The organism is Armatimonadota bacterium (genome assembly GCA_031081675.1).
In the GTDB taxonomy this organism is placed as follows: Bacteria; Sysuimicrobiota; Sysuimicrobiia; order Sysuimicrobiales; family Kaftiobacteriaceae; genus Calidihabitans; species Calidihabitans tengchongensis.
Map to the genome: position 1 here is coordinate 33,167 of JAVHLZ010000002.1, position 56,547 is coordinate 89,713.

Sequence of the window (56,547 nt, forward strand, 5' to 3'; positions counted from 1 at the left end):
GCCGGGGCGGCGTCTGCGGCCGGGGAATTCTGCGGGGTCTCCACATCCGGCGGGGGGTCGGGAAACGCCCCGGATACCACGCGGCCTAAAAAGGCCTTCCGGACTGCAGCCCGCCTCACGCAGGCCCTAGCGCGGAACGAGCGTCCACCGGCCCTTGGCGCGCCGCCGGCGCAGGACGTTGCGGCCCCCGGGTGTCCGCATGCGCGCCCGGAATCCGTGTGTCCTTTTCCTCTTGCGCACCCGTGGCTGGTAGGTCCGCTTCACCCCGCACCTCCGTAGACGGCCACCGTTTCACCCCCAGCGCGTCCGCGCGGTCGGGGGCGGTGGCCACTATAGCACGTTCTCCATCCCCCCAACAACGGCGGGCCCATGACCGTGCTGTGCGTAACCTGGGGACAACGGGGGGTGTTGTCCACAATTTTCCCAGAGGCGGGCCCCGCCTGCCTCCCCTCCCGGGTGGCTCCCGCCCGGTTTGTCACCCGCTCCGCGCGCGCCCTTCCCGGATATCCACAGCATCGGCACTCCCTGTGGACATCGCTTGGCGGCCGCGTCAGACGTGCCGTCTGGAGGGGCGGGCCACACCCATGTTCGGCAGGACAGATGAGGCCGGGGCGAGAAATCCGCGATGCTTCCCGGACGTCAAGTCCACAAGCGTGGTCATCGGGCGCATGGTCACCGGCTCTCGTGAAATCTCCATGCCCGGCGGAGGCGGCGGTAGGACTTCTCCTTCCTTCGGCCAACACCGGAGTTCGTCTCCATCACAGACATCGCGTGGCCTGCGGCCTCCGGCCGCCGCGCCCCCGGACGCCCCGGCGGGATGACCCCCGTGCCGGAGGCGGCGCAAGCGACGGTGGACACCGCCGGTCCGCGCGACAGCGGCCTGCCGGAGATTCGCGTGGCCGTGTACGACTCTCCGCTGGCGGCACCCCGGGTGCTGGTGGTGCGCGCGCAAGATGTCGAGGAACTGGTCAGCGAGGCGGCGTCCCGCGCCTACACCCTGGCCCGGGACCTGGGCGGTCGGATCCCGCTGGTGGCCGTGCGGGAGGTCGTCGAGAATCTGGCGCACGCGCGTTTCCAGGACGCCGTGATCAGCATCCTGGACTCCGGCAACACGATCCGGGTCTCCGACCGGGGCCCCGGGATCGCCGACAAGGAGCGAGCATTACAGCCCGGATTCACCACCGCCACCGCCGACCTCCGCCGCCTGATCCGCGGCGTGGGAGCCGGCCTGCCGCTGGCCCGGGAGCAGATGGCCCTGCTGGGCGGAACCCTCACCATCGACGACAACCTGGGCGCGGGGACGGTGGTCACCCTGACGGCGCACCCCGAAGGTGCCCGGGTGCCGGCGCGGGAGCCTGACGCGCCCGCCCGCGGCCCTGACCTCAGCCCCCGGCAGAAGAAGGTCCTGCTCCTGATCGCCGAGCTGGGGTCCGCCGGTCCGTCGGCAGTCGCCAAGGAGCTCGGCGTCAGCCAGAGCACGGCCTACCGGGAGCTCCGGATGCTGGAACGTCGCCGCCTGGTGGACAACAAGTCCGCCGGGCGCCGCACGCTGACCGAGGAAGGCATCGCCGCGCTGGGCGCCGTCTTCTCCGCCTGAGACGCCCTGCGGCGCCGACACTTCGGGGGAGGTATGCGATGGCCGTCGACACCTCATCCGCAGCGGGCGTGTGGCAGGCCGCCCTCCGGCGCATCGAGGGCCGGCTGAGCAAGCCCAGTTACGAGTCGTTCGTCAAGGCCATGGTCCCCGTGGCCCTGACCGACGACACCTTCGTGTTCTCCGTCCCTACCCGCCTGGCCAAGGAGTGGGTGGAATCCCGCTTCTCAGGCCTCATCCACACCGCCCTGCAGGAGGTCCTGGCCCGACCGGTGTCCGTCCACCTCACGGTGGCCGAGACGACCCCTCCCCCGGCGGCTCCACCGGCCTCCGCGCCGCGGATGCCGGAGGGCCTTCCCCTGTCGCCCAAGTACACCTTCGACACTTTCGTGATCGGCTCGGGGAACCGCTTCGCCCACGCCGCGGCCATGGCCGTCGCCGAGGCCCCCGCCCGGGCATACAACCCCCTGTTCATCTACGGGGGCGTGGGCCTGGGCAAGACGCACCTGCTGCAGGCCATCGGCCACCACGTCATCCACAGGCACCACCTGACCCGGGTGGCTTACATCAGCAGCGAGAAGTTCACCAACGAGCTGATCAACGCCATCCGCGACGACCGCACCCTGGAATTCCGGACCAAGTACCGCAACGTCGACGTGCTCCTCATCGACGACATCCAGTTCCTCGCCGGCAAGGAACGCACCCAGGAAGAGTTCTTCCACACGTTCAACACGCTCCACGAGGCCAGCCGCCAGATCATCATCACCAGCGACCGGCCACCCAAGGAAATCCCCACCCTCGAAGACCGGCTGCGCTCGCGCTTTGAGTGGGGTCTGATCGCCGACATCCAGCCTCCCGACCTGGAGACCCGCATCGCCATTCTGCGCAAGAAAGCCGAGCTGGACGGCATGAACGTTCCCGACGAGGTCGCCGAATACATCGCCCAGCGCATCCAGTCCAACATCCGCGAGCTGGAAGGCGCGCTCGTACGCGTGGTCGCCTACGCCACCCTGACCCGCGCCCCCATGACCGTGGACCTGGCCGCCGAGATCCTCAAAGAGCTGCTCCCGGCCACCGCTCCCCGCGTCGTCACCATCCCGCTGATCCAGAAGGTCGTCGCCGAACACTTCGGCCTGCGGGTCGAAGAGATGCGGGCCAAACGGCGGACCAAGGGCATTGCCTTCCCCCGGCAGGTGGCCATGTATCTGGCCCGCGAACTCACCGACGCATCCTTGCCGCGCATCGGCGAGGAGTTCGGCGGCCGCGACCATACCACGGTGATGCACGCCTGCGAGCGGGTCAAAGCCGTCCTTTCCCGCGACCCTTATTTTGCCGCCACGCTGCGCAAACTCATCGACACCCTGCGGATAACCGGCTGACCGTGTCTTCCCATCCCTCCCATGTGGATATCCGCCGCCCCTTTTCGCACAGGTTGTCCCCGACCTCCGCTGCTGGTATCGTGAACGCGGTTGAGGCACTATCCACACAATCCACACCCTTACGACGATGACGATGAAGTTAAATAATAATTATAACTAGGAGGACTCCTCATGTGGGTAGCCTGTGCGCAGACAGCGCTGGCAAAAACCGTCGGCCTGGTCAGCCGTGCGGTGTCTGCCCGGACGACAATGCCCATTCTGGGATATGTTCTGCTGGAAACGGGCCACGAACGGCTGCGGATGACCGCCACGGATCTGGAACTGGCGATCCAGGCGGAGATGGGCGCAGAGGTCAGACACGGCGGTCAGGCAACGGCGCCGGCGCGGTTGCTGGCGGAGATCGTGGGGCAGTTGCCGGCGTCAACTGTGGAGATCCGGGCGGAGGAAGGGACGCCTCAGTGCCGGATCACCTGCGAGGCCAGCGAATTTGAAATCCTCGGGCTGCCGCCGGCCGATTTCCCCACCCTTCCCCGAGTGGACGGAGATCCCGTCGCTTCCGTTGACGCGGGGATCCTGCGCACCATGATCTCCCAGACGATCTTTGCGGTCTCCACGGATGAAACCCGTCCGTTTCTGACGGGGGTGTACATGGTCTTTGACGGCGAGGAAGGGCGGTGTGTGGCCACCGATGGCGGGCGCCTGGCGTTGCGCAGGACGGTATTGGAGCGCCCGGCCCGGCAGAAGGTGGGGGTCATCGTCCCGGGCAAGGCGCTGCAGGAACTGTCCAGGGCGCTGGCCGGGGTCGAAGCGGAGGTGCAGATCGCGCTGGCGGATACGCAGGTGATCTTCTCTGTCCCCGGCCTGCGGGTCTTCTCGCGGATCATCAGCGGGCAGTTCCCCAACTACGAGAAAGTGATCCCGGAGGCCCAGGCCGTCAAGCAGCGGATCCGCGCGCGCACCGAGCGCCTGCTGCGGGCGGTGCGCCGGGCAGCCATCACGGCCCGGGACTCGGCCAACGTGGTGCGTCTGGCGGCCCGGGGCCGTACGCTCACCATCACCTCCAATACGCCCGAGGTCGGCCGTGCCCGGGAGGAGGTGGAGGTGGAGGCGGAGGGCGAGGTGGTCGAGGCCGCCTTCAATGCCCGCTACCTGCTGGATTGCCTGAACGCCATCGAGGCCGACGAGGTTTCCGTGGAGCTCACCGGTTCCCTCAGCCCGGGGGTGATCCGGCCGACCCACCACGGCGACTACGTGTACGTCCTGGCCCCGGTGCGCGTGTACGGGTAGCCCGCCGCTCCCGGATGGCCGTGCGACGGGCGGTGATCATTCACACGGACACCATCACCCTGGGGGCGCTGTTGAAGTGGGCGCGGGTGGCCGCCACCGGAGGGCAGGCCAAGGAGATGATCCGCCGCGGCCTGGTGAAGGTGAACGGGGTCATAGAACGGCGCCGGGCGAGACAGATACGACCGGGCGACGTGGTCGAGGTGGGCCCCCACGTCCTGGAAGTTCGTCGGGAGGAGGCGGGTGAGGCTCGCGCGGCTGCGGGCGGTTAACTTCCGCAACCACCGCCGGACCGATGTGGCGCTGTCCTTCGGGGCCAATGTGTTCGTGGGCCGCAGCGCCCAGGGCAAGACGTCGCTGCTGGAGGCGGTGGGGATGGCCGCCACGGGGCGGTCCCACCGCGCCCGCCAGGATGCGGAGGTGATTGCCGCAGGAGAGAGCTGGGCGCGGGTGCAGGTGAGCGGCGTGCAGGGCGGGCGGCCCGTCGAGGTCGACGTCCTGTTGCGCCGGGATGCGGCGTCGCCGGCGGCGGGACGGTTGTGGAAGGAGATCCGCGTCAACGGTGTGCCGGGGCGCCGGTCCGACCTGCTGGGGCGGATGCCCTGCGTCCTGGTGTCCCCCGACGACATCCAGGTCGTCATCGGCCCGCCCGTCCTGCGGCGGCGCCTGATCGACCGCGTGCTGGTTCAGGTGAGCCCCGCGTACTTCGACCTGAGCCAGCGGTACGTGCGGGCGGTGGTCCAGCGCAACCGCCTGCTCCGGACGGGCGCCGCGCCGGTGGCCCTGGAACCCTGGGACGAGCAGGTGGCCACCCTGGGGGCAGCCGTGACCTCCCGGCGCCGGGAACTGGCGTCCCGGCTGGCGCGCGCGGCCGCGCGCGCCTATGGCGACCTGACGGGCGAACAGGCCGCGCTGCAGGTCTCCTACCGTCCGGATCTGGCGGGGAGTGGCGAGGCGGAGATGGTGGCGGCCGCCCGGCGCGCCATGGCGGCGCGGCGGGCGGCCGAGCGGGCCCGGGGACAGACCCTGGTGGGTCCCCACCGGGACGAAGTGTCCCTGGAGGTGGGCGGGCGGCTGCTGGGCTCCTTTGGCTCGCGGGGGCAGCAGTGGGCGGCGGTGGTGGCCCTGCGGCTGGCCGAGCACCGGATCCTGCGGGAGGAGACAGGCGAAGACCCGGTGCTGCTGCTGGACGACGTGCTGCAGGTCCTGGACGAGCCGCGTCGGGAGCGGCTGCTGGCGGCGGTGGAGGGGGCGCAGGTCCTGCTGACGGCGACCACGCCGCAGGCGGCCGGCGGGATCGGTGGGGCGGCGGTGTACGTTGTGGAGGGCGGCACCGTTGAGGCGCAGCCAGCTCACCTCCCTTAGGACGATCCTGCTCAATGCGGCATCCGCCCTGGGTGTGGAGCGCGCCGCCTGGGAGGCCCTGGTCCAGCAGGCGTGGGCGGAGGTGGTGGGCGGCGAAGCGGCGGCCCACAGCCGCCCGGTGGGCATCCGCGGACGCACGCTCCTGGTGGAGGTGGACGAAGCCGGGTGGGTGCAGGAGCTGACGGCCCGCCGGTCCGGGCTGCTGGCCGGGCTCAACCGCCACCTGGGAGGTCCCGTCCTGGAGGAGATGCGGGTGCGGATCGGCCGGAGGGAGGGCGCCGGAGGGCGGGGGAGAGAGTGAAGGCATACGTGTCGTTGGGGCAGGATGCGGTGGTGCGGGCGGACGATGTGGTGGCCGTCCTGGATATCCGCACCCTGCGGTCGTCGCCGCTCAACGGGCCCCTGCTGGACCGTCTGGAGGGTGCCGGGGGAGGGGCAGCCGGCCCGTGCAGGTCGGTGGTGGTGACCCGGACGCGGGCCGTGGCCTGCTCCCTGTCCGTGGAGGCGGTCAGGCGGCGCCTGGAAACCCTGGGGCGAGGGACGGCCGCGCCGGGCCTGCGTTGACGGGGGTTTTGCGGCCGTGATAGGATAAAACGTGCTCGTAGAGAGCATCGGGCCAGGGAGGGGCACCGGAGGTCGGAGGCCCCTCCCGCTTTGTTGACGGGCCCCGGCCCGGGGCCTCTCTCCCGGACGGAGACGACCATGCCGACCAACCCATCGTCCACGCCCTATACCGCCGAGCAGATCCAGGTCCTGGAGGGGCTGGAGGGCGTCCGCAAGCGCCCGGCCATGTACATCGGCAGCACGGGCCCCGACGGCCTGCACCACCTGCTGTATGAGGTCGTGGACAACGCCGTCGACGAGGCCCTGGCGGGCCGGTGCACCGAGATCGCGGTGATCCTGCACGCCGACGGCAGCGCGTCGGTGATCGACAACGGCGCTGGCATCCCCGTGGACCCCATCCCAAAGATCGGCCGCCCCGCGGTGGAGGTCGTGCTCACAACCCTGCACGCGGGTGGCAAGTTCGGGGGCGGCGGGTACCGGATCAGCGGCGGCCTGCACGGGGTGGGAGTCTCGGTGGTGAACGCCCTCTCCGAGTGGCTGGAGGTGGAGGTGTGGCGCGACGGCAAGGCCTGGAAGCAGCGCTTTGCCCGCGGGCGCAAGACCACCCCCCTGCAGGCGGTCGGCAGCACCCGGCGGACCGGAACCCGGGTGACCTTCAAGCCCGACCCCACGGTGATGACGGCGACCGAGTTCGACGCGGCCACCATCGCCCGGCGGCTGGACGACATCGCCTATCTGACCAAGGGCCTGCAGATCACCCTGCGGGACGAGCGCACCGGGCAGGAGAAGGTCTTCCGCCACGCGGGCGGGATCGCCGAGCTGGTGGCCACCCTGAACCGCTCCCGGGAGGCCCTCACGCCGGTCCTGCACATGCTCAAGGAGCGGGACGGGGTGGAGATCGAGTGCGCCCTGCAGTACACCGACACCTACCTGGAGCACATGCTCACCTACGTCAACACCATCCCCACCACCGAGGGGGGGACCCACCTGGCGGGGTTCCGGTCGGCCCTGACCCGGGCGATCAACGACTACGCCCGCCGGACGGGTGCCCTGCGCAACGGCGACCCCACCCTGGCGGGCGACGACGTGCGGGAGGGGCTGACGGCGGTCCTCAGCCTCAAGCTGCCCGAGCCCCAGTTTGAGGGTCAGACCAAGACCAAGCTGGGCAACACCGAGATCAAGGGCCTGGTGGAGTCCGTGTTCGGGGACTGGCTGGCCGAGTGGCTGGAGACCCACCCCGCGGACGCCCGGCGGATCGTCTCCAAGGCCCTGACGGCGGCGCGGGCCCGGGAGGCGGCCAAGCAGGCCCGGGAGCTGGTGCGGCGCAAGAGCGCCCTGGAGGTCTCGCCGCTGCCCGGCAAGCTGGCCGATTGCGTGGAGCGCGACCCCGAGCGCAGCGAGATCTTCATCGTGGAGGGCGAGAGCGCCGGCGGCTCCGCCAAGCAGGGGCGCGACCGCCAGTTCCAGGCCATCCTGCCCATCCAGGGCAAGATCCTCAATGTGGAAAAGGCCCGGCAGGATCGGATGGTCTCCCACGAGGAGATCCGGGCCATCATCACCGCCCTGGGGACCGGGTTCGGGGACCAGTTCAAGTTCGAGGAGCGCCGCTACGACCGGGTCATCATCATGTGCGACGCCGACGTGGACGGCAACCACATCCGCACCCTGCTGCTCACCTTCTTTTACCGGTACATGCGCCCGCTGATCGAGCACGGCAAGGTCTACATCGCCCAGCCTCCCCTGTACCTGATCCGGGCCGGGAAGGAGCGGCGCTACGCCTACTCGGACGAGGAGCGGCAGGTGGTGGTCAAGGAGTTCGAGCGCCGCGGCCTGCGCCCCGAGGTGCAGCGCTACAAGGGGCTGGGGGAGATGAACCCCGAGCAGCTGTGGGAGACCACCATGAACCCGGCGACCCGGACCCTCCTGCGGGTGGAGGTGGAGGACGCGGCCGCCGCCGACGAGATCTTCAGCAAGCTCATGGGAGAAGACGTGGAGCCCCGGCGCGAGTTCATCGTGCGGTACGCCCGGGAGGTGCGCAACCTGGACATCTGAACCGGAGGGGCCCGGCCCCACGGTCCTGCCGCAAGGAGACCCCATGGCTCTCGCCGACGAGACCCGGATCGTCCCCAAGCCCATCGAGGAGGAGATGAAGACCTCCTACCTCGACTACGCCATGTCGGTGATCGTCAGCCGGGCCCTGCCCGACGTGCGGGACGGTCTGAAGCCGGTCCAGCGGCGCATCCTCTACGGAATGCTGGAGGCCGGGCTGCGCCCCGACCGTCCCTACCGCAAGTCCGCGGCGGTGGTGGGCGACGTCATGAAGAAGTACCACCCCCACGGCGACGCGCCCATTTACGAAGCGCTGGTGCGCATGGCCCAGCCGTGGTCGTTCCGCTACCCTCTGGTGGATGGCCAGGGGAACTTCGGCAGCGTGGACGGCGACCCGCCGGCGGCCATGCGCTACACCGAGTGCCGCCTCACGCCGCTGGCCCTGGAGCTGCTGGCCGACATCGACAAGGACACGGTGGACTTCGCCCCCAACTACGACGAGTTCGAGCGCGAGCCGGTGGTCCTGCCCGCCCGGATTCCCAACCTGCTCATGAACGGGGCCGCGGGCATCGCCGTGGGCATGGCCAGCAGCATCCCCCCCCACAACCTGGGGGAGCTGGTGGACGGCCTGGTGGCCCTCATCGATACGCCCAAGATCAGCGACGACGACCTCTTCCGGATCATCAAGGGTCCCGACTTCCCCACCGGCGGCATCATCCTGGGCCGGGACGGGATCCGGGCAGCCTACACCACCGGCCGGGGCAGCATCACCGTGCGCGCCAAGGCGGAGATCGAGGAGCTGCGGGGCGGGCGCACGGCGGTGGTGATCACCGAACTGCCCTTCATGGTCAACAAAGCGGCCCTCATCCAGCGGATCGCCGACCTGGTGCGGGCCAAGAAGCTGGTGGGGGTGTCGGACCTGCGGGACGAGTCGGACCGGTCCGGGATGCGCATCGTGGTGGAGCTGCGCCGGGACAGCAACCCCCAGATCGTGCGCAACCAGCTGTACAAGCACACCCAGATGCAGACCACCTTCGGGGCCAACCTGCTGGCCCTGGTGGACGGGGTGCCCCGCACCCTCACCCTGCGGGAGATGCTGGAGCACTTCCTGCGCCACCGCCGCGCGGTGGTCATCCGGCGGACCCGGTTCGAGCTGGCGCGGGCGGAAGAGCGGGCCCACATCCTGGAGGGGCTGAAGGTGGCCCTCCGCCACCTGGACGCGGTCATCGCCCTGATCCGCAAGGCCCCCGACGTTCCCGCGGCCCGGCGGGGGCTGATGGCGAAGTTCCGGCTCAGCGAGCGGCAGGCCGACGCGATCCTGGACATGCGGTTGCAGCGGCTCACCCAGCTGGAGCGGGAGAAAATTGACCAGGAGCACGCCCAGCTGGTCAAGGACATCGCCCGGTACCGGGAGATGCTGAAGGACGCCGACACCCCGCGGCCGCGCCTGATCATGGCCGCCATCCGTACGGAGCTGCTGGAGATCAAGGAGAAATACGCCGACCCGCGCCGCACGCGCATCACCAGCAAGGAGGCCGAGGAGTTCGAGGCCGAAGACCTGATTCCCGACGCCGACGTGGTCATCAGCCTGACCCACCAGAACTACATCAAGCGCCAGCCCCTGGAGACCTACCGGCTGCAGCGCCGGGGCACCCGGGGGGTGCTGGGCGCCCCCACCCGGGAAGAGGACTACGTGCAGCAGGTGCTGACCACCACCAACCACGCCTTCCTGCTGCTCTTCAGCGACCGGGGGAAGGTCTACCGGATGAAAGCCCACGAGGTCCCCGAAGCGGGCCGCACGGCCCGCGGCACGGCGCTGGTGAACCTGCTGGCGCTGGCCGGGGGCGAGCGCATCAACGCCATGATTGCCCTGCGGTCCTTCGAGGACGAGGGCAGCGTGTTCATGGTGACCCGCCGGGGCGTGGTCAAGCGCACCGGGCTGATGGAGTTCATCAATGCCAAGCGGGCCGGGATTTTCGCCATCACCCTGGACCGGGGCGACAGCCTGGTGGACGTGAAGCTGATCGGCAAGGACACCCACATCGTCCTGGCCACCCGCCAGGGGCGGGCCATCCGCTTCCGGGCGGGGCAGGTGCGGGAGATGGGCCGCTCGGCCCGGGGGGTGCGGGGCATCCGGTTGCGGGAGGGGGATGAGGTGGTGGGCGTGGCCGACGCCCGCGAGGGCCGCACCCTGCTCACGGTTACCGAGCAGGGGCTCGGCAAGCGCACGCCCGTGGGCCACTACCCCCTGAAGAGCCGCGGGGGCCTGGGCGTCATCAACATCAAGGTCACGGCCCGGACCGGTCCGGTGGTCGGGGTGCGGGCGGTGGACGACGACGACGAGATCCTGCTGGGGACCACCGGCGGGGTGTTCAACCGGATTCCCGTCTCCCAGGTTCCGGTGCTGGGCCGCCACGCCCAGGGCGTCCGGGTGCTGAAGCTGGGCGAGGGCGAAACCCTCGCCGCCGTGGCGCGCATCCCCGCCCGGGACTGACATGCGGCGGTCCTCGCTGCGTCGCAGCCTGGCGGCCGCGGGCGTGATCGGCGCCACCGTGGCCCTGCACGAGCTGGCCCACGCCTGGGCGGCGCTGCGCCTGGGGGGCCGGGTGCGGGAGGTGGGCGTGGGGTTCGGCCCGCCGCTGCTGCGGGGTGCCCTGCGGGGCATTCCCGTGGTCCTGCGGGTGCTGCCGGTAGGAGGCTATGCCGCCGTGGACACGGAGACCCTGCCGGTGCGCCGGCGGATCCCCGTGCTCCTGGCAGGCCCCCTGGCCAACGTAGCGGCGGGCCTGGCGCTGCTCCTGGGTCTGCGGGGGCACCCGGCTCCCGCCCGGACGGGCTCGCGCCCCCTGGAGATCAGCGGGGTGGTGGGCGCGCTCGCGGCGCTGGCGGGGGCTGCCCGGCACGGAGCGGGTGCGGTGGGCCGCGTTGCCGGGGCGGTGAACCTGGGGCTGGGCCTGATGAATCTTCTTCCGGTGTACCCGCTGGACGGCGGCCACGTGGTGGTGGGCCTGATGGAAGCCCGCGGGCTCCCGGCGCGTGTGCGCCAGGCGTTTGTGCGTCTGTCCTTGCTGGTGTTCGTCCTGCTGGCCGAGGCCGCCCTGCTGGCCGACCTCCGCCGCCTGGCGGAGTCAGACGCGCGTCCGTGATGGCACCGGCGGATGCCGGCGCCGTCTCTTCGCCCCCATCTGTCCGCCCGTGCCCGTAACCGTCCGACTGGCAGACCCCTCGGTGGTCCCTCTGCCCCGTGTGGTCGGGGGGACGGAGGCCGCTCCGGAGGAGTGGCAGGCGTGGAGTGAGGAACCCGGGGCCGAACTGGTGGCCGTCGACGACGGACGGGTGGTCGGGGGCATCCATGTCAGCATGGTCGGCCGCGCCGAGGCATGGATGGAAAATCTCCGGGTGGATCCGCAGGCCCGGGGCCGCGGCATCGGCTCCCGCCTGATCCAGGAGGCGGAGGCGGTGGCGCGGCGCTACGGCGCCGCCGCGATGCGCGCCGGAGTCCCCTCTCACGCGCACGCCGCCCGCGCCGTGGTCGAGCGGGCGGGCTACCGCCCCCTGGCGCGCTGCGCGGTGGTGTCCGCGCCGGCCTCCGGCCTGCCCCCGGACCTGACGGCGGAGGTCCTCCCCCCCGCGGGTGCGGCCGACGTGATGCGGCTGGCGGGCAGCAGCCGCGTGCTGGCGGCCTGGGCGGGTCTGATTCCCCTGGGGTGGCGGTTCCGCCGGCTGGTGCCCGAGCTCGTGCGCGGGCTGGCCCGCGACGGCCGGGTGGTGGTGGCGCGGCGTCCGGAGGGGGCGGAGGCGGCGGTGGCGGTGTACGCCCGCCGGGGGGATGTGGCGGTCCTGTCGTGGGTGGAGGGCCCGCCCGACGGGCAGCAGGCGGCGGTGGGCCGGGTGGTGGAGCGGGCCCGCCCGGCGCGCCTGGTGGCGTTCACCCCCGATCCCGCGCTCCTGGCGTTCGCGGCGCGGTGGAGCCCGCACCCCTGGTGCCCCGACGGCCTGGTGGTGGTGCACAGGAGCCTGGCGTCATAGGACTCCACGCCCGTCCGGGTGTGGGGGAGGGAATCCTGGGCCCGCACCGAAGGCACAGGTGATCCCCGATCTCTCTCTGTGGGGGATCGAGTGCGTCCGGTGCCGGAGGTGAGATCCGTGAGCAACGGGGCATCGCGGGCTCCGTGGGGGCCGGTCGTTGTGGCGGTGATTGTCGCCGCCCTGGTGGCCGGCGGCGCGGGCTACTGGGCGGGCCAGCGGCGGGCGGCCGCGCCTGCGCCGGAAGAGCGCAAGCTGGAGATCTTCCACTGGTGGACGGCCGGGGGCGAACGGGAGGCCGCCGACGCCATGTTCCAGGCGCTGCGGGAGAAGTACCCCGACATCCAGGTGGTGGAAAACCCCGTGGCCGGCGGCGGAGGGGTCAGCCATCGGGTGGTCCTCCAGGCCCGGCTGTCGGCGGGGATCCCGCCCGACACGTGGCAGACCCTGGGCGGGGCCGAGCTGAAGTCCTACGTGGACGGAGGCTACCTGACGCCCCTGGATGACCTCTACGCCGAGCTCAACTACGCCGATGCCATCCCCAAGCCGCTGCTGGGCGCCGTGACCATCGACGGACACCCCTACGTGGTGCCGCTGAACATGCACATCCAGAACATCCTGTACTACAACAAGAAGCTTTTTGACGAACTCAGGCTGACGCCCCCCACTACCGTGGACGAGCTGCTGGCGGTGGCCCGGGCCATCAAGGCGGCCCGCCCGCGCATGGCGCCCCTGGCCCTGGGCACCAAGGAGAAGTGGGAGGCGGCGTTCGTCCTGGACAGCATCCTCCTGGAGGAAGGCGGGCCCGAGTACTACGTCCGGCTGTACAAGGGCGAGGTGGACGTAGCCACCGACCCGACGTACCGGCGGGCCCTGGAGAGGCTGGCGCAGCTGGCCCCGTACATCTACCCCTTCCACGCCGGCCTGACCTGGGACGAGTCCTGCGGCCTGGTGGTCTCGGGGGATTCGGCGATGGTCCTGATGGGCACCTGGGCCATCGGGTACTTCAAGAGCCGCGGGTGGGAGCCGGGGCGGGACTTCGGCGCGGTGACCTTCCCCCAGAAGCCCGACCGCATCCTGCTCTTCCACCCGGACACCTACGGCCTGGCCAAGGGGGCGCCGCACCCGCGCACCACCCGGGACTGGCTGCGGGTGGTGGCGTCGCCTGAGCTGCAGGTCCCCACCGACGTCACCCAGGGCGGGTTGTTCGCGCGGCTGGACATCGAGCCGTCCCGGTTCCCCGACCCCATCCGGCAGGAGCTGCAGACCTTCGTGCGCGCCAACCCGGGCAAGCTGATCCTGGACCAGCACGGCAGCATCGCGCCCTTCAGCTTCACCCAGGCCTACTGGGACGTGGCGGCGGCGTTTACCGCCAAGCCGGATGTCTCGGCCACCGTGCGGCGGGTGGCTGAGCTGTTCACGACCTACAACGTCAGGGACGGAGCTGCCTGGTACCGGTGGCCGTAGGCTGACGGGGGCGGCGCGGGTCCCGCAGGGCGGGGGCCCGCGCCGCCCCCGCGTCGTCCCCCAGTCACGCCCCGCCGGATCTGTGCCCGTGCCCGCCCTCCCCTCGCCCGTCTCGCGACGCCGCGTGGCCGAGGCGGCGCCGTTTGCCCTGCCCCTGCTGGTGTTCCTGGTGATCCTCTACGCGATGCTGGCGTGGACGTTTTACGTGTCGGTGTCCGACTGGCAGGGCACCGCGCCCCGGTACGGATTTGCCGGGCTGCGGTGGTACCGGCTCATGGTCAGCCTGGACCGGTTCTGGGTGGACGTGGGCAACAACCTGCGCTGGCTGACCCTGGGCGTGGCCCCCACGGTGGCGGTGGGCCTGGCCGTGGCCTACCTGCTGGAGATCGGGCCCGCGCGGGGGCTGGAGGCCTACCTGCGGACGCTGATCCTCTACCCCGCGGCCATGTCGTTCGTGGTCACGGGGACCATCTGGTCGTGGATGTACCAGCCCGACCGGGGGGTCCTCAATACGCTGCTGCGCAGCGTGGGGCTGGACCGCCTGGCGGGTGGATACACCACCGATCCGGCCACCGCCACCTACTGGCTGATCGTGATCTTTGTCTGGCAGTACCTGGGCCTGACGGTGCTCATCCTGCAGGCATCGCTGCGTAGCGTGGAGTTGCAGGAGATGGTGGAGTCGGCGATGCTGGACGGCGCGGGCCGGCTGCGCATCCTCACGGCGGTCGTCCTGCCCAACATTCGGGGCGGCATCCTCATCGTGGTGTCGCTGCTGCTGATCTCGGCCCTGAAGGTCTTCGACATCGTCTACGTGGTCACGTTCGGCGGCCCGGGCTACGCCACCGACGTGCTGGCCCTGTTTCAGTTCATCGCCACGTTCCAGCAGCACCTGGTGGCCCTGGGCGCGGGGCTGGCGGTGGTGATTTTCGCCCTGGCCTTCCTCATCATCATCCCCTACACCGTGTACGCGTTGCAGCGGTGGTTTGAATGAGGCGGCGGGATCTTCCCCTGCGGGCGCTGGTGGCCATCACGGTGGCGGCCCTGTCGGTCGCCTACCTGCTCCCGGTGTACGTGATGGTGGTCACGTCGCTGAAGACGCCCCTGGAGATCACCCAGCGCCAGTACCTGGTACCCGGGGGCAGCTGGCAGGTGGCCAACTACGCCACCGCCCTGCGGCTCGTGTGGCCGTCGCTGGTGAACTCCACCGTGATCGCGGCCACCGTCACCGCCCTGGCGGTGTTCATCGGAGGGCTGGGCGGATACTTCCTGGCCCGGTTCCGGTGGCCCATCACCCGGACGCTGTTCGTGCTGCTGGCCATCGCCCTGTACCTGCCCTATCAGGCGGTCCTGATCCCGCTGGTGCAGATCGTGGCGGCCGCCCGGCTGGCCCTCACCCACGCGGGGTTGATCCTGAGTTATCTCATCCTCAACGTGCCCCTGGCGGCGGTCCTGATGGCCACGTTCTTCTTCTCCGTGCCCCGGGAGCTGGAGGAGTCGGCGGAGGTGGACGGGGCCTCCCGGCTGCAGATCTTCTTCCGGATCGTCTCGGTGGTGTCGCTGCCGGGGTATGCCTCGACAGCCATTCTGGTGTTCATCCAGGTGTGGAACGAGTTCCTGCTGGCCCTCACCCTCTCGTCGCCCTACACGACCACCGTGCAGGTGAAGCTGGCGGAGGTGAAGGGCAGCTACGTGGCGCTGTACAATCTCCAGATGGCGGCGGCCCTCGTCACGGTCCTGGTGCCCCTGGGGGTCTTTCTGGCCCTGGGCAAGTACTTCATCCGGGGGATCCTGGCGGGGGCGCTGCGGGGCTGAGGGGAACCGGGAGGGCGGATGGACGCCCGCTCCTGCGGGATTCACAGCCTGGTTGCCGACGTGGTGGTGGTGGCCGACAGCGCCGTCCTGCTCGTGCGGCCCGCGGCGCCTCCCGATGGGGCGCCCGGCTGGCGGCTGGTGGGGGACGGCCTGCGGTTCGGCGAGCCTCCCGCCTCGGCCGCCCGGCGGGCCCTGCGGGAGCAGGTGGGCCTGGACCCCGAGGACGTGGTGCTGGCCGAGGTGGAATCCACCGTGGACGATGTCTGGCGCCTGACGTTTCACTTCCGGTGCGAGGCGGACCGCCCGCCGTCTCCCGGGCCGGGGATCCTGGAGGCGCGGTTCTTCCAGGTGGAGCACCTGCCCCCGCTGGCGCGCGGGCCGTGGGAGCGGGACGTCATCTTCCGGGTGATTGGTGCATCGGGAGGGGTGATGTGATGGGAAGCCCTCCGCCCGCCACCCGCCTGCTGTACCTGGCCGACTCCTATCTGCGGGAGTTCGACGCGGCGGTGACGGCCGTGGAGGGGTCGGCGGTGGCCCTGGACGCCACCGCCTTCTACCCCGGCGGCGGGGGCCAGCCCGCCGACGTGGGGGTGGTGAGGTGGGCGACGGGCACGGCGCCGGTGGTGGAGGTGCGCCGGGACGGGCAGACTGTCTGGCACGTCCTGGACGGCTCCCCGCCCGCCGAGGGCACGCCGGTGCGCGGCGCGCTGGACTGGCCCAGGCGCTACGCCATCATGCGGCATCACACGGCGTTGCACGTGCTGGTGGGCGTGATCTACCGGCTGTACGGCGCCCGGGTCACCGGCGGCGCCATCTACCCCGACCGCGCCCGCATGGACTTCTCCCTGGAGGATCTCTCCCCGGCGCGGGTGGCCGCCATCGAGGCGGAGGCCAACCGGGTGATCGCCGAGGACAGGCCCATCCGGGTGCGGTGGGTCTCTCGGGAGGAGTTCGAGCGGTCGGACCTCATGCGCCTGGCGCGGGCGCGGCTGCCCGAGGAGATCCGGGAGGTGCGGGTCGTGGAGATCGACGGGTTCGACGCGCAGGCCGACGGCGGAACCCACGTGGCCCGCACGGCCGAGATCGGCCGGCTGCGGATCACCAGGACCGAGAACAAGGGGCGGGTGAACCGGAGGTTGGAGATCGCCCTGGAGGCGGGCGGACCGGCGGGAGGAGGACCATGACCACTCTGGTGTGCGCCGTGTGCGGGCATCGAGGCCCCCGGGCCGGGGAGTGGTTCGAGGGGACCGAGCGGGATCTGCTGCTCGATCCCGACGAGACCGCCGTAGAGGAGGGGGCGGTGCTGTGCGGGGACTGCTACCGGCGGCTGGATCCGGAGGAGCGGCCGCGGTGGCGGCCGCTCGAGCATCCGCGTCACCGCCGGCGCGCGTCACGGACCCCGCCGCGCTGAGGACGACGGGCGGGATGCGCCCCGCCCGCGGCGGAGCGCGCCGATGCCGGCAGGAGTTACCGGCGCGCGGGTCCAACGTTTCCATGGATCCCGGAGGTTGGATATCCCATGCAGTGGCATCCCGCCGGCGATCTGGCTGCCCGGTTGCGCCGCATCGTCGCCGCCCTCAGGCTCGACTACATCGACCCGGCCCGCGTTCGCTGCGTGCGGGTGACGGGATCCCGGGCCAATGCCCTGGCCCGCATCTGGGGGTTGCCGCCGGTGTTTCAGAGGGCCCTGCGCCTCCCGGCCCACTACGTCATCGAGTTCATGGTGCCTGCGTTCGACCGGCTGCGCCGGGAGGAGCAGGATCGGGTGATCATCCACGAGCTGCTGCACATCCCCCGCACGTTCAGCGGGGGGATCCGACCCGAGAGTTCCCCGCCGCTGAGGATCAGCCGGCGGACCGTCGAGCAGTACTACCGCCAGTACCTGGCCGCCATGCGGGGCCGCGTCGCCGATGGTGGACCGCGCGGAGGCTCGGCCCCGCGGGGGCGCCGGCCGCGCCGGTCCGCGTGACGCCGCCGACCCGGCCGGCGGCTCCGGGTGCCCGGTCCCGGACGTGACCCGCCTCTACCTGGTCCGCTACGGCGAGTCTGTCTGGAGCGCGCAGCACCGCTGGCAGGGCGCGGCCGACCCGCCGTTGTCGGAGGCCGGCGCGCAGCAGGCGCGGCATCTGGCCGGGCGGTTGCGGGCGGCGCGGGTCGCGGCCGTGTACACCAGCCCCCTGCGGCGCGCCGCCCAGACCGCCCGGATCGTGGCGGCGGCCTGCGGGCTGGCGCCGCGGGTCGTGGACGGCCTGCGGGAGGTCGGGTTCGGGGAGTGGGAAGGCCTGACCGCCGAGGAGGTGGAGCGCCGCTACGCCTCCCTCCTGCCCCGGAGGCAGGCCCGCCCCGACCTCATCCGCATCCCCGGCGGTGAGCCGCTGGAGCAGGCCCGCCAGCGGGTGATGGAGGCGGTGGCGGGCATCGCGCGGGCGCATCCGGGGGCCGCCGTGGCGGTGGTGGCCCACGGCGGCGTGAACCGGCTGGTGCTGCTGACCCTGCTGGGCGCTCCCCTGGCCTCCTACTCGCGGTTCCAGCAGGCCCCCGGCTGCGTCAACGTGGTGGACATCGCCGAGAGAAGCGGCCGGATCCTGGCGATCAACGACACCGATCACCTGGAGCCGCCCCCCGCGGTCCGGCCGGCGGCTCCGCTATAATGTGTGCCAATGGCCGCCATTGACGGCCGCACAACCCTGGTGGGCGTGGTGGGCGATCCGGTGGCCCACTCGCTGTCTCCGGCCATGCATAACGCCGCCTTTGAGGCCCTGGGGATGAACTGGCGGTATGTGGCCTTCCGAGTGGACGCCGCCGCGCTGGCCGATGCCCTGCGCGGCGCGGCCGCGCTGGGGATGGCCGGCCTGAACGTCACCGTCCCTCACAAGGAAACCGCGGCGCTGCTGGTGGATGCCCTGGATCCGCTGGCCCGGCGGACGGGGGCCGTGAACACCATCCGCATCCGGGGCCGGCGGCTGGAGGGTTTCAACACCGACGCCCTCGGGGTGCTGGACGCGCTGGCGGCGGCGGGTGGCGGGGTGGACGGCTGCGTAGCCCTGATCCTGGGGGCGGGCGGCGCCGGGCGGGCGGCGGCGGTGGCTCTGGCCGAGGCGGGGGCGCGGCGGGTGATGATCGCCAACCGCAGTGGGGCGCGGGCTCGCGCGGCGGCCGGCGCGGTGCGGGAGGCGGCCCCCCACTGCGCGGTGGAGGTGCTGGGCCTGGAGCCCGAAGGTCTCCGCCGCGCGGCCACCTCCGCCGATGTGGTCGTGCACGCCACCGCCGCGTCTCTGGACCGCGGGGACACGCCCCGTCCGGACGCGGGGTGGCTGGAGGCGGTGGCGGACGCCTTCCGTCCGGGGATGGTGGTGCTGGACATGGTGTACACGCCGCCGCGAACCCGCCTGCTGCGGGCCGCCGAGGCGGCCGGCGCGCGCGCCGTGAGCGGGCTGGCCCTGCTGGTGTACCAGGGGGCGCGCAGTTTCGAGATCTGGACGGACCGCCCGGCCCCGGTGGACGTGATGCGCCGGGCGGTGGGACTGGGCGGATGAGATGGGCGTGCTGCGGTTCCTGACGGCCGGCGAGTCTCACGGGCGGGCTCTGGTGGCGATCCTGGAAGGGATGCCCGCGGGTCTGGCCCTCAGCGAGGAGGACATCCTCCCGCAGATGGCGCGGCGACGCGCGGGGTTTGGCCGCAGCGGCCGCATGAAGCTGGAGGCGGACGCGGTGGAGATCCTCGCCGGCGTCATGGGCGGCGAGACGACCGGCGGTCCCGTGGCCCTGCGGATCGGGAACCGCGACGTGCGCGCCGCCGAGCCTCCCCTCACCCGCCCGCGGCCGGGCCACGCCGACCTGGTGGGTGTGCAGAAGTACGGGTTCACCGACGCCCGCCGGGCTCTGGAGAGGGCCAGCGCGCGGGAGACGGCGGCGCGCGTCGCGGTCGGGGCCGTGTGCCGCAGGCTGCTGGGCGAGTTCGGGATCACCATCTTCAGCCACGTGGTCGAGATCGGGGGCATCGCGGCTACCGCCCGCCCGCCACGGTGGGAGGACATGCCCGCCCTGGCCGAGGCGTCCGACGTGCGGTGCGTGGACCCCGAGGCCGAAGCGCGCATGCGCGAGGCCATCGAGGATGCCCGCCGCCGCGGGGACACCCTGGGGGGAGTCTTCGAGGTGGTGGCGCTGGGCGTGCCGCCGGGGCTGGGAAGCTACGCGCACTGGGATCGCCGCCTGGACGGCCGGCTGGCCCAGGCGGTGGCGTCCATCCACGCGGTGAAGGGCGTGGAGATCGGCCGGGCGTTCGAGATCGCCCGCGGGCCAGGCTCGCAGGCCCACGACGAGATCTTCTGGGATCCCCAGCGCGGGTTCTACCGCGAGACGCACCGCTCGGGGGGCACCGAGGGCGGCGTCACCACCGGAGGTCCTCTGGTGGTGCGCGGCGCCATGAAGCCGCTGTCGACTCTCATGCGTCCTCTGCGGTCGGTGGATCTGGTGACCAAGGAGCCGGCCGCCGCCACCGTGGTGCGCAGCGATGTCTGCGCCGTGCCGGCGGCGGGCGTGGTGGCCGAGGCGATGGTGGCCTACGTGCTGGCCGACGCGTTCCTGGAGAAGTTCGGTGCGGACAGCGTGGCCGACATCCGCGCCGCCTACGAGGCGTACCGGAGGCGGCTGGGGAGCCTCTGACCGAGGAGGCCCGGCGTGCGGGATGCGGAGCCTCAGGCCGCCTGTGGGGTTCTCGGGGGCGGACTCCGCCGCGCCGGACATCGGACCCGGGGCATCGTGGGCAGCATGCGTAACGTCGTCCTGATCGGCTTCATGGGGACCGGCAAGAGCGAGGTGGGCCGGCGGCTGTCCCGCCGCCTGGGGTGGGCGTTCGTGGACACCGACCGCGCCGTGGAGGCCCGGGAGAGGGTTCCCGTGGCGCGGATCTTCGCCCGCCGCGGGGAGGCATATTTCCGGGACGTGGAATCCGCGGTGGTGGCGCGGGTGGCCGAGCGGCGGGAGGTGGTGATTGCCACCGGGGGAGGGGTGGTGCTGCGGGCGGAGAACATGTCGCGCCTCCGGCGCACGGGGTGGATCGTGGCCCTCACGGCGCCGGCGGACGTGCTCGCCCGCCGCCTGGGTGATGGTCGGGGGCGTCCCCTGCTGGCGGGAGGCGCCGTCCGGGACGCGGTCGAAAGGCTGCTGGACCAGCGCCGGCCCCTGTACCGGGACGCCGACCTGGTGGTGGACGTCGCGTCGGTCTCCCCCGACCGGGTGGTGGACACCATCCTGGGGTTCCTGGCCCGCCGGGAGAGGCAGACGGTGCCGGTGAGCCTGGGGGCGCGGAGCTATCCGGTGCACGTGGGTGACGGCATCTCCTCCCTGCTGGGGTTCGACCTCCAGGGGATGGGGGCGGGGCCGCAGGTGGTGGTCATCACCCACCGGCACCTGCTGCGGGAGCCGGCCGACCGCGTCCCGCGGGTCCTGCGCGCCGCCGGGTACCGGGTGACGGTGGCGGCGGTTCCTCCCGGAGAGCGCTCCAAGAGCCTGGAACAGGCCGGGCGGCTGTACACCGCCCTGGCCCGGGCGCAGGCGGCGCGGGACAGTACCGTGGTGGCGCTGGGCGGCGGGGTGGTGGGCGACCTGGCGGGGTTCGTGGCCGCCACCTACATGCGGGGTCTGCGGGTGGTGCAGGTGCCCACCACGTTGCTGGCCATGGTGGACAGCAGCATCGGGGGCAAGACGGCGGTCAACCACGCCGGGGCCAAGAACCTGGTAGGGGCAGTCCACCAGCCCGCCCTGGTCGTCTGCGACGTCCGGTTCCTGCGGACCCTCCCCGACCGGGAGCTGCGCAGCGGCCTGGCGGAAGTGGTCAAGACGGCGGTGGTGGGCGACCCCGACCTGTTCCCCTTTCTGGAAGAGAACCTCCCCCAGGTGACGGGCCGCGATCCGGCGGCTCTGGTCGAGGTGGTCCGGCGGTGCGCTGCGGTCAAGGCGCGGGTGGTGGAATCCGACGAGCGCGACCTGGGACCGCGCCACGCGCTGAACTACGGCCACACCGTGGGGCACGCCGTGGAGTCCGTCGCCGGGTGGGGACGCCTGACCCACGGAGAGGCGGTGGCCATCGGCATGACGGTGGAGGCGGCCCTGGCCCACCGGCTGGGGCTGGTGGGCGCCGACCTGGTGGAGCGCCAGCGCGCCCTGCTGGCGCGCTGCGGCCTGCCCACCCACCTGCCGCCCCTGCCGTCGGACCGCCTGCTGCGGGCCCTGCGGCTGGACAAAAAGGTGCGCGGGGGCGCCCTGCGCTTTGCGCTCCCGGTAGGCATCGGGGTCGTGCGGAGCGAACAGGAGGTGCCGGAGGCCGTGGTCCGGGAGGTCCTGGCCGATGCGCGTGCTGGTGGTGTTCGGGCCCAACCTCAACCTTCTGGGTGAGCGCGAGCCGCAGATCTACGGCCGCCACACGCTGGACGACGTGCGGCGGGAGGTGAGCGCCCTGGCGGCCGAACTGGGCGCGGAGGTGGAGTTCTTCCACTCCAACAGCGAGGGGGCGCTGATCGACCGCCTGCAGGAAGCCCGGCGGACCGCCGACGCGGTGGTCCTCAACGCGGGGGCTCTCTCCCACTACAGCTACGCCCTGCGCGACACCATCGCGGCCATCGGGATACCCGTGGTCGAGGTGCACATGACCAATGTCCTGGCCCGGGGCGAGTTCCGCAGCGGTCTGGTCCTGGCGCCGGCCTGCCGGGGGCTGATCGCCGGATTCGGCGTGGGGAGTTTCCTGCTGGGGGTGCGGGCCGCCGTGGATCTGGCCGGGCGTCGGGCGGGGCCGCCCTGAGCCGGTCCGGTGGGGAGGGACCATGCACATCCGTGGCATCCGCGGGGCCACCACGGCCGACGAGGACTCCGAGGAGGCCATCCTGGAGGCCACCCGGGAACTGCTGGTGCGGATGGCGGACGCCAACAACGTGGAACCTGATGAGATCGCCGCCATCTTCTTCACCGCCACCCCGGACCTGACCGCCGCGTTCCCCGCCGAGGCGGCGCGCCAGTTGCAGTGGACCGCCGTCCCGCTGCTGTCGGCCACCGAGATCGCCGTGCCCGGCGCCCTGCCGCGCTGCATCCGGGTCCTGGTCCTGTGGAACACGGCCCGGGCCCAGGAAGAGATCGTCCACGTCTACCTGCGGGGGGCGGAGGTCCTGCGGCCGGACCTGGCCGGGCGGGACCGGCGCTGAGATGGACCTCACGGTGGCCCCGGTGTCGGCCGTGCGCGGGGAGGTGCGCGTCGGCGGCGACAAATCCATCTCCCACCGCGCGGCGCTGGTGGGCGCCCTGGCGGCGGGGGAGACCACCATCGCCAACTTCCTGCCGGCCGCCGACTGCCTGTCCACCCTGTCCTGCCTGCGCGCTCTGGGCGTGGAGGTGCACCGGGAAGGGACCACGGTGACCGTGAGGGGCGCCGGCGTCCGCCTGCGACCTCCGGGTCGCCCTCTGGACGCCGGCAACTCGGGCACCACCATGCGCCTGCTGGCCGGGATCCTGGCCGGCCAGCCGTTCACCGCAGAGATCACCGGGGACGACTCCCTGCGCCGCCGCCCCATGGATCGGGTGGCCGAACCGCTGCGCCGGATGGGGGCGCAGGTGGAGGTGCTGGGAGGAGGCCGGTACCCGCCGCTGCGCATCACGGGCGGACCCCTGCGGGGAATTGCCTACGCCCTGCCGGTGCCCAGCGCGCAGGTGAAGTCCGCCGTGCTGCTGGCGGGGTTGTTTGCGGACGGCGAGACGACGGTGGTCGAACCGGTTCCCACCCGGGACCACACCGAGAGGCTGCTGGCCTGGCTGGGCGTGCCCGTCGGGCGGGCGGGGGACCGGATCACGGTACGCCCGGGCCTGCCGCGTGCGGACCGGATCGAGGTGCCGGGCGACATCTCCTCGGCAGCCTTCCTGCTGGCTGCGGCGGCGGCACGGCCGGGGTCCGAGGTGACGGCTCCGGGGCTCGGGGTCAATCCCACCCGCTCCGGGGTGCTGGACGCGCTCCGGGCCATGGGGGCAGAAGTCGAGGTGCGGGGCCGGCGCCTGCAGTGCGGGGAGCCGGTCGCCGATGTGGTGGTCCGCGGCCGGAGGCTGCGGGGGATCCGCCTGGCCGGCGACGCGATCCCGTCGGTCATCGACGAACTCCCGGTCCTGTGCGTCATCGCCGCGACGGCGCAGGGGGTGACCGAGATTGCCGATGCCGCCGAACTGCGCGTCAAGGAGTCCGACCGCATCGCGGTGATGGCTGCCGGCCTGCGCCGGCTGGGGGTAGACGTGGAGGAGCGGCCCGACGGCCTGGTGATCCGCGGAGGCCGGCTGCGGGGAGGCCGGGTCGAGTGCGCGGGAGACCACCGGGTGGCCATGGCGTTCGCCGTGGCGGGCCTGCTGGCCGAGGAACCGGTCACGGTTGCCGGAGCCGAGGCGGTGGCGATCTCCTTCCCCGACTTCCCCCGGGCACTGGAGGCCGTGGGGACGGACGGAGGCTGACCCGGAGGGCGTGAGCAGCGCCGTCCGCCGGGGTGTGCCGGCCGCCGAGCCGCTGAAGCCCGGAGGTGGAGACAGCGGCCTGTCCTTGACAGGCGTGCTATAATACGCGTACCACAATTCCCATATGGCCGATGCGCGGGAGGAGTACCCGCCGGGCGGACCGCTCAGAGAGCCGCGGATGCTGCGACGCGGTGGCCTCCGGCGAGGGAATGGGCCCGCAAGGCGCGCACCGATCCCCGGCGTCGGGCCGGGACCGTAGGCTGCGCCGGCGCCCCGCCGAGATTCGGGGAGACGGACCGGGGTGGACAGGCTCCGGATCCGGACGCGAGTGCCGGTCGGGCGGGACCTGACCGGAATCCGGGTGGCACCGCGGGAGGAGCAGTGGACACCTCTCGCCCCATGGGGGCGGGAGGTGTTGGCGTTTCTGGGAGCATACGCGGGTACGCGCCATGGGGCGTGCGGCGGGAGGCGGGACCATGATCGTCGTGATGGAGCCACGGGCCACCAAAGAGCAGATCGACGCGGTGGTCCGCAAGATCCAGGACGCGGGGCTGGGCACCCACCTGTCGGTGGGTGTGGAGCGCACCGTCATCGGGGTGGTGGGCGACAGCCACACCAAGGAGCTGCTGCGCCAGTCCCTGGAGGCCACCCCGGGTGTGGAGAAGGTCGTCCCCATCCTGCAGCCCTTCAAACTGGTCAGCCGCGAGTTCCGTCCCCAGAACACCGTGGTGGACGTCCGGGGCGTGCGGTTCGGCGACGGCGCCGTCACCGTCGTCGCCGGCCCCTGCTCGGTGGAGGGGCCGGAGATGATCGTCCAGACGGCCCGGGCGGTGAAGGCCGCGGGCGCGGTGATGCTGCGGGGAGGCGCCTTCAAGCCGCGCACGTCGCCGTACTCCTTCCAGGGTCTGGAGGAAGAGGGGCTGCGCCACCTGGCCGAGGCGCGCCGCCAGACCGGGCTGCCGGTGGTGACCGAGGCCATGGATGCGCACCAGCTGGAGCTGGTGGTGCGCTACGCCGACATGGTCCAGATCGGCGCCCGCAACATGCAGAACTACACCCTGCTGCGGGAGGTGGGCCGCACGCGCCACCCGGTGCTGCTCAAGCGCGGCCCCAGCGCCACCATCCAGGAGCTGCTGCTGGCGGCCGAATACATCCTGAACGAGGGCAACTACCAGGTGGTTCTCTGCGAGCGCGGCATCCGCGGCTTTGACAACCACACCCGCTACCTGCTGGACCTCAGCGCGGTGCCGGTGCTCAAGGAGCTGACCCACCTGCCGGTGATCGTGGACCCCAGCCAGGCCACCGGGAAGCGGCGGTACGTGGGGGCCATGTCCCGGGCCGCGGTGGCCGCCGGCGCCGACGGGCTGATCATCGAGGTCCACCCGGATCCCGAGAAGGCGCGCAGCGACGGCCCTCAGCAGCTGACCCCCGACGACTTCACCGCGCTGATGGCCGAGCTGCGGCCGCTGGCCGCCGCCCTGGGGCGGCGACTTCAGCAGGCGGTCGAGGCCCCCGCCGCCCAGCCGCCGGGGACCGCGCAGGATCGGGCCGGGAGCCCGGGCCGGTGAGCGAGCCGTTCGGCACCGTCGGCATCGTGGGAACGGGCCTCATCGGCGCCTCCCTGGGGCTGGCCCTCCGGGGGCGGAAAGCCGCCCGGCGCGTGGTCGGTGTGGACCTCGACCCGCAGGCGCGGGCCGTGGCGCACCGGATCGGGGCCGCCGACGAGGTCAGCGACGACCCGGGCGTGCTGCGGGACGCCGAGGTGGTGATGGTGGCCGTGCCGCCTGAAGCGGTGGCGGACGTCACCCTGGAGGTTGCCGCCGTGGCGCCGGCGGGCGCCGTCCTGTGCGACGTGGCGAGCGTCAAGTCCCCCATCGTGCGGGAGCTGGACCGGCGGCTTCCGGGCCGGGTGCGCTACATCGGCGGGCACCCGATGGCCGGCTCGGAGGCCCGCGGCCCTCACCACGCCGACGCGGCGCTGCTGGCCGGCCGGCCGTTCGTCCTCACGCCCACCGAGCGCACCGATCCGGCGGCGGTGGCGGTCATGACCGACCTGGTGGAGCGCGTGGGGATGCAGCCCGTGCTGCTGTCCCCCGAGGACCACGACGCCCTGGTGGCCCAGGTCAGCCACCTGCCGTACCTGGTGGCGGCGGCCCTGGTGGCCGCCGCCAGCGACCGCGCCGCGGCCATCGCGGGGCCAGCCTTCGAGGCATTCCGCCGGGTGGCTGCCAGCCCGGCGGACCTGTGGGTGCAGATCTGCCGGGCCAACCGCCAGGGCATCGCCCAGGCCCTGCGCCGCTTCCGCGAGGAGCTGGACCTTCTGGAGAAGGCGATGGCGGGAGACTCCCTGGACGCCGTGCTGCGCCGGGCGCAGGCCCGGGCCGGCGGCCGCCGGGAGGAGTAGGGAGGGACCCCATGTCGGTCCTGGAGATCGAGCCGACCAAGGTGGAGTTCCTCAGCCGCACCCGGCGAGGGACCGTGATCCCGGTGTCCTGCGAGCTGCCCGCCGACCTGGAGACGCCGATCACGGCGTTCCTGAAGCTGCGCTCGGGAGGCCAGGCGTTTCTGCTGGAGAGCGTGGAGGGCGGCGAGCACATCGGGCGCTACTCGTTTTTGGGCAGCGCCCCGGTGATGACCGTGGTGGGCTGGCCGGACGGGGTCGAGGTCCGGTCCGGCGCGCGGGTGGAACGGCGGCAGGGCGACGTCCTGGAGGTGGTACGGGAGCTGCTGGGCCGCCACCGGGCCGTGCGAGACCCGTCCCTGCCCCGCTTCACGGGGGGCGCCGTGGGCTACTTCGGCTACGATCTGGTGCGCGCGTGGGAGCGCCTGCCCCATCGCCCTCCCGACGACCTGGGCCTGCCGGTGTGCTACCTGGTGGTGGCCGACGCGGTGGTGGTCTTTGACCACGTGCGCCACACGCTGCGGATCGTGGCCAACGCGGCCATAGACGGCGACGCCGTGGCGGCGTACCGGCGGGCGGTGGAGAGGGTCGAACAGGTCTACGAGCGCCTGCGGTCTCCGGCGGTGCCTCCCGCGGGAGGCGGGACCGTCTCCCCGGTGATGGACACCGGCGTGCCGGTGGCCGACTTCCTGCGGGCCGTGGAGCGGGCCAAGGAGTACATCCGGGCCGGAGACATCTTCCAGGTGGTGCTCTCGCGGCGCCTGGCGGTGGAGCTGCAGGGGGTGGATCCCCTGGACCTGTACCGGGCGCTGCGCACCATCAGCCCCTCCCCCTACATGTACTTCCTGGACTTCGAGGGAGTGCAGATCGTCGGGTCGTCCCCGGAGCTGCTGGTGCGGCTGGACGGCGACCTGGTGGAGACGCGGCCCCTGGCCGGCACGCGCCGACGGGGAGCCACCGAGGACGAAGACCGGGCGCTGGAGGCCGACCTCCTGGCCGACGAGAAGGAGCGGGCCGAGCACGTGATGCTGGTGGACCTGGGCCGCAACGACCTGGGGCGGGTGTGCCAGTACGGAACCGTGCGCGTGGCGCAGCTGATGGCGGTGGAGCGGTTCTCCCATGTCATGCACATCGTCTCCGACGTCCGGGGACGCCTGCGGCCGGGCCTGGACGCGGTGGACGTGCTGCGGGCGTGCTTCCCGGCCGGGACGGTGACCGGGGCGCCCAAGGTGCGGGCCATGGAGATCATTGACGAACTGGAGCCGGTCGCCCGGGGCCCCTACGCCGGCGCGGTGGGCTACCTGGGGTTTGCGGGCACCCTGGACACCGCCATCACCATCCGCACCATCGTGGTGGCCGGCGGGCGAGCTCATGTCCAGGCGGGCGCCGGGATCGTGGCCGACTCGGTGCCCGAGCGGGAATACGTGGAGACGGTGAACAAGGCCACGGCGCTGGTGCGGGCGATTGAGCGGGTGGCGCGGCAGCGGCGGGAGTCAGCGCACGGGGGTGGGCCGCCGGGGCCAGACCCGGGGGCGCACGTCAGCCCTCGACCCTCGGGCCGGGAACGCGGGGTGGCCGGATGATCGTCGTCGTCGACAACTACGACTCCTTCGCCTACAACCTGGTCCAGTCCCTGGGCGATCTGGCCGGGGAGGTGGCCGTCTTCCGCAACGACCAGACCACGCCCGGCGAGATCCTGTCCCTCCGCCCGCAGGCGGTGGTGATCTCCCCGGGGCCCTGCACGCCTGCCGAGGCCGGGATCTCCACCGCCGTGGTCACCGCCCTGGCCGGCCGGATTCCCATCCTGGGGGTATGCCTGGGGCACCAGTGCATCGGGGCCGCCTTCGGCGGGCGGGTGGTCCGGGCAGCGTCGCCGGTGCACGGCAAGGCGTCGCCGGTGCGCCACGACGGGAGGACGATCTACGCGGGCCTGCCGGATCCCCTGGTGGCCGGCCGCTACCACTCGCTGGTGGTGGAGCGCGACTCCCTGCCCCCCGAGCTGGAGGTGTCCGCCTGGCTGGAGGACGGGACGGTGATGGGAGTCCGCCACCGCCACGCCCTGGTGGAAGGCGTGCAGTTCCACCCCGAGTCGGTCCTGACGGCCTCCGGCCGGGATCTGCTGGCCAACTTCCTGGCGCTGGCGGGAGTGCCGCTTAAGGGCCGGGGGGCGGGGAGCGGGGAACCGGCGGCGGCGCGGGGGGGATGACCGTGGCGGCGGTGGTGGAAGCGATCCGCAAGGTGGTGGGCCGCGAGGATCTCACCGAGCAGGAGGCGTGGGCGGCCATGGGAGAGGTGATGGACGGCGCGGCCACGCCGGCCCAGATCGCGGCATTGATCACCGCCCTGCGCATGAAGGGAGAAACGGTGGACGAGGTCGCCGGGTTCGCCCGGGCGATGCGCGAGCGGGCCCAGCGCATCACCCCGGCGGTGGACACCCTCATCGACGTGGTGGGCACCGGGGGCGACCGCCTCAGCACCTTCAACATCTCCACCACCAGCGCATTCGTGGTGGCGGCCGCCGGAGGCTACGTGGCCAAGCATGGCAACCGGGCCGTGTCGCGCCTGTCGGGGGCGGCCGACGTGCTGGAGGCCCTGGGGGTGCGCATCCAGGTGCCGCCCGAGGTGGTCCGCCGGGCCATCGAGGACATCGGCATCGGGTTTCTGTTCGCGCCCCTCTACCACGCGGCCATGAAGCACGCCGTGGGGCCGCGCCGGGAGATCGGCATCCGCACCGTCTTCAACATCCTGGGGCCGCTGACCAACCCCGCCAACGCCGGCTACCTGGTGGTGGGCGCCTACAGCCCGGACCTGACGGAGATGATGGCGCGGGTGCTGGGAGAGATGGGCGCCCGCCGCGCCCTGGTGGTGCACGGCCTCGACGGCATCGACGAGGTCTCCACGGTGGGCCCCACCCGGGTCAGCGAGTGGCGCGAGGGACAGGTGCGGACCTACGTCATCACCCCCGACGACCTGGGTCTGCCCCTGGCGGCGCCCGAGGCGATCGCCGGCGGGCCGCCCGAGGCCAACGCGGCGGCCACCGAGGCGGTGCTGCGCGGGGAGCGGGGGCCGCGGCGGGACATCGTCCTGGCCAACGCGGGGGCGGCGCTGCTGGCGGCCGGTCTGGCCGGCGACTGGCGGGAGGGGGTGGCCCTGGCGGCGCGGGCGATCGACGCGGGCGCGGCTTACGAGAAGCTTCAGGCCCTGCGGGCCCACACCCGCGCGGCGACCCCGTGAGGGTCGGGGAGGCGGCGTGGTCCTGGACGAGATGGTGGCCTACAAGCGGGACGAGGTGGCCCGCCGCAAGGCCGCGGGCACGGCCGTCGGGGGGCCGGTCGGCCGGCCGGGCCGGTTCCGCGAGGCTGTGGCCGCCCCGGGACTGGTGGTCATCGCCGAGATCAAGGCGGCCTCGCCGTCGGCGGGGGTGATCCGCCGACAGGTGGACCCGGTGGACCTGGCCCGGGCGCTGGAAGGGGCCGGCGCCGGCGCCCTGTCGGTGCTGACCGACGCCCGCTACTTTGGCGGGTCGTGGGAGGCCCTGGCGGCCGTGTGCCGGGCCACGCGCCTGCCGGTCCTGTGCAAGGAGATCGTCGTCGACCCGGTGCAGATCGACGACGCGGCGGCGGCCGGGGCCGCGGCGGTGCTGCTCATGGCGTCGGTGCTGGACGCCGACCGGCTGCGCGCGTACCGGGACCACGCCCGCCGCCGGGGGCTGGACGCCCTGATCGAGGTGCACACCGCCGGGGAGGTGGCCGCCGCCCTGGCTGCCGGGGCCGACCTGGTGGGGATCAACAACCGCGACCTGCGCACCCTGGAGGTGGACCTGGAGACCACGGTGCGGCTGCGGCCGCTGATCCCCCGGGGTATCCTGGTGGTCGGCGAAAGCGGCCTGCAGACCCGGGAGCAGGTGGAGCGGATGGAGAGGGCGGGCGTGGACGCCGTCCTGGTGGGAACGGCGCTCATGGCCAGCCCGGATCCGGCGAAGACGCTGCGGGCGTTGCGAGGTGCGCCATGACGTCACGGCTCGACACCCAGACCCAGCCCGCGCGGGACGAGGCCCCGGCGGTCCCGGTGCGGGTCTTCTCGGGCATCCAGCCCACGGGCGTGATCCACATCGGCAACTACGTGGGGGCCCTGCGCCAGTGGGTCCAGCTGCAGGCGGAGTACGAGTCGTACTTCTGCATCGTGGACCTGCACGCCATCACCGTGCCCTACGATCCCGCGGAGTTTCCCCGGCGGGTGCTGGAGGCGGCGGCCGCCAACATCGCCGCCGGCATCGACCCGCAGCGGTCGGTGCTGTTCGTGCAATCCCACGTGCACGAGCACTGCGAGCTCATGTGGCTGCTCAACGTGCTGACCCCGCTGGGGCAGCTGGAGCGGATGACCCAGTTCAAGGAAAAGAGCCGCTACGCCCGCCGCGGCGTCATGGCGGGGCTGCTCAACTACCCGGTGCTGCAGGCCGCCGACGTGCTGCTGTACAAGGCGCGGCTGGTGCCGGTGGGCGAGGACCAGGTGCAGCACATCGAGCTGATGCGGGATATCGCCGAGCGGTTCAACAAGCAGTTCGGCGAGACGTTCCCGCTGCCGGAAGCGCGCCTCACCAAGGGGGCGCGCATCATGGCCCTGAACAACCCGATGGTGAAGATGAGCAAGAGCGTGCCCGGCAGCTACGTGGCCCTGGTGGAGGACCCCGACAGCATCCGCCAGAAGGTCCGCGCGGCCGTCACCGACCCCGGGCCGCCGGCTCCCGGAGCGCGCCTGGACGACGCCAGCCCCGGCGTGGCCAACCTGTTCACGCTGCTCGAGGTGTTCGCGCCGGACCGCTATCCCGAGTTCGCGGACGCCTACCAGAAAGGAACCATCCGCTACAGCGAGATGAAGCAGGTGCTGGCCGAGGCCATCGTCAAGACCTTTGCCCCGGTGCGCGAGCGCTACCACGAGCTGCTGCGGCGCCCCGACGACCTGCGGGACATCCTGGCCGACGGCGCCCGGCGCGCCCGCCCCGTCGCCCAGGCCACCATGGAGGAAGTGCGGGAGAAGATGGGGCTGCGCCTGTAGGCGGGGCGGGGATCCGGAGTGCGAGGGCGGGGTTCGTCGGCCTCTGGCCGCGGGTCCCGGCGGGTGCCGTCATGACGCGGGTCAAGATCTGCGGGATCACCGACCCGGAGGCCGCGCAGGCCGCCGTGGAGGCGGGGGCGGACGCGGTGGGCTTCGTGTTTGCCCCCAGCCGCCGGCGGGTGACCGCCGACCAGGCGGCCGCCATCGCCTGGTCGCTGCCGCCGTTCGTGGCCCGGGTGGGGGTGTTCGTGGACGCCGACCGCGGCCGCATCCTGGAGGCGGTGGAGGCGTGCGGGCTCAGCGCCGTCCAGCTGCACGGGGATGAGCCACCCGAGCTGTGCGCGGCGTTGCCCGTACCGGTGATCAAGGCCGTGCGGGTGTCCGGCGGGCAGTCCCTGCAGGGACTGGAGCGGTACCGGGTGAGCGCGTTTCTCCTGGACGCCTACGATCCGACCCGCCCCGGCGGCACCGGGCGCACCTTTGACTGGAGCCTGGCGGCCGGGGTGGCGCGGGTCCACCGGATCGTGCTCTCGGGAGGGTTGACGCCCGCCAACGTCGCCGCCGCCCTGGAGCAGGTGCGGCCCTACGCCGTGGACGTGAGCAGCGGGGTGGAGACCGACGGGAGGAAGGATCCGGCCAAGATCCGGGCGTTCGTCGAGGCGGTGCGCCGGTGGGATGCCGGCGGAGGAGGTCGCCGATGACCCAGGTGGGAGCTCGGGGGCGGCGGGGGTATTTCGGTCCCTTTGGAGGGCGGTTTGTCCCCGAGACGGTCATCCCCGCCCTGGAGGAACTGGAGGGCGCCTTCACCCGGCTGCGGGACGACCCCGGATTCCAGGACCGCTACCGGCGCTACCTGCGCACCTATGCCGGCCGGCCCACCCCGCTGTTCTTCGCCGAGGGGCTCTCCCGGGCGCTGGGGCGGGTGCGGGTCTACCTGAAGCGGGAGGACCTGCTGCACACCGGCGCCCACAAGATCACCAACGCCCTGGGACAGGTCCTCCTGGCCCAGGCCATGGGCAAGAGCCGCATCATCGCCGAGACGGGAGCCGGCCAGCACGGCGTGGCCACGGCCACCGCCGCGGCCCTGCTGGGGCTGCAGTGCGTGGTGTACATGGGCACCGAAGACATGGTCCGCCAGCACCTCAACGTGGTCCGCATGCGCCTGCTGGGCGCCGAGGTGGTGCCGGTGGACGCCGGCAGCCGCACGCTGAAGGACGCCATCAACGAGGCCCTGCGCGACTGGGTGACCCACGTGCGCACGACCTTCTACGTCATCGGCTCGGTGGTGGGTCCCCATCCGTATCCCACCATCGTCCGCGACTTCCAGGCGGTGATCGGCCGGGAAGCCCGGTCGCAGATCCTGGAGGCGGAGGGGCGGCTGCCCGACGTGGCCGTGGCCTGCGTGGGCGGGGGGTCCAACGCCATCGGGCTGTTTTCTGCCTTCCGGGATGACCCGGTGCGGCTGGTGGGGGTGGAGGCGGGAGGGCGCGGCCTGGACAGCGGGGAGCACGCCGCCACGCTGGCCGCCGGTCGGCCGGGCGTGCTGCACGGCGCGCTGACCTACCTGCTGCAGGACGACGATGGGCAGGTGCGGGCCACCCACTCCATTTCCGCGGGCCTGGACTACCCCGCGGTCGGCCCCGAGCATGCCTACCTCAAGGAGAGCGGGCGCGCCGAGTACGTGGCGGTGACCGACGAGGAGGCCCTGGAGGGGTTCCGCCTGCTGGCCCGCACCGAAGGGATCCTGCCGGCCCTGGAGCCCGCCCACGCCCTGGGCTACCTGCCACGCCTGGTCCGGGACCTGCCCGACGGCGCCGTGGTCCTGGTGGGCCTGTCCGGGCGGGGGGACAAGGACGTGGAGGTGGTGGCCCGCGCCGTGGGGCTCGAGGCATCCGCGTCCAGGCATCCGTGAGTCGCCTCGCGTCGGTTTTCGCCGGCCTGCACCGCCCTGCCCTGATCCCGTTCCTGATGGCGGGCGACCCGGACCCGGAGCGCTGTATCCCGCTGCTGCGCGCCGCCGCCCGGGCGGGAGACATCCTGGAGGTGGGCATCCCCTTTTCCGATCCCATCGCCGACGGCCCCACCATCCAGCGGGCCGGCGGGCGGGCCCTGCGCGCGGGGGTGACCGTCGCCGCGGCGCTGGAGATCGTCAGGCAGGTGCGCCAGACCGCCGATACCCCCGTGGTGGTCCTGACCTACGCCAACCCCCTCCTGCAGTTCGGGGTGGACCGCTTCTGCGCCCGGGCCCGGGCAGCGGGTGTGGACGGGGTGGTGGTGCCCGACCTGCCGGTGGACGAGGCCGACCTCCTGATCGGCTCCGCCCGGCGCGCCGACCTGGACACCATCTTCCTGGTCGCGCCCACGACCTCCGACGCGCGCCTGGCCCTGGCCGCCCGCCACAGCCGCGGCTTTCTGTACTGCGTCTCGCTCACCGGCGTCACCGGCGCGCGCGATGCGCTCCCGCCGGAGGCGGAAGCCCTGGTGCGCCGCGCCCGGGCGGTGACGTCCCTGCCGGTCTGCGTGGGCTTCGGGATCGCCACGCCGCAGCAGGCGCAGGCCCTGGGGCGGGTGGCCGACGGGGTGATCGTGGGCAGCGCGCTGGTGGAAGCCGCAGAGCGCGCGACCGACCCCGTGGGGGCGGTGGAGGATCTGCTCGGGCGGCTGCGCGGCAGCCTGGCTGCGGTCTCCCGCGGCGGCCCTCCATTGTCGGGACCGGCACCTCCTCCCGACGCGACGGGGTGATGGGGGCGGTCGGAAGCATGACCATGCGTCCACCCGCGGTGCGCACCCTGTGCCTGCTGCGGCGGGACGACCAGGTGCTGCTGCTGCGGCGCCGCCGCCCGCCCAACGCGGGTCTGTGGAACGCCGTGGGAGGCAAGGTCGCGCCTGGCGAAGATCCCTGGGCGGCGTGCGTCCGCGAGGTTTTCGAGGAGACCGGCATGCGGATCGCCCGACCGCGGCTGCGCGCGGTGGAGTTCGTGTCGGTCCGCCCCGCCAGCCTCCTGTGGGTGCTGTTGGTGTTTGTTGCCGTCGCCCCGCCGGGGGAGCCTGTGGCGTCGGATGAGGGCGAACTCCACTGGGTGCAGGTCGACGCCGTCCCGACCCTGCCGGTGCCGGTGGATCTCGGGCTGCTGTGGCCCATCCTGTGGGATAGGGATCAGGTCATGACAGTCCGGGTGGACCTGGAGGGCGAAGACGCCTCCACCATGACCCGCATGGCGATCCTGGGCCCCGCCGACCGCGCGCGCCCCCTGTACCCGCCGTAGCCCCGGGGACTGCCCCCTTCTGTGGGGACTGTCCCCACCTCCCGTCGGGGACTGTCCCCTCCTGCCGGACGGAGACGATCCCCGTTCTCCGTTCAGGGACGGTACCGCTCCCCTGGCCCGGCACATGTCTCCTCCCGTCGGAGCGGGGGACTGTCCCCAGACTGACCGGGGGACTGTCCCCCCGGCCGGCGAGCGTGCGTCCGTCGCGTATAATGGTGACCGTTGTGGACGTCGTCGTTGCCATTGACCTGATCATCCTGGTGCTGGTCCTGGTGCTGCCGCTGCTCCTGCACCGGGTGGAGCAGAACCTGGAAGCTTTCCTGTTCGCGATGGGGCTCCTCTCCGCGGCCGGGGCGGGAGTCCTGTCCCGGCCGCTGGTCGTCGCCGCCCTCACCCACCCGCTGCCCATCACGGCGGCCGTGTTTCTGGCGGGGCTGGTGTTTCACTGGACCCGCAACCACCTGGGGACGCTGCTGGTCCGCCTGCGCCTGGTCCTGCCCATGCGGGCGGTGGTGGCCGTGGTGGTGACGGTCCTCGCCCTGCTGAGCAGCATCATCACCGTGATCATTGCCTCCCTCGTCCTGGTGGAGGTGGTCAGCGCGCTAGGCTTCCGCCGTGAGGACGAGACCCGCCTGGTGATTGTGGCCTGCATGGCCATCGGGATGGGAGCGGCACTGACGCCGGTGGGCGAACCGCTGTCCACCATCGCCACCGCCAAGCTGGGGGCCGACTTCTGGTTCCTGCTGCGGCTGCTGGGGCCCTGGGTGATTCCCGGGATCCTGGCGCTGGGAGGCGTGGTGGCGCTGCTGCCTCTGCGCTACCAGGGCGAGTCTCTGGCCGAGACGGGACCCCAGGAGACCTACCGCAGCGTGGCGGCCCGGGCGGTGCGCGTCTACGTCTTCGTGATGGCCCTCACCCTGCTGGGGGAGGGGTTCCGGCCCCTGATCGACCGCTACATCATCGGGCTGGACGCGCGGGTGTTGTACTGGATCAACACGGTCTCGGCCATTCTCGACAACGCCACCCTGACCGCCGCCGAGATCAGCCCGCGCATGACCCCGCAGCAGGTGCGCGCGGTGCTGCTGGGCCTGCTCATCAGCGGGGGCATGCTCATCCCCGGCAACATTCCCAACATCATCGCCGCCAACCGCCTGGGCATCCGCAGCCGGGCCTGGGCGCGCTGGGGAGTCCCCCTGGGGGTGGTCCTCCTGGTAGTGTACTTCGCGACGCTGTTTTTCATCCGATGACGGCGGGCGGGTGGACGTGTGGATGGCACGCTCAGAGGGCGCACAGGTTCGCTCTGATCCGCCCCGAGTCGGGCCCCTCGCCGCGCCCCGCCCCGATGTCAGACGCGCAGTCCGCAGCAGGATTCCCCGGGGTCTGGAGGAATCGGGGTAGTCGGCGTGCCCTGCGCGCCGCCCTCCTGGCCGCTGTGGGGGAGCATGGCGACGCCCGGCGAGTTCGTGGCGGTGGGGCGCCCGGAAGCGGGGCCTCGTGTAGTCTGTCTGGCGCCGGCAGTCCGTACCCGGCACGGGGGGTACTCATTCGGGGAACCGGGGAGTTCAGGTTGACCCACCGATGGCGCTGTGGCATCATGGGTGTGGTATTGGCAGAGGGGCTGACCGCCGCGGTCAGCCCCTTTGCTTCACGTGGGAGGCGGGTCTGCGCGAGTCAGGGCGAGACGGTATCGGGATGTTGTTGTGCTTGGCCGTGACGTCGTCGCCGTCCCTCCAGCGATCCAGCTCGTGGTGCAACCCAGAGGAGGGTCTTCACGCCTGCGGCCCTGAGCGCAGGAGTATGAGGGGAGACGGGAGGAGAATGTTCCCCACCTGGCGTGATGGCCGATACCCCCTGGACTCGCGCGTGAAGACCCAGAGCTGATGGGGATCGTCGCGGCCGTGCTTTCCGGATACGTTCTGGCGGCGGCAGCACCCGCGCTGTCCCGACGCGCGGGTCGGTCCGCCGGTTGGCTTCTCGCCCTGCTCCCGCTCGGCTTGGCCCTGTACTTCGGCAGCCAGCTTCTGATCGTCGGTGAGTACGGGCCGCGTGTGTCGGGCCTGTCCTGGGTGCCGGCGCTCGACGTCGCGTTCTCGTTCAAGCTCGACGGACTGAGCCTGCTCTTCGCCCTGCTCATCACCGGCATCGGCAGCCTCATCGTGGTGTATTCGAGCGGATACCTGGCGGGGCACCCGCATCTTCACCGATTCTATGCCTTCATCCTGATGTTCATGGCGTCGATGCTGGGCCTCGTGCTGGCCGACGACCTCATCACCTTGTTCGTCTTCTGGGAACTGACGAGCCTGAGTTCGTACCTTCTGATCGGCTTCGACCATGAGCGACCGGAGGCGCGGGCCGCGGCGCTGCAGGCCCTGCTCGTCACGGGCCTGGGAGGCCTGGCCCTGCTGGCCGGCATCCTCATGCTCGGATCGGCCGCGGGCGGCTACGATCTGTCTACCATCCTGGCGCGAAAGGAGATTGTCCGTAGCCATGAGTTGATTCAGCCGGCGATGTTCCTCATCCTGGCCGGCGCATTCGCCAAGTCCGCCCAGGTCCCGTTTCACTTCTGGTTACCCAATGCGATGGAGGCGCCCACGCCGGTCAGCGCTTTCCTTCACTCGGCGACGATGGTCAAGGCGGGCGTCTACCTGCTGGCCCGGCTCAACCCGCTGTTCGCCGGCATGGAAGGGTGGTCGTCCTCGGTGACGGCGATCGGCGCGGCCACGATGATCACCGGCGCGATCCTGGCCATGATGCAGGTCGACCTGAAGCGGATCCTGGCCTACTCCACCGTGAGCGCGCTGGGTCTGCTCACGATGCTGCTCGGCTTCGGCACGGAGGTCGCGGCGGCGGCGGCCATGGTATTCCTGCTGGCCCACGCATTGTACAAGGGTGCCCTGTTCCTCGTCGCCGGAGTCGTGGATCACGAGACCGGTGTCCGCGAGATCACCGGGCTGACGGGGCTCGGCCGGGTCATGCGCACGACAGCGCTCGCCGCTTGGCTCTCTGCGCTGGCCATGGCGGGTCTCCCGCCGTTTCTGGGTTTCATCGGGAAGGAACTGGCCTATGAAACGATCCTGCACGTCCCGGGCGGGGGCGCGGCGTGGACGACGGTGACCGTCGCCTGGAGCATCCTCTACGTGGCCATCGCCCTGATCTCCGGCATCGCGCCGTTTGTCGGCCCCCGGATCGTCCCCGCAAACGCCAGGCACGACGGTCCCGTGACCCTGTGGCTGGGTCCGCTGGTGCTCGGCGCGCTTGGTCTGGCCATGGGTGTTGCGCCCGGTCTCCTGGCGCGGCCGTTGGTCGAACCGGCCGCCGGAGCAGTGGCGCCGGGGTCGGCGGATGTTTCACTGGCGCTCTGGCACGGCGTCAACCCCAGTCTGGCCCTCAGCCTCGTGGGTCTTGTCGGCGGGCTTGCGATCTACACCGCGCAGGGCGTGTTGCGGCCGACCCTGGGGAGCATGGCGAAGATCCTGCCTTGGGGACCGGCGCGGGCGTATGATGCCGGTCTGGACGGCCTCAACCGGGCGGCAGTGGCCCAGACCCGCCTGCTGCAAAGCGGCTACCTCCGCTACTATCTGCTGCTGATCATTCTTGCCGCCACAGTCACCGGGTGGTACACACTGGTCCGGGCCCGTGTGGCAGGCGGCCCGCTGCTGTGGGACTGGAGCGATGCGCGATTCCATGAGCTGGTGCTGGCCGCGCTGATCATCGTGGCCGCCACCTGGGCCGCGCGGTCCCCATCCCGCCTGGGGGCCGTGGCAGCGTTGGGGGTCACCGGGTACGGCGTGGCGCTGATCTACTTCCTCTTCGGGGCGCCCGATCTGGCCATCACGCAGTTCCTGGTGGAAACGCTGACCGTGATCCTGTTCGTTTTGGCCTTCTACCACCTTCCCCGCTTCACGGTGCTTTCGCATCCTGCGGCGCGGATAAGGGACGTGGCGGTGGCCCTGGTTACAGGAGGGCTGATGGCGGTCCTGGTCCTGGCGGCCGCGGCGGCCGGCGCGCCCCGCACCGTTTCCGCGTACTTCGCCCAGAACAGCTACCTGCTGGGCCACGGCCGGAACGTCGTGAATGTCATCTTGGTGGACTTCCGCGCGCTGGACACCCTGGGGGAGACCGTCGTGCTGGCCGTGGCCGGCATCGGTGTGTATGTGCTGCTCAAGCTGCGACCGGAGGAGCCGCGGCCATGACGTCCTTGATCCTCTCCACGGCGGCCCGGTTTCTCCTGCCGCTTCTGCTGCTCTTTTCCCTGTTCTTGCTGGCCACCGGGCACCATGAGCCGGGTGGCGGCTTCGTCGGCGGACTGGTCGCCGCGGGGGCGTTCACCTTGTATGCCATCGCGTACGGCGTGCCGGCGACTCGCATGCTCCTGCGTGTGGATTCTCGCCTGCCGGTGGGGGTGGGGCTGCTCATCATCCTGGCCAGCGGCGCCGTCGCCCTGCTGCGCGGACAGCCGCTTCTCACCGGGCAGTGGTGGGATTTCCCGCTGCATGCCGCCGCGCGCGTGACGGTGGGCACGCCGCTGATCTTCGACGTCGGGGTCTACCTGCTGGTGGTGGGGACGGTCCTGACGATCTTCATGTCGCTCGCGGAGGAGTAGCGGTGGAGACGCCGCTGGGGCTCGTCATCGGGGGGCTGTACGCGGTCGGCCTGTATCTGATGTTGCGGCGCAGCATCGTCAAGCTCCTCATCGGGCTTGCCGTGCTGACGAACGCGGCCAACCTGCTGATCTTCACGGCGGCGGGGGTGACCCGGGGCCGGCCGCCCCTCGTCCCGCCCGGCCAGGCGCAGCTGTCCTCGCCCTACGCCGATCCGCTGCCTCAGGCGATGATCCTCACCGCGATCGTCATCGGCTTCGGCGTGCTGGCCTTCGCCGTGGTTCTCGTCCACCGGGTAGTGCAGGTGGTGCGCAGCGACGACCTCGACTCGATGAAGACCACCGACACGTGAGCATGCTTCCGATCCTGCCCCTGGTGATCCCGCTGGTCACGGCCGTGGCCTGCCTGATGGCCTGGGGACGCCGGTCCGTACAGCGTGGCCTGGGCGTGGCCGGTGCGGCGGCGCTGCTCGGGGCGGCGATCGTCCTGCTCCGCACAGTCTCCCGGGCCGGGATCCTCGTGGTGCAGGTAGGGAGCTGGCCGGCGCCGTTCGGCATCACGCTGGTCGCGGATCTGTTCAGCACGATCATGGTCACGGTCACGGGGGTGATCGCCCTGGCCGTGGCCGTCTACTCGCTCGCCGCCGTGGACGCGCGGCGCGAGGCCTTCGGTTACTACCCGCTGCTGCATCTGCTGTTGCTGGGGGTGTGCGGCGCCTTCCTGACAGGCGACCTCTTCAACCTTTACGTCTGGTTCGAGGTCATGCTGATCGCCTCGTTCGTGCTGCTGGCGCTCGGCGGGGAACGGCCGCAGCTGGAGGGCGCCATCAAGTACGTGACACTGAACCTGATGTCCTCCGCACTGTTCCTGGCCGCGGTCGGCGTCCTCTATGGCACGGCCGGAACCCTGAACATGGCCGACCTGGCGGTCAAACTCCGGACGTCCGCGGCGCCCGGATTGGTCACGACGCTGGGGGTCCTCTTCCTCGTGGCCTTCGGCGTGAAGGCCGCGATCTTCCCATTGTTCTTCTGGCTGCCCGCCGCGTACCATACGCCCCCCGTTGCCGTCTCGGCCCTCTTCGCCGGCCTGCTGACCAAAGTCGGCGTATACGTGATGATCCGCGTCTTCACCCTGCTCTTCGTCCAGGATGTGGGCTACACGCATCGGATCATCCTCGTCGTCTCCGGCCTGACCATGGTGACTGGCGTGCTGGGCGCGGTGGCCCAGAACGAGCTCCGGCGCGTGCTTTCGTTCCACATTATCAGCCAGATCGGCTACATGATCCTTGGCCTGGGTCTGTTTACTCGGCCCGCCCTGGCAGGCTCGATCTTCTACATCGTGCACCACATCGTGGTGAAGACCAACCTCTTCCTGGTCAGCGGCGCGGTCCACCAGCTGCGCGGCACCTTCGAGTTGAAGTTGCTCGGGGGACTGTACCGCGAGGCGCCGGCGCTCAGTATACTGTTTTTGATCCCCGCGCTGTCCCTGGCAGGGATGCCGCCCCTGTCCGGGTTTTTCGCCAAGCTGGCCCTGGCCCGGGCGGGCCTGGACCGCGGCGAGTACGTCATCGTGGCCACGGCCCTCGGCGTGGGGCTGCTCACGCTGTTCTCGATGACGAAGATCTGGGCCGAAGCGTTCTGGAAGCCGGGGGGGGCGACGGGAGCGACGGGGTCCGGAGGGGAGGCCTGGATCGTCGGGCCGATCACCGCGCTGGCCCTGATCACGGTGATCCTGGGTCTGGCCGGGCAGCCGTTCTTCGCCCTGGCCGGGCGGGCGGCCGACCAACTGCTTGACCCCTCGGCGTACATCCGGGCGGTCCTGGTAGAGCCGTCGCAATGATGCTGCTCTGGAACATTTTTCTGGCTGCGATCTGGGCGGCGGTCACCGGGCAGGTCACGGTGCTCAACCTGCTCGTCGGGTTCGCCCTCGGACACCTGGTCCTCTGGATCGTGCAGCGGGCCGTGGGCCCTACCTCCTCGTACTTCCGCAAGGTCCGTCAGGTGCTGGGGTTCGCGGTCTTCTACCTGTGGGAGCTGATCTTGGCTAACCTCCGCGTCGCCTACGACGTCGTCACGCCGACGCACCACATGCGTCCGGGGACGATCGCCATCCCGCTTGATGCCCGCACCGACGTGGAGATCACGATGGTGGCGAACCTGATCACGCTGACGCCGGGCACGTTGAGCTTGGACGTCTCATCGGACCGGCGCGTCCTGTACATCCACGCCATGTACATCGACGATGTCGAGCGGGTGCGCCGCCGGATCAAACGGGGGGTCGAGCGCCGAGTGCTGGAGGTCCTGCGATGACCGTCGTGGCGTTCGCCGTGCTGAGCGTTGCTTTGGTGCTGGCCTTCGTCCGACTGGCGCGCGGCCCGACGTTGCCCGACCGGGTCGTGGCGCTCGATCTGATTTCCGCCCTGGCCGTGGGCATCATCGGTGTCTATTCGATTGAGACAAACCAGCGTGTCCTGATCGAGGTGGCGATCGTCCTGGCCCTGATCTCGTTTCTGGGCACGGTCGCCTTTGCCCGCTATCTGGAGAGGCGGGCCCGTGCCGAGTAACCTCGCCTCCACCGCGTTGATGCTCATCGGGACGGCCTTTCTCCTTCTGGCCGCGGTGGGCGTCACGCGTATGCCGGATCTCTTCACCCGGATGCAGGCCGCCACGAAGGCGTCGACCCTGGGGGTCGGATGCGTCATCCTGTCGGTCGCCGTGCACTTCGGCGACCTCGGCGTGATGGCCCGGGCCGCGGCGGTGATCGTGTTCGTCCTTCTCACCGCGCCCGTGGCCGCCCACATGATCGCGCGGGCAGCCTATCTCATCGGTGTGCCACAGTGGGACGGGACGATTGTCGATGAGCTCCGCGGACGGTACGATCTCTCAGCGAACATCCTGCACAGCCGCGCCGCGCAGGATGGCGTCCTGGAGCGCGACGGCTGACGCCGGCGTGAGCTGGTCTTCGGGTCCTTTTTGGGGCGACGATGGTCCTTTCCGGGGCGGCCGACAGCCTCGCGGCGGTGGTGGTGAGGGCTTTGACCGGGGGTGGCGTGGCCAGAGCCCTTGGAGGGTCTCGGCCCAGCCCGTTTCTCGCGACGGAAGGAGACGGCGCAATATCGGCGCCTCTTCATCCCATCGGTCGCAGTCAAGCCTGCTGGTGATGAGCACCTGCGGGCATCGGCTCGGGGGCGACTGGCGCACGGGCTGTCGCTCCGCCGGTCCGAAGCATTGGTAGGCGTCGTCCGCGCGGGAGGCTGTCTCTTCTCCCTGTGATCCGCGACATCGCCCTGGTCCTGACCGCCGCGCTGGCGGGTGGTGTCCTCGCCCGGCTGGCGGGACAGCCCCTGTTCGTGGGATACGTCCTGGGGGGACTTCTGGTCAGCCCCTTCACCCCCGGACCGGCGGTGCAGGACGTGGCGGCGTTTGCGACCCTGGCGCAGATCGGGGTCGTGCTGGTCATGTTTTCCATCGGCGTGGAGCTGTCATTGCGCGACCTGATCCGGCTGGGTAGGCCCGCCCTGGTGGGCGCGCCGCTGGTGATGGGGCTGCTGATCGGGGTGACGATTCCCGCCGGAACCCTGGTCGGGTGGCCGGCGGGGCAGGCGCTGGTGGTGGGTATCGTCATGTCGGTGGCCAGCACCATGGTGGTGGCCAGGCTGGTGACCGAAAGAGGAGAAACCCACACTCCCCACGCGCGGATCGCTCTGGCCACGACGCTCATGGAGGACCTGGTGGTCGTGGTCCTGATCGCGTTTCTGGCGGTCCTCGCCGGCGGCGATGTCCGCCCCGGGGCGGTTCTCCGGGGTCTGGGCCGCGCGGTGCTGGCGCTGGTGCCCCTGTTGGTGCTGGCCAACCGGGTGGTGCCGGCACTGCTGGTCAGGGTGGCCCGTACCCGCAACACCGAGCTGTTCCTCCTGGTGGCGCTGCTCGTCGCCATCGGAGCCGCCGCCCTCGCCCAGGGCGTGGGTCTGTCCCTGGCCCTGGGAGCGTTTGTGGGCGGGCTGATGATCAGCGAGTCGCCGCTGACCCATGAGGTTCTGGTCCGCGTCCTGCCGGTGCGCGATCTCTTTGCGGCGCTGTTCTTCGTGTCCGTCGGCACCCTCATCCGGCCCCAGATTCTGGTCGCGCACCTTCGGGATCTGGCCCTGCTGCTGGCGCTGATCGTGGGGGGCAAGTTCTTCCTGCGCCTGGGCGTGCTGCGGCTGTTCGGCTACCCGCGGCCCACGGCGGCGCTGGCAAGTGCCCACCTGGCCCAGGTGGGAGAGTTTACCTTCGTCCTGGCCCAGGTGGCCCTGGGGGCGGGGCTTATGTCGGAGGAGGTCTACCAGGCGTTGCTGGCCGCCTCTCTGCTGTCGATCCTGGTCGCCACCGGGATGGTGCAGGCGGGGCACCGGTGGGTCGGCGAACCCGCCCCCCTGTCGCATCCCCCCTCGGTCACGGGCCCGGTGCAGGTGGTCATCTGCGGGTTCGGCCGGGTGGGGGCGGCGGTGGCCGAGGCCCTGGAAGCGTTCGGCATCTCGTACGCGGCGGTGGACCTGGATGGGGCGGTCGTGGATGCGCTCCGCCGCAGAGGCGTCCCCTGCGTGTGGGGCGACGCGGCCAGCGAGGTCGTCCTGCGCCGGGCGGGTGCGGATGCCGCGCGCCTGGCCGTGGTCGCCCTCCCGGACGCGGAGCGGGCCACCCTGGCCGTCCGGCGCCTGAGGCAGATCAACCCCGCGGCGGCGATCCTGGCGCGGGTCCCCCACCCGCAGGACCGTGCGGCGCTGGCGGAGGCGGGGGCCACCGAGGTCATCCAGCCGGAGTTCGAAGCGGCCCAGACCATGCTGCGCCACGGGCTGGAGGCTTTGGGGATCTCCCACGAACGGGTCAAAGCCTACATGGAGCAGCAGCGGGCGGTGGAGTCCGGGCGCGCGGAGGCTGCGCCCGCCCTGCCGCTGACCATGCGGGTGATGTCCATCGGTCCGGGAGCCTGGCGGTCCCGTTCGCTGCGCCAGGCGCGCATCCGGGAACGCACCGGCGCCTGGATCCTGGCGGTCCGCCGGCGGGACGGCAGCGTGCTGGCCAACCCGCCCCCGGATACGGTGCTGTGGGAGGGGGACGAGGTGACGGTGGTGGGCCTGCCCGAGCAGGTGGACCTCTTTGAGGCACTGAACAGGCAGTAGCGGTGGACGGCTCGTGACGGGCAGGACGCATCGCGATGCCTGACGCCCGCCTTTCCGATGAGGAGATCCTGGCGGTGCCCCGGAACCGGCTGCCGCTCCTGCCGGCGTGCGGGTTCATCCCCGGCGAGCCCGCCGCGGTGCTGGAGGCGGTCCGCGCCCACGGGATCTTCCTGCCGCGGCGCGCCGTCGAGGACGACCCGTCCTACAAGCAGATCATCCCCTATCTGGTGGTGCGGTGGACGGACCGGGTGTTCCTGTTCCGGAGGTCTCAGACCGGTGGCGACGGGCGCCTCCGCGGCCTGTACAGCATCGGGGTGGGCGGGCACATTTCCCGGGCGGATGCTTCCGGGTCTGCCGACCCGGTCCAGGCCGGCCTGCGCAGGGAACTGGAGGAGGAGCTGGTCATCGAAGCCCCCTGGACGGTGCGCCCGGCGGGGGTGCTCAACGACGACACCAACCCCGTCGGGAGGGTGCACCTGGGCCTGGCCTACGTGGTGGAGGTCTCCCGCCCGACGGTGCGGGTCCGGGAGGCGGGCCGGCTCAGCGGAACCCTGGTCACCCGGCAGCAGGTGGCCGTCCTGCGCGACCGTCTGGAGAGCTGGTCGCGGCTGATCGTGGACGCCGGGTGCCTGGGGACGCCGTGACCCCCCTGCAGGCTCCTGACCTCCCGGCGGAAGCGGTCCTCCCCGCGCGCGCTCCGTATCACCTGCTGCGCACCCTCACCTGCGGTCAGGCGTTCGGGTGGACCCGGGACGGCCCGGGGGTGAGCGGTGTGTTCGCCGGCCGGCGGGTGTACCTGGAGCAGCGGCCCGAGGGCATCCACGTGCGCGGGCTGGACTCGTCGGTCCACCTGCGGGCGCTGTACCGCTACCTCGCCCTGGACATTCCGCTGGACGCCGTGGAGGACCGGCTGCGGCAGGACCCGGTCCTGCGCCGGATCCTGCCCTGTACCAGCGGTCTTGCGCTGCTGCGCCAGGACCTGTGGGAGTGCCTGCTGGGCTTTGTGATCTCGGCGTTCAACAACATTCCCAAGGTCGAGCTGTCCCTGCGGCGGCTGCGGGAGGCGGCCGGCACGGCGCCGGACGGGCGGGTGCCGTCGCCGGGTGCGGTGGCTCGCCTGCCGCTGAAGGTGCTGCGCCGGTGCGCTCTGGGCTACCGGGCGCGGTACGTGCGGGCCCTGGCGCGGGCGGTGGCCGCCGGTCGGGTCGACCTGCGGGCGCTGGACGGCCTGCCCTACCCGGAGGCCCGGCGGATGCTCCTGGCCCTGCCGGGAGTGGGAGAGAAGGTGGCCGACTGCGTGCTGCTGTTCGCCTGCGGGAAGGGCGAGGCGTTCCCGGTGGACGTGTGGGTCCGCCGGGCCGTCACCCGGTGGTACCTGGGCGGAAGGCGCCTCCCCGACCACGCCATCCGGCGGTGGGGCCAGGAGCGGTTCGGCCCTGTGGCCGGATACGCGCAACAGCACCTGTACTACTACATCCGCACGCGCGCGAAGGGGGAAGGCTCACGGTTCGCAGTACGGGCGGGCCCTGATCCCTGATCCCGGGTCCCTGGAACTGTCAGCTGTCACCGGGGTCCGCCAGGAGCCACCTCGATGAAGCCGTCGCCGGGACCGGTGATCTCGCCGATGTGGCTGCCCCGGACTCCGCGTGCGTGCAGGGCCTGCAGGAGGGCCTCCAGCCGCTGGGCCGGGACGGCCATCAGCAGGCCGCCGGAGGTCTGGGCGTCGCACAGCAGGATCCGGTCGGGCTCGTCCAGGCCCCCGAAATCCACCCGGGCCCGGAGGTAGTCGTAGTTGCGGACCGTCCCCGCGGCGACGGCGCCTTCGCGGACCAGGCCCCGTGCCGCCTCCAGCACCGGCACGCGAGCGTACCACACCCGGGCCCGGACCCGGCTGGCGGAGGTCATCTCGTACAGGTGGCCCAGCAGGCCGTATCCGGTGACGTCGGTGGCGGCGTGGACGCCCACGGCGGCCATCGCCTCGGAGGCGGAGCGGTTGAGGGTCTCCATCACGGCGATGGCCTCGTCGGCGACAGGGGGAGGAGTCTTGTCCTGCTTGATGCCGGTGGTGATGACCCCGATGCCCAGGGGCTTGGTCAGGACCAGCTGGTCGCCCGGCTGCGCTCCCGTGTTGCGGACCACGGCGTCGGGGTGCACGACCCCCAGGACGGCCAGGCCGTACTTCGGCTCCCGGTCGTCGATGGAATGCCCCCCGGCGATGAGGACGCCCGCTTCGGCGGCCTTGTCCGCGCCACCCCGCAGGATGTCGTGCAGCACCCACAGGGGCAGGCGGCCCCGGGGAAACCCCACGATGTTCAGGGCCAGCACCGGCCGGCCGCCCATGGCGTAGACGTCGGACAGGGCGTTGGCCGCCGAGATGGCCCCGTAGTGGTACGGGTCGTCCACCACCGGGGTGAACACGTCCACGGTGTGCACCACGGCCAGGTCGGGCGTCAGCCGGTACACGGCCGCGTCGTCCGCCGTCGACGTCCCCACCAGCAGGTCGGGGTCGGACACCGGGGGAAGATGGCGCAGGACCTGCGCCAGGTCCTCAGGACCCAGTTTGGACGCTCACCCGGCGCAGGCGACCATGCTGGTAAGGCGGATGCGCTCGCGGTCGGTCACAGCCTCACCTCCTTCCGTGTCGGGGGCCTGCGGACGGGCGGTGTGGCGCTATTGTACCATGGAGGACAGGGCAGGCCCGGGGGCCGGACGCGGCCGCCGGGGGCGCCGGAGGCCTGCATGCGGTGAGGGATCTGGTGAACCTGCATCAGCTGCGGATCTTCTACACGGTGGCCCGGCTGGGGAGCTTCTCCCGCGCCGCGGAGGAGCTGCGCATCAGTCAGCCGTCGGTGAGCATCCAGGTGGCCGACCTGGAGCGCTCCCTGGGCGTGGAGCTGTTCGAGCAACTGGGGCGGCGGATCTACCTCACCGAGGCCGGGCGGGTCCTGGAGGAGTACGCCCGCCGCATTCTCAGTCTGGCCGAGGAAGCCCGGGCCGCCCTGGACGACGTCAGGGGGATGCGCCGGGGCCGGCTGGCCCTGGGCGCCAGCATGACGCCGGGCGCCTACATCCTGCCGCGCGCCCTGGGCGCCTACCAGGAGCGCTACCCCCAGGTGGTGGTGACCCTGGAGATTGCCCCCGCCCGGCGGATTCAGGAGAAGCTGGCGCGCAACGAGCTGGACCTGGGCGTGGTGGGCGCCGAGGCCGTGGGTCCCGACCTGGCCGCCGAGCCCCTGGTGGACGACGAGCTGATCCTGGTGACCCACCCCGCCCATCCGCTGGCCGCGGCGGGGATCGCCCACGTCCGGGGCCTGCGGGACCACCGGCTGATCCTCCGGGAGCGCGGCTCGGGCACCCGGGAAGTGGTGGAGGCGGCCTTCCGGGAAGTCGGGGTGCAGGTCCCCGTCCACATGGAGCTGAGCAGCATCGAGGCCATCAAGGAAGCCGTGGCCGCCGGCGCGGGCGCCACCATCCTCTCGCGGTTCGCCGTGGCCGCCGACCTGGCGGCGGGCCGGCTGGCGGCGGTGCCGCTGGCGGACCTGACCATCCGCCGCCGCTTTGTGCTGGTGCGCCACCGGGACAAGCGTCTCACCCAGGTGGCGGCCGCCTTCGTGGAGGTCCTGCGGGAGGTCGTGGCGGCCCCCGCCGGCGCCTGAGCGGCCAGGACGAGGCATGAGCGAGGCTCCCTTCGAGGTCATCGAGCACACCGCCGACGTGGGGATCGTGGCCCGCGGGCGCACCCTGGAGGACCTGTTCGCCCACGCCGCGGAGGGGATGTTCCACTTCCTCATCGCTCCCGGGACCGTCCGCCTCCAGGAGAGCAGGCGGGTGATCGTGGAGGCGGAGGACCTGCCGGGCCTGCTGGTGGCGTGGCTGAACGAGCTGCTGGTCCTGCTCAACGGCCACGGGTTCGTGCCCGGCTCCTTCGAGGTCCGGGAGGTCTCGCCCGAGCGGCTGGAGGCCGACGTGCGGGGAGAGCCCGTGGACCCCCATCGGCACCGCTTCCGGTTGGACGTGAAGGCGGCGACCTACCACCAGCTGGAGGTCCGGCGCAACGATCAGTGGCAGGCCCGGGTCATCTTTGATGTATAGGCGGCGCCAGGGGCCGGATGCCTGGGGGGGGAAGTGGTGTGCGTTCCCGCCGGCACAGGCGGGGAGGGGACGATGCTGGATCTGAAGCTCATCCGCGAGCATCCCGACCTGGTGCGGGAGGGAGTCCGCAGGAAGCAGGGGGACCCCGCCCTGGTGGACCGGGTCCTGGCGGCCGATGCCCGCCGCCGCAGCCTGCTGGCGGAGGTGGAGCGGCTGCGGGCCGAACACCGGCGTGCATCGGCGGAGGTGACGCGCCTGGCGGGGGAGGAGCGGGAGCGGCGCATCGCGGACCTGCGCCGGATGGCAGACCGCCTGCGGAGCCTGGAGCCGGACCTGAAGGCGGCGGAAGACGAGCTGCGGCTGGCGCTCCTGGCGCTGCCCAACCTGCCCCACGAGAGCGTGCCCCCGGGGCGGGACGCCTCGGACAACGTGGTGGTGCGGTCCTGGGGCGAGCCCACGCGGTTTGACTTCACGCCTCAGGATCACGTGGCCCTGGGCACGCGCCTGGGCATTCTGGATCTGGACCGAGGGAGCAAGGTGGCCGGCTCGCGCTTTTACTACCTGCGGGGCGCGGGCGTGCTCCTGGAGCAGGCCCTGATGCGCCTGGGGCTGGATCTGCTGCTGGAAGAGGGGTTCGAGCCGGTGATCACCCCCTTCCTCATCCGTCCTGACATCCTCCTGGGAGCCTACGGGGGCGCGGAACTCGACACCCAGCAGATCTACCGCATCGAGGGAGAGAATTTGGTCCTGATCGGTACCTCGGAGCAGAGCGTGGCCGGTATGTACGCCGAGGAGACTCTGGACGAAGGCGCGCTGCCCTTGCGGGTGGCGGGGGTGTCCTGGTGCTTCCGGCGGGAGGCCGGCAGCTACGGCCGGGACGTGCGGGGGATGTACCGGGTGCACCAGTTCGACAAACTGGAGATGTTCTCGTTCACCACCCCCGAGCGCTCCTGGGATGAGCACGAGTACCTGGTCTCGCTGGAGGAGCGCTTCCTGCAGCGGTTGGGGCTGCCGTACCGGGTGGTGGCCCTGTGCGCGGGAGACACCGGCGCGCCCTCGGCCAAGACCTACGATGTGGAAACGTGGATGCCCGGCCGCGGCGGATACGGGGAGACCCACTCGTGCAGCAACTGCACCGACTTCCAGGCCCGCCGCCTGGGCATCCGGGTGCGCCGTCGCGGCGGGGGGACGGTCTACGCCCACACCCTCAACGGCACCCTGGTCGCCACCAGCCGGGCGCTGATCGCCGTGCTGGAAAACTACCAGCAGCGCGACGGCACCGTGCGGGTCCCCGACGCCCTGGTGCCGTACATGAACGGGATCCAGGTGATCGAACCCCCCGCTCACTCTTCGCGATCTACGCGATCTGCGCACTCTCCTCGATCCACCCCGTCCGAGTGAGGAGATCGCGCGGACTGCCCGGATCGAGTAGACTGTACAGATTGCGTAGATCGCGCAGAGTGCGGGGTTGCGCAGATCGAAGGAGGGGGCCGTGATTCTCCGGGTGGTCGTCTTCGGTGCCGGGGCGGTGCTGATGGGGCTGGAGATCGTCGGCAGCCGGGTCCTGGCCCCGTATTTTGGCAGTTCGGTGTACGTCTGGGGCAGCCTCATCAGCATCTTCCTGGCCGCCCTCAGCATCGGGTACTACCTGGGCGGGCGCGCCGCCGACCGGTGGCCGCGGCCCGGCGCCCTGGCGGCGGCGCTCCTGGTCGCGGGGATCCTGATCCTGCTGCTGCCGGTGGCCTCCCGCCCGATCCTGGAGGCGCTGGCGGCCCGGGACCTGGGTCCCCGGGCCAGCCCCCTGCTGGCGTCGGTGATCCTGTTTGTCCTCCCCAGCCTGCTGCTGGGGACCACGTCGCCGTTTGCGGTGAAGCTGGCGGCCACCGACCTGGCCACGGTGGGCAACACCGCCGGGCTGCTGTATGCCATCTCCACCGCCGGCAGCATCGCCGGGACCCTGCTGACCGCGTTCGTCCTCATCCCCGCCATGGGGGTGCGGGCCATCCTGTACACCCTGGGGGGCAGCCTGGTGGCCTTCGCCGCGCTGCTGGCCGTGCAGGCCGGGCGGGTGGTCCGGCCCGCCACCGCGGCGGCGGTGGCGCTGCTGCTGGCCGCCGGGGCGGCGCAGGCCCGGGCGGCGCCCGGGCGGGTCCTGTTCCAGAAGGACAGCCTGTATCACCGCATCCTGGTGCATGAGGAGGGCGAGTGGCGCTACCTCCGGTTCAACCGGTCGCTGCAGGGGGGCATGTGGCTGCGGGACCCCACCGTCAGCCCCCTGCGCTACACCGACTACGTGCACCTGGCGTGGCTGTTCCAGCCGGCCCTGCGGCGGGTGCTGGTGGTGGGCCTGGGGGCCGGTTCGGTGCCCAAACGGTTCCTTCGGGACTACCCCGCCGTGCAGGTGGACTCGGTGGAACTCGACCCGGCGGTGGTGGGCGTGGCCAGGGAGTATTTCGCGGTGCGGGATGATCCCCGCCACCGGATCGTGGTGCAGGACGGCCGCCAGTACATCCGCCGCAGCCAGGACGCCTACGACCTCATCCTGATGGATGCCTACTTTGCCGAAGGCATCCCCTTCCACCTGGTGACCCGGGAGTTTCTCCGCCAGGCCCGCGCGCGGCTTCAGCCCGGGGGCGTCATCGCCGCCAACGTGGTGGGGGCCCTGGGCGGCTCCAACAGCGCCCTGTTCCGGGCCATCTACCGCACCTACGCCGCCGAGTTCGCCGGCCTGTACGTGTTTGCGGTGGGGTTTGCGGCCGGGCGGGAAGAGGAGGCCACCCGGACGATCCTGCTGTTTGCCACGGACACGCCGGGCCTGACGGCCCCGATCCTCGCGGCCCGCCTGGACGCGCTGCAGCGCCGGCGGGCCATCTCCGAGCTGGTCACCCGGTCGGCGCTGCGGGACTTCTACGACCGGCCCGTGCGCACCGCGGACGTGCCGGTCCTCACCGACGACTACGCGCCGGTGGACATCCTCCCCGTGTACGGCTGGCAGCCGGAAACCCGCAACTGACGGCGGAAACGGGACACGCCCACGCCCCGGGCGGCGTCCGGGGTGTTCCGGGCGTGGTGCGGCGGGTGTGCTATTTGGAGTGCTTGTCGGCGACTTTGGTGGCGCCGTAGGCGTCGGGCTTGGTGACGGCCAGGTAGCCCGAGCCGTTCACCATGCCCACCACCTCGCGGATGATCTGCTTGGTGTCGCCGTTGGGGCCCACGTCCAGGTGAATCTCCACCGGCAGCTCCGCGTGGCCGTTGCGGGACAGTTCGGCGCTGAGCAGGCCGGCAGTCTCCAGGCTGAGGGACGTCTCCACCAGAATCCGCTGGCGCAGGCTGGCCATCTTGCGCTGGTAGGTTTTCCGGAAGAAGTACCGCCCGCCGCGGCCCACCCGGTGGATGATGACGGCCGTCACGAAGCAGGTGCGGTCTCCCAGCAGGGAGTCGGTGCCGACGATGAGGTGATAGCGCTGGTCGGGGTCCTCGTTGATGAAGTCGACCAGCCTCTCGAACATCTGCCGGAAGGTCAGCCGGCCGTAGGTCGGGCTATAGAAATCCATCGCTGGCGCCTCGGATTTCAGTATACGGGAGCCGTCCGCATACCCGCAACGGCAGCCTGGCGTTCTCTAGCGTTCTGTCATCACCGTGCGTGCCCCGGCGGAGAGCATCGCAGTCGCCACCACCGCCGCCCCGGCCAGCAGGGCGGCCGGCGCGCCCGCGGCGGTGGCCGTGGCCCCCATCAGCAGGCCCCCCAGGGAGGGGGCACCGATGAAGGTCATGGTGATCAGGCTGAGGACCCGTCCCCGCACCTGGGGCGGGGTACGTTCCTGGAGCATGGTCACCAGGGTGGTGCCGGCGGTGGCCACCAGCCCGCCGCCGACGAACAGCATTGCCAGGGACAGCGCGACGTGGCGGGACAGGACAAAAGCGGCCAGGCAGGCGGCAAACCCCAGGTTGGCCAGGACGTAATACCGCCCCCGGTGGCGGATGTCCCCTCGCGCGGCCAGCAGCAGCGATCCCGCGATGGTCCCCGCCCCGGGCGCCGCCAGCAGGAACCCCAGCCCCCGCGCGCCCACCGCCAGGATGTCCCGGGCGAACACGGGCAGCAGCGCCACGTAGGACCGGCCACACACGCTCACCACCAGGGCCAGGGCGATGAGGGTCCGGGTGGCCGGCGTCTCCCGCACATACCGCAGCCCCTCCCGCAGGTAGTGCCACACGCTTCCGCCAGAGCCCGCCGCCCGGCGCTCGGGGACGCCCCGCAGGAGGGCCAGCGACAGCAGCACGGCCCCGAAAGACACGGCATTCAGGTAGAAGAGGATGTACACCCGCTCGTTGCCCACGGCGCTCAGGACCGCTCCGGCCAGCGCGGGGCCCAGGAAGGCCGCGCTCTGGTAGGAGGCCCCGGCCAGGGATACGGCGCTCAGGAGCGCGTCGGGAGCCACCAGGTCGGGGATCAGGGCCTGGCGGGTGGGGTTCTCAAACGCCAGGAAGACGCCTTCGAGGAAATTCAGCGCGATGATGACCTCCACCCGCAGGTGGCCGGTGTGGGCCAGGATGGCCAGAGCCGCCGCGCCGGCCATCATGCCCGCCTGGCAGAGCATCATCAGGCGGACCCGGGGCACCCGGTCCGCCACCACCCCGCCGATGATCGGCAAGACCAGCATCGGCGCGGCGAACGCCAGGCTGTTCAGCCCCAGGTACAGAGGGGAGCCGGTCAGGGCGTACACCGTCCAGCCGATGCCCACGCTGGCCATCCAGGTGCCGGTGTGGGAGATCAGCAGGCCCAGCCACAGGAGGCGGAAGTTGCGGGAGCGGACGGCGGCGAACCGGGGCGGCACGGAACACTCCTGCGCAGGCCCGGCTACATCTCCCGCCGTCCCTCGAGGGCCTTCGCCAGGGTGACCTCGTCGGCGTACTCCAGGTCGGCGCCCACGGGCAGCCCGTGGGCGATGCGCGTCACCCGGACGCCCAGAGGCTTGAGGATGCGGGCCAGGTACAGGGCGGTGGCCTCACCCTCCACCCGGGGGTTGGTGGCGATGATCACCTCCCGGACCTCGCCGTCCTGCACCCGGCGCAGCAGCTCGGCGATCTTCAGGTCGTCGGGTCCCACCCCGTCCAGAGGAGAGATGGCGCCGTGAAGCACGTGATACAGCCCCCGGTACTCCCGGGTCCGCTCCATGGCCAGGACATCCCGGGGATCCTCCACGACGCAGATCACGCTGCGGGTGCGGGTGGGGTTGGAGCAGATGGCGCACGGGTCGGAATCGGTGATGTGGAAGCAGATGCTGCAGTACCGGATCTGCGCCTTGGCGTCCAGGATCGCCTGGGCCAGGCGGCTGGCGTCCTCGGCAGGCATCCGGAGGATGTGGAAGGCCAGCCGCTGGGCCGTCTTGGGCCCCACGGTGGGCATCTTGGACAGCTCGGCGATCAGGCGGGCCAGGGGCTCCGGGTACACAGGCGTCACACCGGCGGATCGGAGTCCGCTCTTAGCATACCCCGGCGCCGGCCCCCGGGCCAGCAGCCCGCCGGGAGGCCGGAGAGCCCCTAGGGCAGGCCGCCGCCCAGGGCGCGCATCTTCTCCTCCGCCCGCTCCCGGGCCGCCCGCTGGGCCGCGGTGACGGCGGCCACGATCAGGTCGGTCAGCATCTGCACGTCGGCGGGATCCACCACCGAGGGGTCAATGGTCAGATCCACCACGTCCCCGTGGCCGTCGACCACCGCCCGGACGACCCCGCCCCCCGCGGCGGCCTCCACGCGCTCCTGGCGCAGCTCTTCCTGCAGCCGCGCCATATCCTGCTGCAGGCGCTGCATCTGCTTCATCAGCCGGCCCACGTCCTTCACGCCCTCACCGCCCTCGCGCCTCCGGAGCGCCTGTCCGGCGCCCGCGTCAGTCCAGCGGCTTGACCTCCAGGATCTGGGCTCCGAACAGTTCGGCCGCCCGGGCCACCACCGGGTCCGCCACCGGCGGAGGGGTGGGTTCGGGAAGGGTCTCGATGAGGGTGCAGTGCAGGCGCAGCCGGCGCTGCAGCACCCGCTCCAGGGCCCCCTCGACGACGGCGCGGTTTTCCGGGCGGTGCAGGTTGTCCACGTGAAAGTTGTAGCCCGCCCGCAGCCCCACCACCAGGGTGGAGCCCTCCACCCGGAGGGGGACGCCCTCGATCAGCAGCGCGTGGCAGAACATCTTGGTGCGCTTGACCTCCTCCAGGATGCGCCCCCACAGCTGCCGGACCTGGTTCAGGTCGACGGCCGGTGGGGGGTCAGCCGGCGATGGCGCGGGAGCGGGCTCCTCCGCTTCCCGGGGGGCGGGTTCCTCGGGCCGCGGGGCGGGGCGGGGGGGCTCCGGGGTGGAGGCCGGGGCCGGTGCCGCGGGCGCGGGGGCGCCGGCGATTTTCTGCTCCAGCAGGCGCAGGCGCGCCCGCAGGCCTTCCAGGGTCGGATCCATCTCGGGCCGGCACAGGCGGACCAGCGCCACCTCCAGCAGCAGCCGCGGCTGCGGGTTCCAGCGGGCCTCGGCCTCGGTGGCCGACAGAACCGCCAGCGCCCGCAGGATGTCCTCCACCGACGTCCGTTCGGCCTGGGCGCTGAGGGCTGCCAGCCTGGCCTCGGTGGTGTCCAGCAGATCGGCGTCCCGGGACCCGGTGGCGACCACCAGCAGGTCGCGGAAGTGGTCCAGTAGCGCGCGCAGGAGCTGGCGGGCGTCCCGCCCGTCGGCGGCGGCCTGGTGGACCAGCGCCAGGCAGGCGGTGGGGTCGCGGGCGATCACCGCGTCCGCCAGCCGCAGCGCCGTCTCCTCTTCCACCAGGCCCAGGACCGCCACCACGTCGTCGGCGGTGACGGGCCCCTGGGCGAAGGCGACCAGCTGGTCCAGCATCGATTCGGCGTCGCGCACCGAGCCGTCGGCGCTGGCCGCGATCAGGGTCAGCGCCCGCTCGTCCACCGCAAACCCCTCCTCCCGGGCGATGTGGCGCAGCCGGGCGACGATCTCCCGGCTGCTGACCCGGCGGAAGTCGAACCGCTGGCACCGGGAGAGGATGGTGGGAGGCAGCCGGTGGGGCTCGGTGGTGACCAGGATGAGGACGGCGTGGGCCGGGGGCTCCTCCAGGGTCTTGAGCAGCGCGTTGGCGGCTTCGGGGGTGAGCATGTGCGCCTCGTCGATGATGTAGACCTTGTACCGCGCCTCGGCGGGCGCCAGGCGGATCCGGTCCCGCAGCTCCCGGATCTCCTCGATCCCGCGGTTGCTGGCCGCATCGATCTCGATGACGTCCACCGCGTAGCCCCCGCCGATGGCCTCGCACTGGGCGCAGGCGTTGCACGGGGTGGGCGTGGGCCCCTGGGCGCAGTTCAGGGCCTTGGCCAGGATGCGGGCGGTGGTGGTCTTGCCGGTCCCCCGATGGCCGGCGAACAGGTAGGCGTGCACCACCCGCTGGGCGCGGATGGCGTTCTGCAGGGTCCGCGTCACCCGTTCCTGACCGATGACCTCCTCGAACGTCCGGGGCCGCCACTTCCGATAGAAGGACAGGTGGGACATGGACTCCCTCGCCCACTGGAACTCCACGCAGCATTTCGCCAGGTGGCAGGCATCTCCTGTGGCGCGACGAAATCCACCGCGCGGTGGTCGCGCAGTCGTCCCTGGGACAGGTCATCCCTGCCGGCCTGACCGCCTTCGCCCTGGCGTCGGCGCTGGCGGCCGCGTGGGTGTGGCGGGACGCGCGGGCGCGCCTGTCCGGACCCGAGGCCGAAGTGTGGGTGTGGGCGGTGGGGACCCTGGTGGCCCTGCCGGTCTTCCTCCCCCTGTACCTGCTGGCCGCCCGACCCGTGGGGAGGACCATCCACTGCCCCGCGTGCGGGCGCCCGACGCTCAGCCACCGGGCGTCCTGCCTGCACTGCGGCCACCCGCTGGCGTTCGACGCCCCGCCGGGCCACTGGGGCCTGGGGGAGGCGGTCGGGGTGGCG

General features: G+C 71.8%; 59 protein-coding genes (1 of these 59 running past the window's edge). 52 read left to right on the forward strand and 7 right to left on the reverse strand.

What is annotated here, in order from left to right; translation table 11 throughout:
- Window positions 1-126: 126 nt before the first annotated feature.
- The gene (rpmH, locus tag RB150_00980) at window positions 127-264 is read right to left on the reverse strand and encodes a 50S ribosomal protein L34 (GenBank protein MDQ7819116.1); all 138 of its coding nucleotides are present in this window, start codon (window positions 262-264) and stop codon (window positions 127-129) included.
- 553 nt (window positions 265-817) lie between these two features.
- Between rpmH and RB150_00985 the strand changes: the two genes are divergently transcribed.
- From RB150_00985 to RB150_01215, 47 genes are all read left to right on the forward strand, one after another.
- Entirely contained in the window at window positions 818-1,597 is a 780-nt protein-coding gene (locus RB150_00985) for an ATP-binding protein (GenBank protein ID MDQ7819117.1), read from the forward strand.
- A gap of 38 nt (window positions 1,598-1,635) precedes the next feature.
- Complete coding sequence (dnaA, locus tag RB150_00990) at window positions 1,636-2,973, forward strand: chromosomal replication initiator protein DnaA (protein ID MDQ7819118.1); 1,338 nt, start codon at window positions 1,636-1,638, stop codon at window positions 2,971-2,973.
- A 171-nt stretch (window positions 2,974-3,144) separates the two neighbouring features.
- The gene (gene dnaN, locus RB150_00995; protein MDQ7819119.1) at window positions 3,145-4,260 is read left to right on the forward strand and encodes a DNA polymerase III subunit beta; all 1,116 of its coding nucleotides are present in this window, start codon (window positions 3,145-3,147) and stop codon (window positions 4,258-4,260) included.
- 14 nt (window positions 4,261-4,274) lie between these two features.
- Complete coding sequence (locus tag RB150_01000) at window positions 4,275-4,529, forward strand: RNA-binding S4 domain-containing protein (GenBank protein MDQ7819120.1); 255 nt, start codon at window positions 4,275-4,277, stop codon at window positions 4,527-4,529.
- Window positions 4,501-5,622 (forward strand): DNA replication and repair protein RecF, encoded by a 1,122-nt coding sequence (gene recF, locus RB150_01005; protein MDQ7819121.1) that lies wholly within the window; start codon window positions 4,501-4,503, stop codon window positions 5,620-5,622. The genes RB150_01000 and recF overlap by 29 nt, the downstream gene beginning before the upstream one ends.
- Window positions 5,594-5,923, forward strand: a complete 330-nt coding sequence (locus RB150_01010) for a DUF721 domain-containing protein (GenBank protein ID MDQ7819122.1) — start codon at window positions 5,594-5,596, stop codon at window positions 5,921-5,923. The genes recF and RB150_01010 overlap by 29 nt, the downstream gene beginning before the upstream one ends.
- Entirely contained in the window at window positions 5,920-6,186 is a 267-nt protein-coding gene (locus tag RB150_01015) for a hypothetical protein (protein ID MDQ7819123.1), read from the forward strand. Before RB150_01010 ends, RB150_01015 begins: the two co-directional genes overlap by 4 nt.
- 138 nt (window positions 6,187-6,324) lie before the next feature.
- On the forward strand, window positions 6,325-8,238 hold the full coding sequence (gyrB, locus tag RB150_01020; GenBank protein ID MDQ7819124.1) for a DNA topoisomerase (ATP-hydrolyzing) subunit B: 1,914 nt from the start codon (window positions 6,325-6,327) through the stop codon (window positions 8,236-8,238).
- A 43-nt stretch (window positions 8,239-8,281) separates the two neighbouring features.
- Window positions 8,282-10,729, forward strand: coding sequence for a DNA gyrase subunit A (gyrA, locus tag RB150_01025; GenBank protein ID MDQ7819125.1), 2,448 nt, complete (start codon window positions 8,282-8,284; stop codon window positions 10,727-10,729).
- Window position 10,730: 1 nt separating this feature from the next.
- Window positions 10,731-11,381 (forward strand): site-2 protease family protein, encoded by a 651-nt coding sequence (locus RB150_01030; protein ID MDQ7819126.1) that lies wholly within the window; start codon window positions 10,731-10,733, stop codon window positions 11,379-11,381.
- Window positions 11,382-11,463: 82 nt separating this feature from the next.
- Window positions 11,464-12,264, forward strand: a complete 801-nt coding sequence (locus tag RB150_01035; protein ID MDQ7819127.1) for a GNAT family N-acetyltransferase — start codon at window positions 11,464-11,466, stop codon at window positions 12,262-12,264.
- Window positions 12,265-12,381: 117 nt separating this feature from the next.
- Window positions 12,382-13,728, forward strand: coding sequence for an ABC transporter substrate-binding protein (locus RB150_01040; protein MDQ7819128.1), 1,347 nt, complete (start codon window positions 12,382-12,384; stop codon window positions 13,726-13,728).
- Window positions 13,729-13,852: 124 nt separating this feature from the next.
- Complete coding sequence (locus tag RB150_01045) at window positions 13,853-14,719, forward strand: sugar ABC transporter permease (GenBank protein ID MDQ7819129.1); 867 nt, start codon at window positions 13,853-13,855, stop codon at window positions 14,717-14,719.
- Window positions 14,716-15,540: a carbohydrate ABC transporter permease gene (locus tag RB150_01050; protein MDQ7819130.1), complete on the forward strand. Its 825-nt coding sequence runs from the start codon at window positions 14,716-14,718 to the stop codon at window positions 15,538-15,540. The genes RB150_01045 and RB150_01050 overlap by 4 nt, the downstream gene beginning before the upstream one ends.
- Window positions 15,541-15,558: 18 nt before the next feature.
- The gene (locus tag RB150_01055; protein ID MDQ7819131.1) at window positions 15,559-15,975 is read left to right on the forward strand and encodes an NUDIX domain-containing protein; all 417 of its coding nucleotides are present in this window, start codon (window positions 15,559-15,561) and stop codon (window positions 15,973-15,975) included.
- Window positions 15,975-16,724, forward strand: coding sequence for an alanyl-tRNA editing protein (locus RB150_01060; GenBank protein ID MDQ7819132.1), 750 nt, complete (start codon window positions 15,975-15,977; stop codon window positions 16,722-16,724). Before RB150_01055 ends, RB150_01060 begins: the two co-directional genes overlap by 1 nt.
- Complete coding sequence (locus tag RB150_01065; GenBank protein MDQ7819133.1) at window positions 16,721-16,951, forward strand: hypothetical protein; 231 nt, start codon at window positions 16,721-16,723, stop codon at window positions 16,949-16,951. The genes RB150_01060 and RB150_01065 overlap by 4 nt, the downstream gene beginning before the upstream one ends.
- 108 nt (window positions 16,952-17,059) lie before the next feature.
- Window positions 17,060-17,509 carry a putative metallopeptidase gene (locus tag RB150_01070; protein MDQ7819134.1) on the forward strand — a complete coding sequence of 150 codons (450 nt, stop codon included), beginning with the start codon at window positions 17,060-17,062 and terminating at the stop codon, window positions 17,507-17,509.
- A gap of 43 nt (window positions 17,510-17,552) precedes the next feature.
- Window positions 17,553-18,191, forward strand: coding sequence for a histidine phosphatase family protein (locus tag RB150_01075; GenBank protein ID MDQ7819135.1), 639 nt, complete (start codon window positions 17,553-17,555; stop codon window positions 18,189-18,191).
- 9 nt (window positions 18,192-18,200) lie between these two features.
- Window positions 18,201-19,076, forward strand: coding sequence for a shikimate dehydrogenase (gene aroE / locus RB150_01080; protein ID MDQ7819136.1), 876 nt, complete (start codon window positions 18,201-18,203; stop codon window positions 19,074-19,076).
- A 7-nt stretch (window positions 19,077-19,083) separates the two neighbouring features.
- A complete protein-coding gene (gene aroC, locus RB150_01085; protein ID MDQ7819137.1) occupies window positions 19,084-20,205 on the forward strand; it encodes a chorismate synthase in 1,122 nt (373 codons plus the stop codon).
- 105 nt (window positions 20,206-20,310) lie between these two features.
- Window positions 20,311-21,936 carry a 3-dehydroquinate synthase gene (gene aroB, locus RB150_01090; protein MDQ7819138.1) on the forward strand — a complete coding sequence of 542 codons (1,626 nt, stop codon included), beginning with the start codon at window positions 20,311-20,313 and terminating at the stop codon, window positions 21,934-21,936.
- Window positions 21,890-22,339 (forward strand): type II 3-dehydroquinate dehydratase, encoded by a 450-nt coding sequence (locus tag RB150_01095; GenBank protein ID MDQ7819139.1) that lies wholly within the window; start codon window positions 21,890-21,892, stop codon window positions 22,337-22,339. Before aroB ends, RB150_01095 begins: the two co-directional genes overlap by 47 nt.
- Window positions 22,340-22,361: 22 nt before the next feature.
- Window positions 22,362-22,736 (forward strand): chorismate mutase, encoded by a 375-nt coding sequence (aroH, locus tag RB150_01100; GenBank protein MDQ7819140.1) that lies wholly within the window; start codon window positions 22,362-22,364, stop codon window positions 22,734-22,736.
- 1 nt (window position 22,737) lies between these two features.
- Window positions 22,738-24,021, forward strand: a complete 1,284-nt coding sequence (gene aroA / locus RB150_01105; protein MDQ7819141.1) for a 3-phosphoshikimate 1-carboxyvinyltransferase — start codon at window positions 22,738-22,740, stop codon at window positions 24,019-24,021.
- A gap of 476 nt (window positions 24,022-24,497) precedes the next feature.
- Window positions 24,498-25,589 carry a 3-deoxy-7-phosphoheptulonate synthase gene (aroF, locus tag RB150_01110; protein ID MDQ7819142.1) on the forward strand — a complete coding sequence of 364 codons (1,092 nt, stop codon included), beginning with the start codon at window positions 24,498-24,500 and terminating at the stop codon, window positions 25,587-25,589.
- Window positions 25,586-26,425, forward strand: coding sequence for a prephenate dehydrogenase (locus RB150_01115; GenBank protein MDQ7819143.1), 840 nt, complete (start codon window positions 25,586-25,588; stop codon window positions 26,423-26,425). Before aroF ends, RB150_01115 begins: the two co-directional genes overlap by 4 nt.
- An 11-nt stretch (window positions 26,426-26,436) precedes the next feature.
- Window positions 26,437-28,005: an anthranilate synthase component I gene (gene trpE, locus RB150_01120; GenBank protein MDQ7819144.1), complete on the forward strand. Its 1,569-nt coding sequence runs from the start codon at window positions 26,437-26,439 to the stop codon at window positions 28,003-28,005.
- The gene (locus RB150_01125) at window positions 28,002-28,628 is read left to right on the forward strand and encodes an aminodeoxychorismate/anthranilate synthase component II (GenBank protein ID MDQ7819145.1); all 627 of its coding nucleotides are present in this window, start codon (window positions 28,002-28,004) and stop codon (window positions 28,626-28,628) included. Before trpE ends, RB150_01125 begins: the two co-directional genes overlap by 4 nt.
- Window positions 28,625-29,656 carry an anthranilate phosphoribosyltransferase gene (gene trpD, locus RB150_01130; protein MDQ7819146.1) on the forward strand — a complete coding sequence of 344 codons (1,032 nt, stop codon included), beginning with the start codon at window positions 28,625-28,627 and terminating at the stop codon, window positions 29,654-29,656. Before RB150_01125 ends, trpD begins: the two co-directional genes overlap by 4 nt.
- Before the next feature lie 16 nt (window positions 29,657-29,672).
- Entirely contained in the window at window positions 29,673-30,434 is a 762-nt protein-coding gene (gene trpC, locus RB150_01135; GenBank protein ID MDQ7819147.1) for an indole-3-glycerol phosphate synthase TrpC, read from the forward strand.
- Window positions 30,431-31,477, forward strand: a complete 1,047-nt coding sequence (gene trpS / locus RB150_01140; GenBank protein ID MDQ7819148.1) for a tryptophan--tRNA ligase — start codon at window positions 30,431-30,433, stop codon at window positions 31,475-31,477. Before trpC ends, trpS begins: the two co-directional genes overlap by 4 nt.
- Window positions 31,478-31,548: 71 nt before the next feature.
- The gene (locus tag RB150_01145; protein MDQ7819149.1) at window positions 31,549-32,178 is read left to right on the forward strand and encodes a phosphoribosylanthranilate isomerase; all 630 of its coding nucleotides are present in this window, start codon (window positions 31,549-31,551) and stop codon (window positions 32,176-32,178) included.
- Window positions 32,175-33,389 (forward strand): tryptophan synthase subunit beta, encoded by a 1,215-nt coding sequence (gene trpB, locus RB150_01150; protein ID MDQ7819150.1) that lies wholly within the window; start codon window positions 32,175-32,177, stop codon window positions 33,387-33,389. Before RB150_01145 ends, trpB begins: the two co-directional genes overlap by 4 nt.
- Window positions 33,386-34,219, forward strand: coding sequence for a tryptophan synthase subunit alpha (gene trpA / locus RB150_01155; GenBank protein MDQ7819151.1), 834 nt, complete (start codon window positions 33,386-33,388; stop codon window positions 34,217-34,219). The genes trpB and trpA overlap by 4 nt, the downstream gene beginning before the upstream one ends.
- A 17-nt stretch (window positions 34,220-34,236) precedes the next feature.
- Window positions 34,237-34,743 (forward strand): NUDIX domain-containing protein, encoded by a 507-nt coding sequence (locus tag RB150_01160; protein MDQ7819152.1) that lies wholly within the window; start codon window positions 34,237-34,239, stop codon window positions 34,741-34,743.
- A 224-nt stretch (window positions 34,744-34,967) separates the two neighbouring features.
- Window positions 34,968-35,990, forward strand: a complete 1,023-nt coding sequence (locus tag RB150_01165) for a DUF1646 family protein (protein MDQ7819153.1) — start codon at window positions 34,968-34,970, stop codon at window positions 35,988-35,990.
- Window positions 35,991-36,629: 639 nt separating this feature from the next.
- Window positions 36,630-38,936, forward strand: a complete 2,307-nt coding sequence (locus RB150_01170) for a putative monovalent cation/H+ antiporter subunit A (protein ID MDQ7819154.1) — start codon at window positions 36,630-36,632, stop codon at window positions 38,934-38,936.
- Window positions 38,933-39,346, forward strand: coding sequence for a Na+/H+ antiporter subunit B (locus tag RB150_01175; GenBank protein MDQ7819155.1), 414 nt, complete (start codon window positions 38,933-38,935; stop codon window positions 39,344-39,346). The genes RB150_01170 and RB150_01175 overlap by 4 nt, the downstream gene beginning before the upstream one ends.
- A gap of 2 nt (window positions 39,347-39,348) precedes the next feature.
- Complete coding sequence (locus RB150_01180; GenBank protein ID MDQ7819156.1) at window positions 39,349-39,696, forward strand: Na+/H+ antiporter subunit C; 348 nt, start codon at window positions 39,349-39,351, stop codon at window positions 39,694-39,696.
- Window positions 39,697-39,698: 2 nt separating this feature from the next.
- The gene (locus RB150_01185; protein MDQ7819157.1) at window positions 39,699-41,183 is read left to right on the forward strand and encodes a Na+/H+ antiporter subunit D; all 1,485 of its coding nucleotides are present in this window, start codon (window positions 39,699-39,701) and stop codon (window positions 41,181-41,183) included.
- Complete coding sequence (locus tag RB150_01190) at window positions 41,180-41,653, forward strand: Na+/H+ antiporter subunit E (GenBank protein ID MDQ7819158.1); 474 nt, start codon at window positions 41,180-41,182, stop codon at window positions 41,651-41,653. Before RB150_01185 ends, RB150_01190 begins: the two co-directional genes overlap by 4 nt.
- Window positions 41,650-41,907: a cation:proton antiporter gene (locus RB150_01195; GenBank protein MDQ7819159.1), complete on the forward strand. Its 258-nt coding sequence runs from the start codon at window positions 41,650-41,652 to the stop codon at window positions 41,905-41,907. The genes RB150_01190 and RB150_01195 overlap by 4 nt, the downstream gene beginning before the upstream one ends.
- Entirely contained in the window at window positions 41,897-42,286 is a 390-nt protein-coding gene (mnhG, locus tag RB150_01200; GenBank protein ID MDQ7819160.1) for a monovalent cation/H(+) antiporter subunit G, read from the forward strand. The genes RB150_01195 and mnhG overlap by 11 nt, the downstream gene beginning before the upstream one ends.
- Before the next feature lie 326 nt (window positions 42,287-42,612).
- A complete protein-coding gene (locus RB150_01205; protein ID MDQ7819161.1) occupies window positions 42,613-44,505 on the forward strand; it encodes a cation:proton antiporter in 1,893 nt (630 codons plus the stop codon).
- A gap of 35 nt (window positions 44,506-44,540) precedes the next feature.
- The gene (locus RB150_01210) at window positions 44,541-45,149 is read left to right on the forward strand and encodes a hypothetical protein (protein ID MDQ7819162.1); all 609 of its coding nucleotides are present in this window, start codon (window positions 44,541-44,543) and stop codon (window positions 45,147-45,149) included.
- A complete protein-coding gene (locus RB150_01215; GenBank protein MDQ7819163.1) occupies window positions 45,146-46,042 on the forward strand; it encodes a DNA glycosylase in 897 nt (298 codons plus the stop codon). Before RB150_01210 ends, RB150_01215 begins: the two co-directional genes overlap by 4 nt.
- Window positions 46,043-46,068: 26 nt before the next feature.
- Here RB150_01215 and selD read toward each other — a convergent pair whose 3' ends face one another.
- A complete protein-coding gene (gene selD, locus RB150_01220) occupies window positions 46,069-47,094 on the reverse strand; it encodes a selenide, water dikinase SelD (protein ID MDQ7819164.1) in 1,026 nt (341 codons plus the stop codon).
- A gap of 155 nt (window positions 47,095-47,249) precedes the next feature.
- Between selD and RB150_01225 the strand changes: the two genes are divergently transcribed.
- From RB150_01225 to RB150_01240, 4 genes are all read left to right on the forward strand, one after another.
- Entirely contained in the window at window positions 47,250-48,161 is a 912-nt protein-coding gene (locus RB150_01225; protein ID MDQ7819165.1) for a LysR family transcriptional regulator, read from the forward strand.
- A gap of 16 nt (window positions 48,162-48,177) precedes the next feature.
- Window positions 48,178-48,597: an archease gene (locus RB150_01230; protein MDQ7819166.1), complete on the forward strand. Its 420-nt coding sequence runs from the start codon at window positions 48,178-48,180 to the stop codon at window positions 48,595-48,597.
- 72 nt (window positions 48,598-48,669) lie between these two features.
- Window positions 48,670-49,998 carry a serine--tRNA ligase gene (gene serS, locus RB150_01235; protein ID MDQ7819167.1) on the forward strand — a complete coding sequence of 443 codons (1,329 nt, stop codon included), beginning with the start codon at window positions 48,670-48,672 and terminating at the stop codon, window positions 49,996-49,998.
- A gap of 91 nt (window positions 49,999-50,089) precedes the next feature.
- Window positions 50,090-51,610 (forward strand): fused MFS/spermidine synthase, encoded by a 1,521-nt coding sequence (locus tag RB150_01240; GenBank protein MDQ7819168.1) that lies wholly within the window; start codon window positions 50,090-50,092, stop codon window positions 51,608-51,610.
- 70 nt (window positions 51,611-51,680) lie between these two features.
- Here RB150_01240 and RB150_01245 read toward each other — a convergent pair whose 3' ends face one another.
- From RB150_01245 to dnaX, 5 genes are all read right to left on the reverse strand, one after another.
- Window positions 51,681-52,151: a ribonuclease H-like YkuK family protein gene (locus RB150_01245; protein MDQ7819169.1), complete on the reverse strand. Its 471-nt coding sequence runs from the start codon at window positions 52,149-52,151 to the stop codon at window positions 51,681-51,683.
- 66 nt (window positions 52,152-52,217) lie between these two features.
- Window positions 52,218-53,432: an MFS transporter gene (locus RB150_01250; GenBank protein MDQ7819170.1), complete on the reverse strand. Its 1,215-nt coding sequence runs from the start codon at window positions 53,430-53,432 to the stop codon at window positions 52,218-52,220.
- Window positions 53,433-53,455: 23 nt separating this feature from the next.
- Window positions 53,456-54,058: a recombination mediator RecR gene (gene recR / locus RB150_01255; protein ID MDQ7819171.1), complete on the reverse strand. Its 603-nt coding sequence runs from the start codon at window positions 54,056-54,058 to the stop codon at window positions 53,456-53,458.
- Between the two features lie 80 nt (window positions 54,059-54,138).
- A complete protein-coding gene (locus RB150_01260) occupies window positions 54,139-54,435 on the reverse strand; it encodes a YbaB/EbfC family nucleoid-associated protein (protein ID MDQ7819172.1) in 297 nt (98 codons plus the stop codon).
- Window positions 54,436-54,481: 46 nt separating this feature from the next.
- Entirely contained in the window at window positions 54,482-56,122 is a 1,641-nt protein-coding gene (gene dnaX, locus RB150_01265; GenBank protein ID MDQ7819173.1) for a DNA polymerase III subunit gamma/tau, read from the reverse strand.
- Window positions 56,123-56,205: 83 nt separating this feature from the next.
- Between dnaX and RB150_01270 the strand changes: the two genes are divergently transcribed.
- Window positions 56,206-56,547 carry the beginning of a CPBP family glutamic-type intramembrane protease gene (locus RB150_01270; protein ID MDQ7819174.1) on the forward strand. 672 nt of this gene lie beyond the right edge of the window, so the window shows 342 of its 1,014 coding nt (coding positions 1-342); it begins with the start codon at window positions 56,206-56,208; the stop codon falls past the right edge of the window.

What these genes read in the sequence shown, in the direction of transcription:
- trpD (MDQ7819146.1), top strand. Translation starts at nt 28,625, where the DNA reads ATGACCGTGGCGGCGGTGGTGGAAGCGATCCGCAAGGTGGTGGGCCGC.
- RB150_01030 (MDQ7819126.1), top strand. Translation starts at nt 10,731, where the DNA reads ATGCGGCGGTCCTCGCTGCGTCGCAGCCTGGCGGCCGCGGGCGTGATC.
- RB150_01230 (MDQ7819166.1), top strand. Translation starts at nt 48,178, where the DNA reads ATGAGCGAGGCTCCCTTCGAGGTCATCGAGCACACCGCCGACGTGGGG.
- RB150_01245 (MDQ7819169.1), bottom strand. Translation starts at nt 52,151, where the DNA reads ATGGATTTCTATAGCCCGACCTACGGCCGGCTGACCTTCCGGCAGATG.
- dnaX (MDQ7819173.1), bottom strand. Translation starts at nt 56,122, where the DNA reads ATGTCCCACCTGTCCTTCTATCGGAAGTGGCGGCCCCGGACGTTCGAG.
- dnaN (MDQ7819119.1), top strand. Translation starts at nt 3,145, where the DNA reads ATGTGGGTAGCCTGTGCGCAGACAGCGCTGGCAAAAACCGTCGGCCTG.
- gyrA (MDQ7819125.1), top strand. Translation starts at nt 8,282, where the DNA reads ATGGCTCTCGCCGACGAGACCCGGATCGTCCCCAAGCCCATCGAGGAG.
- gyrB (MDQ7819124.1), top strand. Translation starts at nt 6,325, where the DNA reads ATGCCGACCAACCCATCGTCCACGCCCTATACCGCCGAGCAGATCCAG.
- RB150_01060 (MDQ7819132.1), top strand. Translation starts at nt 15,975, where the DNA reads ATGGGAAGCCCTCCGCCCGCCACCCGCCTGCTGTACCTGGCCGACTCC.
- RB150_01070 (MDQ7819134.1), top strand. Translation starts at nt 17,060, where the DNA reads ATGCAGTGGCATCCCGCCGGCGATCTGGCTGCCCGGTTGCGCCGCATC.
- trpB (MDQ7819150.1), top strand. Translation starts at nt 32,175, where the DNA reads ATGACCCAGGTGGGAGCTCGGGGGCGGCGGGGGTATTTCGGTCCCTTT.
- RB150_01175 (MDQ7819155.1), top strand. Translation starts at nt 38,933, where the DNA reads ATGACGTCCTTGATCCTCTCCACGGCGGCCCGGTTTCTCCTGCCGCTT.
- aroE (MDQ7819136.1), top strand. Translation starts at nt 18,201, where the DNA reads ATGGCCGCCATTGACGGCCGCACAACCCTGGTGGGCGTGGTGGGCGAT.
- RB150_01050 (MDQ7819130.1), top strand. Translation starts at nt 14,716, where the DNA reads ATGAGGCGGCGGGATCTTCCCCTGCGGGCGCTGGTGGCCATCACGGTG.
- trpE (MDQ7819144.1), top strand. Translation starts at nt 26,437, where the DNA reads ATGTCGGTCCTGGAGATCGAGCCGACCAAGGTGGAGTTCCTCAGCCGC.
- RB150_01195 (MDQ7819159.1), top strand. Translation starts at nt 41,650, where the DNA reads ATGACCGTCGTGGCGTTCGCCGTGCTGAGCGTTGCTTTGGTGCTGGCC.
- trpS (MDQ7819148.1), top strand. Translation starts at nt 30,431, where the DNA reads ATGACGTCACGGCTCGACACCCAGACCCAGCCCGCGCGGGACGAGGCC.
- RB150_01065 (MDQ7819133.1), top strand. Translation starts at nt 16,721, where the DNA reads ATGACCACTCTGGTGTGCGCCGTGTGCGGGCATCGAGGCCCCCGGGCC.
- serS (MDQ7819167.1), top strand. Translation starts at nt 48,670, where the DNA reads ATGCTGGATCTGAAGCTCATCCGCGAGCATCCCGACCTGGTGCGGGAG.
- aroH (MDQ7819140.1), top strand. Translation starts at nt 22,362, where the DNA reads ATGCACATCCGTGGCATCCGCGGGGCCACCACGGCCGACGAGGACTCC.
- aroB (MDQ7819138.1), top strand. Translation starts at nt 20,311, where the DNA reads ATGCGTAACGTCGTCCTGATCGGCTTCATGGGGACCGGCAAGAGCGAG.
- RB150_01055 (MDQ7819131.1), top strand. Translation starts at nt 15,559, where the DNA reads ATGGACGCCCGCTCCTGCGGGATTCACAGCCTGGTTGCCGACGTGGTG.
- RB150_01160 (MDQ7819152.1), top strand. Translation starts at nt 34,237, where the DNA reads ATGACCATGCGTCCACCCGCGGTGCGCACCCTGTGCCTGCTGCGGCGG.
- RB150_01095 (MDQ7819139.1), top strand. Translation starts at nt 21,890, where the DNA reads ATGCGCGTGCTGGTGGTGTTCGGGCCCAACCTCAACCTTCTGGGTGAG.
- dnaA (MDQ7819118.1), top strand. Translation starts at nt 1,636, where the DNA reads ATGGCCGTCGACACCTCATCCGCAGCGGGCGTGTGGCAGGCCGCCCTC.
- aroA (MDQ7819141.1), top strand. Translation starts at nt 22,738, where the DNA reads ATGGACCTCACGGTGGCCCCGGTGTCGGCCGTGCGCGGGGAGGTGCGC.
- RB150_01190 (MDQ7819158.1), top strand. Translation starts at nt 41,180, where the DNA reads ATGATGCTGCTCTGGAACATTTTTCTGGCTGCGATCTGGGCGGCGGTC.
- RB150_01125 (MDQ7819145.1), top strand. Translation starts at nt 28,002, where the DNA reads ATGATCGTCGTCGTCGACAACTACGACTCCTTCGCCTACAACCTGGTC.
- RB150_00985 (MDQ7819117.1), top strand. Translation starts at nt 818, where the DNA reads ATGACCCCCGTGCCGGAGGCGGCGCAAGCGACGGTGGACACCGCCGGT.
- aroF (MDQ7819142.1), top strand. Translation starts at nt 24,498, where the DNA reads ATGATCGTCGTGATGGAGCCACGGGCCACCAAAGAGCAGATCGACGCG.
- RB150_01210 (MDQ7819162.1), top strand. Translation starts at nt 44,541, where the DNA reads ATGCCTGACGCCCGCCTTTCCGATGAGGAGATCCTGGCGGTGCCCCGG.
- RB150_01000 (MDQ7819120.1), top strand. Translation starts at nt 4,275, where the DNA reads ATGGCCGTGCGACGGGCGGTGATCATTCACACGGACACCATCACCCTG.
- RB150_01145 (MDQ7819149.1), top strand. Translation starts at nt 31,549, where the DNA reads ATGACGCGGGTCAAGATCTGCGGGATCACCGACCCGGAGGCCGCGCAG.
- RB150_01185 (MDQ7819157.1), top strand. Translation starts at nt 39,699, where the DNA reads ATGCTTCCGATCCTGCCCCTGGTGATCCCGCTGGTCACGGCCGTGGCC.